General features: G+C 69.3%; 42 protein-coding genes (2 of these 42 only partly in view). 15 read left to right on the forward strand and 27 right to left on the reverse strand.

Annotated features, from left to right (window positions below; translation table 11 throughout):
* A protein-coding gene (locus VFV19_07740; protein HEX4824191.1) for a redoxin domain-containing protein crosses the window boundary here: on the reverse strand, positions 1-473 show its 5' portion. Its footprint begins 16 nt before the window's first position; the window shows 473 of its 489 coding nt (coding positions 1-473); its start codon is at positions 471-473; the stop codon falls past the left edge of the window.
* Positions 470-715, reverse strand: a complete 246-nt coding sequence (locus tag VFV19_07745) for a DUF2630 family protein (GenBank protein HEX4824192.1) — start codon at positions 713-715, stop codon at positions 470-472. The genes VFV19_07740 and VFV19_07745 overlap by 4 nt, the downstream gene beginning before the upstream one ends.
* A 99-nt stretch (positions 716-814) precedes the next feature.
* Here VFV19_07745 and VFV19_07750 point away from each other — a divergent pair, with 99 nt between their 5' ends.
* Positions 815-1,393 (forward strand): hypothetical protein, encoded by a 579-nt coding sequence (locus VFV19_07750; protein ID HEX4824193.1) that lies wholly within the window; start codon positions 815-817, stop codon positions 1,391-1,393.
* Here the strand turns inward: VFV19_07750 and VFV19_07755 are convergent.
* The gene (locus VFV19_07755; protein HEX4824194.1) at positions 1,390-2,778 is read right to left on the reverse strand and encodes a serine/threonine-protein kinase; all 1,389 of its coding nucleotides are present in this window, start codon (positions 2,776-2,778) and stop codon (positions 1,390-1,392) included. The genes VFV19_07750 and VFV19_07755 overlap by 4 nt on opposite strands.
* 104 nt (positions 2,779-2,882) lie before the next feature.
* On the opposite strand from VFV19_07755, the gene VFV19_07760 reads away from it, so the two are divergent.
* On the forward strand, positions 2,883-5,279 hold the full coding sequence (locus tag VFV19_07760; GenBank protein ID HEX4824195.1) for a mechanosensitive ion channel domain-containing protein: 2,397 nt from the start codon (positions 2,883-2,885) through the stop codon (positions 5,277-5,279).
* Positions 5,280-5,291: 12 nt separating this feature from the next.
* Here VFV19_07760 and VFV19_07765 read toward each other — a convergent pair whose 3' ends face one another.
* From VFV19_07765 to VFV19_07775, 3 genes are read right to left on the reverse strand one after another with little or no spacing between them, the layout of a single operon-like run.
* Complete coding sequence (locus VFV19_07765; GenBank protein ID HEX4824196.1) at positions 5,292-5,702, reverse strand: cyclic nucleotide-binding domain-containing protein; 411 nt, start codon at positions 5,700-5,702, stop codon at positions 5,292-5,294.
* Complete coding sequence (locus VFV19_07770) at positions 5,699-6,517, reverse strand: PEP/pyruvate-binding domain-containing protein (protein HEX4824197.1); 819 nt, start codon at positions 6,515-6,517, stop codon at positions 5,699-5,701. Before VFV19_07770 ends, VFV19_07765 begins: the two co-directional genes overlap by 4 nt.
* Entirely contained in the window at positions 6,514-8,133 is a 1,620-nt protein-coding gene (locus VFV19_07775; GenBank protein ID HEX4824198.1) for a PEP-utilizing enzyme, read from the reverse strand. Before VFV19_07775 ends, VFV19_07770 begins: the two co-directional genes overlap by 4 nt.
* Positions 8,134-8,287: 154 nt before the next feature.
* Between VFV19_07775 and VFV19_07780 the strand changes: the two genes are divergently transcribed.
* Both VFV19_07780 and VFV19_07785 read left to right on the forward strand, forming a co-directional pair.
* On the forward strand, positions 8,288-8,797 hold the full coding sequence (locus VFV19_07780; protein HEX4824199.1) for a hypothetical protein: 510 nt from the start codon (positions 8,288-8,290) through the stop codon (positions 8,795-8,797).
* A 6-nt stretch (positions 8,798-8,803) separates the two neighbouring features.
* Entirely contained in the window at positions 8,804-9,439 is a 636-nt protein-coding gene (locus tag VFV19_07785; protein HEX4824200.1) for an NADPH-dependent F420 reductase, read from the forward strand.
* Between the two features lie 97 nt (positions 9,440-9,536).
* Here VFV19_07785 and VFV19_07790 read toward each other — a convergent pair whose 3' ends face one another.
* From VFV19_07790 to VFV19_07800, 3 genes are read right to left on the reverse strand one after another with little or no spacing between them, the layout of a single operon-like run.
* Positions 9,537-11,405, reverse strand: coding sequence for a tetratricopeptide repeat protein (locus tag VFV19_07790; protein HEX4824201.1), 1,869 nt, complete (start codon positions 11,403-11,405; stop codon positions 9,537-9,539).
* Positions 11,402-12,835: a S41 family peptidase gene (locus VFV19_07795; GenBank protein ID HEX4824202.1), complete on the reverse strand. Its 1,434-nt coding sequence runs from the start codon at positions 12,833-12,835 to the stop codon at positions 11,402-11,404. The genes VFV19_07790 and VFV19_07795 overlap by 4 nt, the downstream gene beginning before the upstream one ends.
* Positions 12,836-12,848: 13 nt before the next feature.
* A complete protein-coding gene (locus VFV19_07800) occupies positions 12,849-13,499 on the reverse strand; it encodes a response regulator transcription factor (GenBank protein HEX4824203.1) in 651 nt (216 codons plus the stop codon).
* A 131-nt stretch (positions 13,500-13,630) separates the two neighbouring features.
* On the opposite strand from VFV19_07800, the gene VFV19_07805 reads away from it, so the two are divergent.
* On the forward strand, positions 13,631-17,860 hold the full coding sequence (locus VFV19_07805) for an FG-GAP-like repeat-containing protein (protein ID HEX4824204.1): 4,230 nt from the start codon (positions 13,631-13,633) through the stop codon (positions 17,858-17,860).
* A 7-nt stretch (positions 17,861-17,867) separates the two neighbouring features.
* Here VFV19_07805 and VFV19_07810 read toward each other — a convergent pair whose 3' ends face one another.
* From VFV19_07810 to VFV19_07820, 3 genes are all read right to left on the reverse strand, one after another.
* A complete protein-coding gene (locus VFV19_07810) occupies positions 17,868-20,720 on the reverse strand; it encodes an ATP-binding protein (protein ID HEX4824205.1) in 2,853 nt (950 codons plus the stop codon).
* 32 nt (positions 20,721-20,752) lie between these two features.
* Complete coding sequence (locus tag VFV19_07815; protein HEX4824206.1) at positions 20,753-23,389, reverse strand: proprotein convertase P-domain-containing protein; 2,637 nt, start codon at positions 23,387-23,389, stop codon at positions 20,753-20,755.
* Between the two features lie 85 nt (positions 23,390-23,474).
* A complete protein-coding gene (locus tag VFV19_07820) occupies positions 23,475-24,503 on the reverse strand; it encodes an LLM class flavin-dependent oxidoreductase (GenBank protein HEX4824207.1) in 1,029 nt (342 codons plus the stop codon).
* An 88-nt stretch (positions 24,504-24,591) separates the two neighbouring features.
* On the opposite strand from VFV19_07820, the gene VFV19_07825 reads away from it, so the two are divergent.
* Complete coding sequence (locus VFV19_07825) at positions 24,592-26,532, forward strand: hypothetical protein (protein ID HEX4824208.1); 1,941 nt, start codon at positions 24,592-24,594, stop codon at positions 26,530-26,532.
* An 85-nt stretch (positions 26,533-26,617) separates the two neighbouring features.
* Positions 26,618-29,347: a hypothetical protein gene (locus VFV19_07830; GenBank protein ID HEX4824209.1), complete on the forward strand. Its 2,730-nt coding sequence runs from the start codon at positions 26,618-26,620 to the stop codon at positions 29,345-29,347.
* Here VFV19_07830 and VFV19_07835 read toward each other — a convergent pair.
* On the reverse strand, positions 29,344-29,859 hold the full coding sequence (locus VFV19_07835; GenBank protein ID HEX4824210.1) for a DUF4199 domain-containing protein: 516 nt from the start codon (positions 29,857-29,859) through the stop codon (positions 29,344-29,346). The two genes, VFV19_07830 and VFV19_07835, sit on opposite strands and share 4 nt — an antisense overlap.
* A gap of 98 nt (positions 29,860-29,957) precedes the next feature.
* Positions 29,958-30,422: a helix-turn-helix transcriptional regulator gene (locus VFV19_07840; protein HEX4824211.1), complete on the reverse strand. Its 465-nt coding sequence runs from the start codon at positions 30,420-30,422 to the stop codon at positions 29,958-29,960.
* A gap of 212 nt (positions 30,423-30,634) precedes the next feature.
* On the opposite strand from VFV19_07840, the gene VFV19_07845 reads away from it, so the two are divergent.
* Positions 30,635-31,171 (forward strand): sigma-70 family RNA polymerase sigma factor, encoded by a 537-nt coding sequence (locus VFV19_07845; GenBank protein HEX4824212.1) that lies wholly within the window; start codon positions 30,635-30,637, stop codon positions 31,169-31,171.
* 51 nt (positions 31,172-31,222) lie between these two features.
* On the forward strand, positions 31,223-31,915 hold the full coding sequence (locus VFV19_07850; GenBank protein HEX4824213.1) for a VIT family protein: 693 nt from the start codon (positions 31,223-31,225) through the stop codon (positions 31,913-31,915).
* On the opposite strand, the gene VFV19_07855 is transcribed toward VFV19_07850, so the two are convergent.
* Positions 31,912-32,373: a GFA family protein gene (locus VFV19_07855; protein ID HEX4824214.1), complete on the reverse strand. Its 462-nt coding sequence runs from the start codon at positions 32,371-32,373 to the stop codon at positions 31,912-31,914. The two genes, VFV19_07850 and VFV19_07855, sit on opposite strands and share 4 nt — an antisense overlap.
* A 2-nt stretch (positions 32,374-32,375) precedes the next feature.
* Positions 32,376-34,919, reverse strand: coding sequence for a protein kinase (locus VFV19_07860; GenBank protein ID HEX4824215.1), 2,544 nt, complete (start codon positions 34,917-34,919; stop codon positions 32,376-32,378).
* A gap of 29 nt (positions 34,920-34,948) precedes the next feature.
* On the opposite strand from VFV19_07860, the gene VFV19_07865 reads away from it, so the two are divergent.
* A complete protein-coding gene (locus VFV19_07865; protein ID HEX4824216.1) occupies positions 34,949-35,590 on the forward strand; it encodes a hypothetical protein in 642 nt (213 codons plus the stop codon).
* Here the strand turns inward: VFV19_07865 and VFV19_07870 are convergent.
* The 10 genes from VFV19_07870 to VFV19_07915 form a co-directional block, all read right to left on the reverse strand.
* Positions 35,568-36,323, reverse strand: a complete 756-nt coding sequence (locus VFV19_07870) for an arylamine N-acetyltransferase (protein ID HEX4824217.1) — start codon at positions 36,321-36,323, stop codon at positions 35,568-35,570. The two genes, VFV19_07865 and VFV19_07870, sit on opposite strands and share 23 nt — an antisense overlap.
* Positions 36,324-36,422: 99 nt before the next feature.
* Positions 36,423-37,112, reverse strand: coding sequence for a Crp/Fnr family transcriptional regulator (locus VFV19_07875; GenBank protein ID HEX4824218.1), 690 nt, complete (start codon positions 37,110-37,112; stop codon positions 36,423-36,425).
* A 9-nt stretch (positions 37,113-37,121) separates the two neighbouring features.
* Positions 37,122-38,147 carry a tellurite resistance/C4-dicarboxylate transporter family protein gene (locus VFV19_07880; GenBank protein HEX4824219.1) on the reverse strand — a complete coding sequence of 342 codons (1,026 nt, stop codon included), beginning with the start codon at positions 38,145-38,147 and terminating at the stop codon, positions 37,122-37,124.
* Entirely contained in the window at positions 38,144-38,362 is a 219-nt protein-coding gene (locus tag VFV19_07885; GenBank protein HEX4824220.1) for a DUF6755 family protein, read from the reverse strand. The genes VFV19_07880 and VFV19_07885 overlap by 4 nt, the downstream gene beginning before the upstream one ends.
* Positions 38,359-38,925 (reverse strand): Rieske (2Fe-2S) protein, encoded by a 567-nt coding sequence (locus VFV19_07890; protein ID HEX4824221.1) that lies wholly within the window; start codon positions 38,923-38,925, stop codon positions 38,359-38,361. Before VFV19_07890 ends, VFV19_07885 begins: the two co-directional genes overlap by 4 nt.
* Positions 38,915-39,562, reverse strand: coding sequence for a 4Fe-4S dicluster domain-containing protein (locus VFV19_07895; GenBank protein ID HEX4824222.1), 648 nt, complete (start codon positions 39,560-39,562; stop codon positions 38,915-38,917). The genes VFV19_07890 and VFV19_07895 overlap by 11 nt, the downstream gene beginning before the upstream one ends.
* Position 39,563: 1 nt before the next feature.
* Positions 39,564-41,780 carry a molybdopterin oxidoreductase family protein gene (locus VFV19_07900; protein ID HEX4824223.1) on the reverse strand — a complete coding sequence of 739 codons (2,217 nt, stop codon included), beginning with the start codon at positions 41,778-41,780 and terminating at the stop codon, positions 39,564-39,566.
* 10 nt (positions 41,781-41,790) lie between these two features.
* Entirely contained in the window at positions 41,791-42,927 is a 1,137-nt protein-coding gene (locus VFV19_07905; protein ID HEX4824224.1) for a hypothetical protein, read from the reverse strand.
* A gap of 30 nt (positions 42,928-42,957) precedes the next feature.
* On the reverse strand, positions 42,958-43,632 hold the full coding sequence (locus tag VFV19_07910) for a hemerythrin domain-containing protein (protein HEX4824225.1): 675 nt from the start codon (positions 43,630-43,632) through the stop codon (positions 42,958-42,960).
* 66 nt (positions 43,633-43,698) lie between these two features.
* Positions 43,699-44,679 (reverse strand): aldo/keto reductase, encoded by a 981-nt coding sequence (locus VFV19_07915; protein ID HEX4824226.1) that lies wholly within the window; start codon positions 44,677-44,679, stop codon positions 43,699-43,701.
* 89 nt (positions 44,680-44,768) lie between these two features.
* Here VFV19_07915 and VFV19_07920 point away from each other — a divergent pair, with 89 nt between their 5' ends.
* The 5 genes from VFV19_07920 (at position 44,769) to VFV19_07940 (ending at position 56,604) form a co-directional block, all read left to right on the forward strand.
* The gene (locus tag VFV19_07920; GenBank protein HEX4824227.1) at positions 44,769-47,357 is read left to right on the forward strand and encodes a protein kinase; all 2,589 of its coding nucleotides are present in this window, start codon (positions 44,769-44,771) and stop codon (positions 47,355-47,357) included.
* A gap of 91 nt (positions 47,358-47,448) precedes the next feature.
* Positions 47,449-47,889 (forward strand): MarR family winged helix-turn-helix transcriptional regulator, encoded by a 441-nt coding sequence (locus VFV19_07925; GenBank protein ID HEX4824228.1) that lies wholly within the window; start codon positions 47,449-47,451, stop codon positions 47,887-47,889.
* Positions 47,886-49,004, forward strand: a complete 1,119-nt coding sequence (locus VFV19_07930) for an efflux RND transporter periplasmic adaptor subunit (protein HEX4824229.1) — start codon at positions 47,886-47,888, stop codon at positions 49,002-49,004. Before VFV19_07925 ends, VFV19_07930 begins: the two co-directional genes overlap by 4 nt.
* A complete protein-coding gene (locus tag VFV19_07935; protein HEX4824230.1) occupies positions 49,001-52,099 on the forward strand; it encodes a multidrug efflux RND transporter permease subunit in 3,099 nt (1,032 codons plus the stop codon). Before VFV19_07930 ends, VFV19_07935 begins: the two co-directional genes overlap by 4 nt.
* Positions 52,096-56,604, forward strand: coding sequence for a multidrug efflux RND transporter permease subunit (locus VFV19_07940; GenBank protein HEX4824231.1), 4,509 nt, complete (start codon positions 52,096-52,098; stop codon positions 56,602-56,604). The genes VFV19_07935 and VFV19_07940 overlap by 4 nt, the downstream gene beginning before the upstream one ends.
* Here the strand turns inward: VFV19_07940 and VFV19_07945 are convergent.
* A protein-coding gene (locus tag VFV19_07945; GenBank protein ID HEX4824232.1) for a nitrate/sulfonate/bicarbonate ABC transporter ATP-binding protein crosses the window boundary here: on the reverse strand, positions 56,587-57,671 show its 3' portion. It continues 175 nt past the right edge of the window; 1,085 of the gene's 1,260 nt are visible here — the last part of the coding sequence; the start codon falls outside the window, past its right edge; the stop codon is at positions 56,587-56,589. The genes VFV19_07940 and VFV19_07945 overlap by 18 nt on opposite strands.

A 57,671-nucleotide genomic window follows, 5' to 3' on the forward strand; every position in this document is an offset into this window, starting at 1 on the left:
CCGGCGCCGATCGCATCGAGCGCGTCGAGGATGCCGTCGGCGCCGGGGTTCACGCCGATCGGCGAGACGTACGACCAGCGGATCGTGCCGCCGGCGTCGATGACGAAGAGGGCGCGCTCCGATTCGCCGTCCTCCTCGCGGTAGACGCCGTAGCGGCGCGAGACCTCGCCCTTCGGCTCGAAGTCGGCGAGCAGCGGGAAGCGGAGCTTCCGGTCGCTCGCGAAGGCGCGGTGACACCAGACGCCGTCGACCGAGATGCCGAGGAGGTGCGCGTCGTAGCGCGCGAACTCTTTCAGCACCTCGTTGTAGAGCCCCATCTGATCGGTGCAGACGGGGCTCCAGTCGGCGGGATAGAAGGCGAGGATCACGGGCTTGCCGCGCAGCTCGGAGAGCGTGACCTTGCGATCGGGGCCGGCGCCGAGCGTGAAGTCGGGTGCTTCGCTCCCCGCTTGAAGCGCCTTCACCTCGCTCACTGCTCGTACTTCTCGACGACGTCGGCGGGGCGGACCCTCGCACGGTCGGGGTCGTCGCCGAACTCCCTGAGCGCGCGACGCTGGCGCAGGAGGTCCCAGCACTGGTCGAGCTCGACCTCGATCGCGGCGAGACGCTTCTTGTCGGCGTCGCTCGCGGTCTTGTGGTCGCGAAGGTGGTGCTCTTCCTTCACGAGATCTTCGATGTGATGGCGGACGGTGCGGTCCGACCCTTCATTGGCCATGGCAGGTTTCTCCTGTCGGGATGACGATCCGTGGACGGGAGAGATTCTACGCCCGGGACGCGAACGGCGGCGCCTCTGCTTCCCGCATACAATCGCTCCATGTTCGCAACCGCCGCTTTGTTGCTCGCCGTCAATGCCGCGACCTTTCAATGGCCCGTCGCCGAAGGGTGGAAGTCGGAGACGATGAGCTTCCCGCTCGAGTTCGCGAAGGACCTTCCCTACCAGGGCGTCGAGGAGCTGCGCTTCTCGCCGGGGATGTTCAAGCCGGACGACGACGGCTTCTTCTCGTATGCCTTCGTCTGGTGGCTCGACGGGCACCCGCCGCTCGATCAGACGGAGCTTCAGGACGACCTGACCCGCTACTTCGCCGGCCTCTCGACCGACGTCGGCAAGGAGAAGGGGTTCACGATCGATCCGAAGAGCACCTCCGCGTCCGTGAAGGTGAGCTCCAAGGAGCAGGCGAAGCGCGGCCACGCGGTCCACACGTACACGGGGACAGTGAAGACGTACGACGCCTTCGTCACCGGCAAGCCGATTACCCTCAACGTCGAGATCTGGGTGTGGGATTGCAACGAGGCGGGCAAGCGCGCCGCGCTCGTTCTCGTCTCACCGAAGCAGCGCAGCGTTCCGATCTGGGGCGCGCTCGAGAAGCGGCGGAACGAGTTCGTCTGCCACTAGCTCGGCTGCACGAGCAGCTTGTCGCCCTTCATCTTGATGCGGATCGCCGTCGAGGCCGACTTCGGGAAGTCGATCGTGCAGGCGTCGGAGGTATAGGTCGCGCCGTCGTGCCCGACGACCTGCGCGCGCACGCTGTGGGTGCCCGCCGCGACCTTGACGGGATCCCACACGGTCGTCTGCGAGACCGTGAGGCGGCTCTTCGTGAACGCTTCGTTCAGAATGCGCGTGCCGTCGAGGACGACGACGAGGCGTCCTTCGCGGATGCGGTGCGTGAAGCTGATCGTCGTCTCGGAGGTGCCGACCGGCGCCTTCGGTGCGGCCCGCTTCGGAGCGGGTGCCGGTGGCGGTGTCGGCGACGGGGTCTTGGGCTTCGCCGCGACGGGCGCGGGTGGAGCGGGCACCGTCTTCGCCGCCGGAGCGGCCGGAGGTTCCGCGGATCCTCCGCGCCCGGCATGCCATGCGAAGAACGCGACGCCGGCGAGGAGCATCGCGGCCGTGAGCGGCCAAAGCGAAGTGCGCTTCTGCGAGGCGCGCGGCGTCAGGCGCGCCTCGCGCTCGCCGAGACATCGCACGAGCGCTTCATGGAATGCGGTGCCGCTCGCGAACCGGTCGGCGGGCTCCTTCGAGAGCATGAGGCCGAAGATGCGGTCGAGCGAGGCGGGGAGCTGCGGATTCGCCTTGCTGATGGGAATGGGATCGTTGTGGGCGATCGCGTGGGCGATCGCGACGACGTCGCCGCCCGTGAACGGCTTCGTGCCGGTCAGGATCTCGTAGCTCAGGATGCCGAGCGAGAAGAGGTCGGCGCGCGCGTCGAGCGGGCGGCCGGCCACCTGCTCGGGCGACATGTACGCCGGCGTCCCGAGCTGGGCCAGGTCCTGGGTCAGGGACGACGACGCGATCTGCGTGATGCCGAAGTCGACGATCTTCGCGGCGCCCCGCTCCGTGAAGAGAATGTTCGACGGCTTGACGTCGCGGTGCACGAGATCGCGCTCGTGCGCCGCGTCGAGCGCGGAGGCGATCTGCCCGATGATCGCGAGCGAGAGATCGACGCCGAGGCTCCCCTCCGCGATGCGCTCGTCGAGGCTGCCTCCCGCCAGGTACTCCATGACGATGAACGGCTCGCCGCTCGCCTCGTCCTCGCCGACGTCGAAGATGCGCACGATGTGCGGGTGGTCGATGCAGCCCGCAGCCTGGGCCTCGCGGCGGAACCGCTCGCGGATGATGTAGGCCTGGTCGGGGGCGAGGCCGCGCGCCGGGTGGAGCACCTTGATCGCGACGGTCCGATGGATGAGAGGGTCCTCGGCGCGGTAGACGACTCCCATCGCCCCCCTTCCGATCGGGTCCAGGCGCACGTAACGTCCGATGCGCTCGCCGGACATTCCCATCCTTCATTGAATATGGGCACGCCTGCCCGGAAGCCAAGCCGGGCGCTTGTCGCAACCGCATCTTCCGGCGATCGACCGCACGTTTCCGTGAAATGATGCGAGCGATGGCCGGTCGATTCTTCACGGCACTGCTCTTCTGCCTCAGCGCTGCGGTCGCGGCCGAGCCGGCTCCCGCTCCGCCGCCGGCCGCCGCTCAAGCTGCCGCACCCAAGCCTCCTGCGCCGATCGCGGAGTCGGAGGTGCCGCGCGCGGCGATCGCCGCCGAGACGAAGATCCGGTCCCTCAAGTCGCTCGCGTCGCGGACCTACGAGACCGCCGAGATCGTCGCGGAATCGAAGGGCGTGCTCGAGTCGGTCGACGCGCTCAAGGGATGGATGCAGGCGCGCGAGCCGGCGCAACAGACCTCCCGCGCCCTCCGCAGCATCGGCCAGGAGTGGAGGCTCGACGCGGAGCTGCTCCGCGGGTGGATGGAGACGACGAGCCACCGCCTGGACGCGCTCGGGGCGGCGCGCGACGAGCTGACGCGCCTCGAGAAGACGTGGGAGCTGACGGCGGCCTCGCTCAAGGAGGCCGGTGCCGTCGACGAGCTCGTCGATCGCGCCGGCACGGTCATCGCCGAGCTCGACCAGCTCGATCCGATGCTGCGGGACGAGACCGAGCGCGTGCTCCTCCTCCAGAGCCGGATCTCCGGCGCGAGCCTCGACGCGGAGGAGGCGCTCGACGCGATCGCGGCGGCGCTGCGCGAGGAGCGCCGCACGCTTCTGCAGCTCGACGGGCCTCCGATCTGGAAGGGCTTCGGCTCCCCCTCCGAGTCGCAGCCCCTCCTCCAGCAGATCTCCGCTTCGTATCGCGAGAGCATGCGTGCGCTCCGGCAATATGCGGACCGCGCCGGCCGCCAGATCACCTTCCAGGTCCTGCTCTTCGTGGTGCTCGCGGTCGTGTTCTTCCGCCTCCGTCGACGGGCCGGCACGTGGCCGGTGGACGAGCGCGACGTCCTCGCGTTCGCGCGCCTCGTCGACCGCCCCATCATCGGCGCGCTCCTCGTCGCGATCTTCTCGGGCGCGTGGATCCATCCGCGCGCGCCCGTCGCGTTCTACGAGATCTCGTCGCTCCTCCTCGTCGTGCCGGTCGTCGTCCTCATGGGCGGTGTCGTCCAGAGGCGCCTCCGCGGCTCGCTCTACATCCTCGCCGCGCTCTTCACCGCCGAGAGGCTGTGGGAATTGACGCCGCCGGGGACGACGCTCGAGCGAGGCCTCATGCTCGCCCTCACGGCGGTCACCGCCGTCGTTCTCTGGCGTACGCTCCGGCCCCCCGCGGAGGTGCCGGCGATCGTCGCCGGCCGCTGGCTCCAGGCGATCACGTTCGTGGCGCGCGCCGCCCTCGGCGCCCTCGCGATCGCGCTCCTCTCGAACCTCGTCGGCAACCTGTCGCTGGCGCGCCTGCTCACCACAGTCGTCGTTCGCGCGGCCTACGGCGCCGTCGTGCTCTACGCGGTGGCGCTGATCCTTCGAGGCGGCGTCACGCTCGCCGTCGCTTCGCCTTGGCTCCGGTCGTTCCGATCGGTCGCGGAACACGCCGACCTTATCGTCAGGCGGTCGCGCACCGTCATCCATACCGGCGCCGTCTTCCTGTTCTTGATCATCACGATCAACGCGACCGGGCAATGGAGCTTGATGAGGGAGGGTATCGGAGAGCTCCTGGCCCATCGATGGGGTATCGGAGGCGTCGGGTTCTCGTTCGAGATGGTCTTCATCTTCCTCGGCACGATCTACGCGTCGATCGTCGTGGCCAGGATCTTGCGCGCGGTGCTCGAGGACGACGTCTACCCACGCGTCGAGCTGCCGCGCGGCGTGGCGCAGACGGTGACGTTCGTCGTCCGCTACAGCGTGATCGCCGTCGGCTTCCTCCTCGCCGCGGCGATCGCGGGGATCCCGCTCGACCGGCTGGCGATCGTCCTGGGCGCCTTCTCCGTCGGCATCGGCTTCGGGCTCCAGACGGTCGTCAACAACTTCGTCTCCGGCCTCATCTTGATGTTCGAGCGGCCGATCCAGATCGGCGACGCGATCGAGGTCGGCGGGATCACCGGGCGCGTGCGCAGCATCGGCGTCCGCGCGAGCCGGATCGAGACCAACGACGGTGCCGAGGTCGTGGTGCCCAACGGCAACCTCGTCAGCAATCAGCTCATCAACTGGACCCTCTCCAACCGCAACCGCCGCATCGAGATTCCCGTGACGGTCGCCGCCTCGACCGATCCCGAGAAGGTCCTGACGATCTTGACGTCCGCGGTGGCGGGCCAGCCCAGCGTGCTCGCGCACCCGGCCCCTGCGGCGCTCGTCCGCGGCTACGGCGTCGGCCTCGACTGCTCCGTCTACTTCTGGACGTCGGACTTCGACGGGGCGACGACGCTCAAGAGCGACATGACGATGCGCGTCCACCGCGCGCTCGCCGCGTCGGGAATCGAGCGCCCGTCGTCGGTGCAGGACGTCAGGATCAAGCAGTAAAGCGCCGAGCGATCAGCTCGTCCTGGCGTCCCTCAAGAGGTGCGCCATCCTCTGGAGCAGTTTCCATCCGATGACGCCGTTCGCCTCGACGACGGGGCGAAAGTCCCAGAACGTGAGGCCCCAGAGGACGAGGTCGCTCGTCGCGGTGATCGTGGCGGTGCGGGGCCCCTCGTCGAACATCGCGATCTCGCCGAAGAAGTCGCCGGCGTGGAAGATCGCGCGCTCCCTGCCGCCGACGACGCAACGGCAGTCGCCCGACTCGACGACGTAGAAGGCGGCGCCGCCGGAGCCTTCCTGGATCACGATGTCGCCTGTCGCGAAGCGGCGCTCCTTGAAGAGGCGCGCGATCTGCTCGATCTCGCCCTTCGTGAGGTCGGCGAAGATCGGGACGCGGCGGAGAACGTCTTGCGGCGCGCCCTTCATGCGCCGGCCTTCGTGATCGCCCGGCACTGGAGGAGGAAGATCTTCCCGTCGGAGAGCGCCCACTCGATGTCCCGGCCGGGGCCGTAGATGACCTCGCACCGGCTCGCCAGCTCGTGGAGCTGCCGCAGGTGGTCGTCGTTCAAGGAGAGCGCCTCGACGAGATGCGGAGGCAGCGGATCCTCGATCGTGCCGCCCTCGGCCGCGCGCCGCACCGCGATCTTCTTGTAGCCGGGAATCCGCTCCAGGACGTTTCCCTGCCGGTCGATGCGGAAGTTGTCGGGGATCACGAGCGCCGCGACGACCGCCTCGCCGAGCCCCCACGCGGCCTCGATCACGCGCTCGTCGTCCCCCGTCACGGGGTTCGTCGTGAACATGACGCCCGCGGCTTCGGGGTCGAGGAGCGCCTGGACGACGACGCCCACGCTCGGGCGCGTGAAGCGGCCGATCTTCTGGCGGTAGGTGATCGCCGAGTCGGAGTTGGCCGACCACCACACCTTGTTGAGCGCCGCGCTCACGTCGTCCGCGGTCCTCACGTTCAGGAGCGTGAGATGTTGCCCGGCGAAGCTCGCCGAGGCGCCGTCCTCGTCGACGGCCGACGAACGCACGGCGAGCGGGCCGCCGAGCGGTCTCACCCTCTTGACGACCTCTTGCGTCGCGCGCGTCTCGCCCGACGCGACCGCTTCGACGATGTCCCCCGAGAGCGCGAAGCCGGGCGGGACCGGAAGGCCGTCGCGAATCGCCTGCCCCAAGCCCACCGCCTTGGCGCCGAAGAGCGCCTCTTCGTGGGCCTCTTCGAGGGGGACGACTCGCTTCAATCGAGCACCGTCACTTCACCGCGGTTGCCGTCGACGCGGAGGCGCGCGCCGTCCTTGATGCGATCGGTCGCCTCGCGCGTGCCGACGACGCCCGGGATTCCGTATTCCCGGGCGACGATCGCCGAGTGCGAGAGCAGGCCGCCGGCGTCGGTGACGATCGCGCCGAGGAGCGGCAGGAGGATGTTGAACGCCTCGGTCGTCGATTGCGTCACGAGGATGTCGCCCTTCGCGATGCGGCCGAACTCCGCGGGGCCATTGATCCTCCGTGCGGGGCCTTCGTAGACGCCCTTGCTCGCCGCGAGGCCGCGGAGCATGTGCGTTTCATGCTTTGCGTCCGAGCTGCCGAAGAGCGCGCCGAGCGCGACGCCGGTCGCGCGCATGAGGCGGCCGACTGCGGGCGGGAGCCCCGCGGGATCGGGCGGCGGAGGCGGCGGCGTCCCGAGGGTCTGCGGGACGTCCTTCGCGCTGTGCGCGGTGCGGAAGTCGTGCCGCTCGCGGAGCTCGTCGGCCGACGGGCCGCCGGTGCCGAGGAGGAGCGCCTTCATCTCGTCGAGACCGGCGTCGATGATGTGGACCGAATCGTGGATGCGGCCCTTCGCGTGGACCCGGCGCCCGGCGGCGAGCGCCGCGCGACGCATGAGCCCCGAGGCCCAGATGTCGCTGAAGACCCCCCGCTCGTCGCGGACGTGGTACGTGCCCCGCGCCTCCTCGAGGAGGCCGTCGAACGCTTCGCGGTGCGCCTCGGGAACCTTGGCGCGCACGTCGGCGATCCGTCCGTCGACGTCGGCGTGGGCGGTCTTCGCTCCCGAGAGGGCGACCTGGATCGCGCGGAGGAGCGCGTCGGGAAGCTCGAGCGCGTACGGGTTCGAGATGTCGAAGCCGTCGAGGAGGCGATAGCCGACGAGGTCGAGATAGCCCGAGACCGCCTCGCCCGTGCCACCGTCGAGCGCGCGCAGCTCGGCGAGGGCCTTCGCGGCGTCCTTCGATTGCAGGAGCTTCTGCGCGCGCGGATCCGCGGCGATCGCGTTGATCATCTTGTTCAGCTCGACGGACGCACCGGCAGAGACCGGCGACGTGCCGCGCATCAGCCCGAGCAGCTCCGCCGGTGGCAAGCCGGTCCAGTCGCCGACGTGCGCGAGGAAATCGCCGACGGGGACGATCGCCGCCGCGGTGAAGCGCATGTGCTGGTAGAGCATCTGTGCGTGATGGTCGCGGCAGCGCACGAGATGCGCGGCGAGCTCGGCGTCCGAGAGCGTGTCGGGATCGACCGCCTGGATCGCCTGGTGCGCGCGGATCGCCGCGGGCTTGAACGTGTCGTTCCAGTCGTCCCGCTGCTGGCGCCAGTACTTCGTCTCGATGACCTGCGCCGCGCGTGCGAACCGGGCGGGAATGTCGCTCTCGGGCGCGGGCCGGACGGTCCTGTAGCCGAACCCTTGGACGTACTTCATCTCGAGACCGTCGATGAGCATCCCGTAGCCGCGCGCGAACTCGCCGGAGCCGCGCAGGAACGCCTCGGGGTGGATTTCCATCCAGTAGCGCGTCGCCGGGCGCGGGAAGTGAACGGGATCGAGCTCCCAGAATCCGGGGCCGGGCGCGTCGAGAGAAAGTGTGGGCATCGAAGAACCTCCGCAACGGCCATTATGCGGAGGAAATAAGGGGACAGCTACCGAATTTCAGACGTAGGGCGGCCGGGCCTATTCAACCGGATAGGCTCGCGTACCACCGGTGGTACGGACCGTACCGCGGGTGGCGTCGGAGTAAACTCCGCCGGTGATCGGACCCACCTGGGACAACTTCTACGTAATCGTCGGGGGCGCGGCTGCGGCGCTCATCGGCGTTCAGTTCGTCGTCATCGCGCTCGTCTCGGGCTTGAGCACGCAGGTGACCGCCGAGTCGATCGCCGCGTTCGCCACGCCCTCGGTGGTCCACCTCACCGGTGCGCTCGTGCTCTCCGCGCTCATGACCGCGCCGTTCGCGTCGCCTTCGCCGCGGGCGATGACGATCGGCCTCTTCGGGATCGCCGGCATCGTGTACGCCGCGATCGTCATTCGCCGCACGAAGCGGCAGACGGTCTATCGGCCGGTGTTCGAGGACTGGCTGTGGCATACCCTTCTTCCGTTCGGTAGCTACGTCCTCCTGGTGATCGCCGCGCTCGTCATCACGCGGGGATGGGGTGCCTACGCCGTCGCCGCCGTCTCACTCGGCCTCCTCCTCATCGGCATCCACAACGCGTGGGACTCGATGACCCACATGCTCGTGAAGTCCCGCACGGAGCCCTGAGCCGCCATGCGCATCGGAATCCTCGGCTCGGGGCTCATGGGGGCGAAGCTCGGCGCGATCTTCGCGCGCGCCGGGCACGACGTCGTCTTCAGCTACTCGAAGAGCGAGAGCAAGCTCGCGCGCTTGGCCAAGGAGGCCGGAGCGCGCGCCGGGACACCGTCCGACGCGGCGAGGGGCGCCGATGCCGTCCTGCTCGCCGTTCACTGGTCCCGCGTCGGCGACGTGGTCAAGAAGGCGGGCGGTCTCTCGGGGAAGGTCATCGTCACCTGCTGCCTGCCGATGAGCCGCGACGACGGGCGCCTCGTCGTCGCGCACACCTCCTCCGGTGCGGAGGCGCTGGCGAAGAGGATCCCGGGCGCGCGCGTCGTCTCGGCGTTCGGCACGGTCCCGAGCGAGGTCCTCTTCGACGTCTTCGAGCGGCGGCGGCGGACGAAGCGGCCGAGCCTCGTCTACTGCGGGGACGACCGCCGCGCGAAGAAGGTCGCCGCGACGCTGATTCGCGACAGCGGCTTCGACCCGCTCGATGCCGGTCCGCTCACCGTCGCGCGTTTCCTCGAGCCTTTCACCCTTCTCGTCGCGCGCCTCGCCTACGACGTGCCCGGGGGGCCGGAGCTGGCGTACCGATTCGAGCGATACCGGTAAACCCGCGTCGCCGTGTCACACGGAGATCGCCTCGGCCCGTACGAGATCGTCGCGCCCCTCGGTGCGCGAGGCGATGCGGCGCGGCGAGACGAATTAGCTACGTTCCCTTCGACGCCAGCACCAGCACGTGGGTCATGAGGTAGTCGGTCACGGCACCGGCATCGCCCTTGGAGAGCGACTTCAGGCTGAGCCCGTAGCGCCGGTGGAGGACCTCGTAGAGCACGAAGCCCCGGAGATGACCGGCTTTCTCGATCTCGAGGATCCGGTCGAGGCTTTCGACTCGAGCGAATGGCTCCCTGCCCTCGTCCGGGTGGTTGTGCCCGTTGTCGTACGCCTCGGCCGCGGTCCTCATGGCGAAGACCTCCTCGTCGATGCTCGGCGCGGTCGACTCGGCTCCGCCGTATCGCTTGCGCACGTCCGGCTCGTTTCTCCACACGGACTTCGCCGACACGTAGCCGAGCCATGAAGGATCGACGATCTTCAGGTGGACACCATCCTTGTCGGCGAACGTCCCGCCCTGGATCGACGGCGCGAGGTCGCGAACGACGAGGCCCAAGAGCGAGACCCGCTTCACCGACTTGTCGAGAACAGGGTCGCCGGGCGCGCGGCAACGGAAGAGCGGAATGAGCGCGCCGGCCCCTTGGGCCGAGAGAACGGCCGACGGAACGTCGTCGGCCTTCGCACAGTCGACGACGTCGTCGCCCTTCAGGTTGAAGCCGTCGCGGAAGCGCGCGCGCTCGGCCGCGAGGAACTTGTCGGTGTCGGCGGCGGCGCCCTCGTCCAGCACGTAGTGCACCTTCGACTCGCTCATCGTCGTCACGACGAACATCGCAAGGCTCTCTTCGTTCGCCGTCTCTGGCTGGTCGGTCTTCTCGTTCAGCACGCCTTCCTTGCGCGCCCAGTCCTCGAAGGCTTTCAGGCGGTCGGCGTGCTGGGCGCGCCACGTGGTGGCCGCCTCCCCGAGCTTGCTTCCCATCGTGCCGTAGATGTACTCGTCGAGGAACCCGGCGTCGTCGATCTTGAGCAGGAGGTCGTAGCGGCCGGAGGCCGCCTTCGCGTCGCCTGCCTTCGTCTTCCGCCACTCGGGGATGACGATCGTCGAAAGGATCTCCTTCTCCTCCTCGAACGTCGGACGATACCCGCACGCCTCCGGGAAGCGCTTCCGGTGCTCGGTGGTGCGCCAGGCGACGCGCGAGAGCTTTTCGGCCAGGTCGATGGTGGAGTACTGGTCGCTCGGGTCGATCGTGACGTTGACGTTGTCCATTTCCTTGAGACGCGCGCGGACGCCGTCGGCGCGCGGGTCGTCCTTCCCGACCTCGAGGAACTTCGTCAAGTTGTCGTGCTCTTCGTAGTTGCAATCGTCCGCCTTCGCGAGCTTGGCGAGTTGGAAGTAGGCCGACGGCCTCTTCGGATCGAGGTCGCGGGCCTTCTTCATCTCGTCCTTGGCACCCTGCAGATCGCTCGAGCGAACCTTGCAGACCCCGAGATTGATGTGGCCCATGTAGCTCGACGGCTGGACGGCGAGGAGCGCTTCGTAGGTGGCCTTCGCGGCGTCGGCAAACCCCAGGTTGTCGAGGATGTTCCCCTTGAGAACGTAGGCACCTTCGCTCTTCGGATCGATCGTCAACGATCGAACGACCTGGTCGAGCGCCTTCGCCTGCTCCCCCATCTCGCTCAGCGTGAAGGCCGTCTCGTAATAGGCGCTCGCATTCACCGGATCGATGGCGAGCGCTTTGCGGTACGCGTCGAGCGCGTCGTCGTAGCGGCGAGCGTCGTGCGCCTGCGTACCGCGCTGAATGAGCTTGCGGACCTCGCTTCGGTCGCGATCGGAGACCGGCGGCGTCTTGTCGATCAGCGCCTCCACTTCGCGGACGACGTCGTCCTCCACGATCGGAAGCTCCCGCGGACCGGCGGCCAAGACACCGGTCATCACGAAGATTGCTGCGGCGGAGAGCGCACGTCTCATGGATGGCCTCCCAGGATCTCGATTGCCTTGCGGAGCACGGGATCGATCGCCGACGGGTCGTCCAGGTGGGGCACGTCGCTCTGAAGCAGCGCTTTCACGCGCGCCGCATCGTCTTGGCCGAGCTCCACGACGACGTCGGGCGTGAGCCCGACGCCGTCCCACGAGCGGCGGGAACCCGGATAGAAGTAGGTTCGCTCTACGAGCGCCAACGTGCCCTCGTCCAAGATGTCGTGGACGGTCTGTCCAACGCCCTTCCCGAACGTGCGCGAGCCGACGATCGTCCCGCGCTTGTGGACCTGCATCGCGGCGGCGAACGTCTCCGCCATCGATGCCGACTGGCCGTCGACGAGCACCGCGAGCGGCTGGCCGTGGTATTCGACCGTCGCGTCGACGTCGACCTCCTTGCCGGAGAGGTTGTCGCGGTAGCTCATGGTCGCTTGTCCGGGCCTGAGGAAGCAGTCGATCAGTGCGGGCGACGCTATTCCTCCTGGATTCGAGCGTAGATCGATCACGAGCCCGCGCATCGACGCGCGCTCGATCGCGCGGAGCGCACGCCGCAGCTCGACGATGCTCTCGACCGCGAAGCGGGAGATCCGCAGGTACGCGACGTCGCCCGCCGGCGTCCACGTGACGGTCGTGAACCTCCGGGGGATCGCTTCCGCCGCGAGCACGACGCGCTTTCCGCCGACCCCGGCGGTGACACTGTAGGAGAACGGCCGGAGGCTGAGCCAGTAGTGGGCGATCTCGGCGGACGACAGCTCGCCGATTGGACGTCCGTCGATGCCGACGATCTCGGATCCAGCGGCAAGTCCACCGCGGCCGAGCGCCTCGTCGTCCACCTCGCTCACGAAGTACCGCCCCTCACGCCGGATCGGCCGGAACCCGACGCAGAAACGTCGGCCCAGGTCTCGCGCGGCGTCGCTCGCGATCTCGTCCGCGTAGCGGTAGTGATCGTACCGATTGTGCAGCGAGCGCATGTAGCTCTCGATCCAGAGAAACCAGAGCGTATGGGTCAGGTTCGTCCGTGTGTCGCCGCGTGCGTCGAGGTCGTGCAAGGTCCGATCGATCATCGATTTAGCGAGCCGCGCGCCCCCGCCTTCGATCGGAAGCGATCGTTGCGGCCGCCCTCCGACGGACATCGACGCGGTCTTCCCGTCCTGTCCGACCGAGACCGTGACCGCGGAGAGCGCGGGGAGATCCGCCGCCCCGATGCAATCGGAGAGGATCCTGAGGACCTCCGGTGCATCGAACGGACGGTTCGTCGAGGCGGCCCCGGTCGCGAGCACCGCCTCGAAGATCTTGGGCTCCTGACCCTTGTAGGAAACGACATGAACGCGCCCCAGGTCGGGACAGCGTCCACCGTCCGCCCCCACCGCGGTGAGCGCGAGAGCCGCGAGGATCGAAGCTAGGGGTCGGCACCAACGACTCACGTTGGCGCCGATGTTAGATCAGTCCCGCCTTCGTCGCTCGGCTGACCGCCTCCGTGCTCGTCGTCACCTGGAGCTTTCGGTAGATGCGGCGGAGGTAGGTGCGCACCGTGTGCACGCTGAGGTTCGAGAGGTCGGCGATGCGCTTGTAGGAGAGGCCGTCGGCGAGCGCCTTCAACACCTGGAGCTCGCGATCCGAGAGGCCGAGGGCGAGCGGCGGCATCGCCTTCGGCGTATCGCCGCCACCGCGCAGGAGGACGATGACCTTGCGCGCGACCTCGGAGGTCATCGGCGAGCCGCCGTTCGCGATGACGTGGAGCTGCTCGACCAGCTCCCCCGCGGTCGTCTTCTTCAGGAGGTAACCGTCGGCGCCGGCGCAGATCGCCTCGAGGATCGTGTGCGGCTCCTCGAACACGGTCAGGATGACGACCGAGATCTCGGGGAAGAGCGCCTTCAGCGCGCGGGTCGCCTCGATCCCGGTGAGGCCCGGCATCGCGATGTCGAGAAGCGCCAGGTCCCAGGGGCGCTCGCTCGACGTCCGCGCGGCCTCGATGAGGCGCTTTCCGTCCGGGTACGCGGCCACGACCTCGAACCCCGGCTCGAGGGCGAGCACCGCCTCCAGGCTCTTCCGGTACTCGACGCGATCCTCGGCGATCACGACTCTCATGCGGGGCGCATCATCCGCCGGAACGCCCCGGGGAACCAGTCGCCCGTTCGGGCGACAGCGCATTTGGCGACACGACGGACGCCCGCGCCGCCGGTAGAACTTCCCCGCCATCGACCTCGGGAGGTGCCGTGATGATGCGCGTGATGACGGCGATCGTGGTGGGACTCTTCATCGGAACGGGAGCGGCCGCAGCGGAGACGGCGCCGCCCGACTCGTGGTCGCACGAGGTCCTCGGGAAGCTCGCCGCGCAGGAGTACCGCTTCTCGTGGCACGACGGCGTTCTCACCGCGCCGAACCGGGCGCACGGCCTGAGGATGCGCGTACGCGCCGACGGCTTCTCGATCGAGTCGCGCACGGAGGGCGAGGCGGCGTTCCTGCTCGACCTGCGCCTCGCGATGCTGGGCCGCGGCGACACGCTCGCGCCCGTCGAGGCGGGCCTCGTCGTGGGCGACGAGGCGAAGGCGGAGCTGCGGCGGCCGCAGGCCACCGAGTGGCTCCAGAACCGGACCGAAGGTGTCGAGCACGGCCTCTCCATCGCGCGCCCACCCGCCGGAAGCGAAGGGCGTCTCGTGATCGCGTTCGAGCTGGGCGGCAACACCCTCGCCTACCCCGAAGGGAGCGACGGGAGGAGCATCCTGTTCCGCGACGGCCGCGGGGCCGCGGTCGTGCGTTACGGCGGGCTCGTCGTGAAGGATGCGCGCGGCGAAGCGCTCCCGGCGGCGATGACCGTGGCGCCGGGGATCCTGCGCATCGAGGTCGACGACCACGGCGCCGTCTACCCGGTCACGGTCGATCCGCTCGCGACGTCGCCGCAGTGGGACGTCTCGATCAACCAGGCGGGGGCGCGCTTCGGCAGCTCGCTGGCGGCCGCCGGCGACGTCAACGGGGACGGCTACAGCGACGTGATGGTCGCGGCGTACGCGTACGACGACGGCGAGACCGACGAGGGGAAGGTCTTCCTCTATTACGGCGGCCCCTCCGGCCTCTCGACGACGCCCGCCTGGACCGCGCAATCGAACCAGGCCGGCGGGGGCATGGGATCGTCCTGCGCGGCCGCCGGCGACGTCAACGACGACGGCTACGGCGACGTCATCATCGGCGCCTACACCTACGATCACGGCGCGACCGACGCGGGAGCGGCGTTCATCTGGCTCGGCGGGCCGTCCGGGCTCGGAGCCGACGGCACCCCGGCCAACGCCGCGTGGGTGGTCTACGGGACGCAGACGAACGAGCACCTGGGCCAGCGCGTCGCGCGCGCCGGCGACGTCAACAAGGACGGCTACGACGACGTGATCGTCGGCGCACCCGGCTATTCGGGCGCCGCGAAGGGAGACGGCGCGGCGTTCGTGTACCACGGCAGCGCCACGGTTCCGTCGACCGTCCCGAACTGGACGGGGACCGTGAGCGGCGTCCATGCCGGCGCCGGATTCGGCTCCGCGGTCGCCACCGCCGGGGACGTCAACGGCGACGGCTACGACGACGTCATCGTCGGCGCGCCGAACTACGCCGCGACCCTCACCGACGAAGGCGCGATCTTCGTCTACCGCGGCTCGGCGGGCGGCCTCTCGACCTCGGTGTCGTTCCAGGCGAACGGCGGGGAGGCCGGCGCGCTCCTCGGCTACTCGGTCGCCGGCGTCGGCGACGAGAACGGCGACGGCTACGCCGACTTCGCGGCAGGCGCGCCCCATGCCGACGGAAACGGGTTCACCGACTGCGGGAAGATCGAGCTCTGGGTGGGCGGCAGCGGGACGCCGCTCGATCTGTGGCAGTTCTTCGCGCCTCAGAACTCCGCCCAGCTCGGCTTCTCGCTCTCGGCCGCGGGCGACGTCAACGGCGACGGCTTCGCGGACATCCTCGCCGGGTCGGACGTGTGGGACGGTACCTTCACCGACGAGGGGCGCGCCTGGCTCTTCCTCGGCAAGTCCGGGACGCCCTCGTCGACGCCGTCGTGGACGGTCGACGGCGGACAGGCGTTCGCCTACGCCGGCGACGCCGTCTCGGGCGCGGGCGACGTCAACGGCGACGGCTACTCCGACGTCATCGTCGGCGTGTACGGCTGGGACGACGCGCAGGCCGACTCGGGCGACGCGCGCGTCTACCTCGGCTCCGCGGCGGGGCTGAAGACGACCCCCGACACGACCGTGACCCCGGGTCAGGCGTTCGCGCAGTTCGGCTACGCCGTCGCCGGCGCCGGCGACGTCAACGGCGACGGCTTCTCGGACGTCATCGTCGGCGCTTGGCAGTATGACGACGGCGAGAGCAACGAAGGGGCCGCGTTCATCTACCACGGCGGGCCGAACGGCCTGTCGACCGTCCCGAACGCGACGATCGAGGGGAACCAGGCCGGCGGCTTCTTCGGCTGGAACGTGGCCGCGGCCGGCGACGTCAACGGCGACGGCTACGGCGACGTCATCGTCGGCGCCTACGCGTTCGACAATCCGGGAGCCGAGAGCGGCGCGGCGTGGGTCTACCGGGGCAGCGCGTCCGGAATCACCGGCACGCGCTGGGACGTGACCCCGGTTCAGACCGGCGCCGAAGCGGGCTGGTCGGTCGCCGGCGCCGGCGACGTCAACGGCGACGGGTACGCCGACGTCCTCATCGGGGCGATCCACTGGGACGTGGCGACGACCGATGAGGGCGCCGACTTCATCGCTTACGGCGGGTCCTCCGGGCCGGGAGCACCCCAGCGCTTCGGCGCCTCGCTCGGCACGTCGTTCATGCGGATGGGGCAGCTCGTCGCGAGCGCCGGCGACGTCAACGGCGACGGCTACTCCGACGTCCTCGTCGGCATGGAGACCTGGGACGGCTTCGGAGGCGGCGATCACGGCAAGGTCTACCTCTTCATGGGCGGCGCCGCCGGGATCTCGGCGAATCCAGCGAGCTGGTCTCCCGAGGGGAGCGTGCCTCAACAACACTTCGGATCGGCGGCCGCCTCCGCGGGCGACGTCAACGGCGACGGCTACGGCGACATCGTCATCGGCGCGTCGGGCTACGCGAACGGCCAGACGGGGGAGGGCCGCGCGCTCGTCTACCTCGGCGGCCCCGGCGGACCGTCACCCTCCCCGTCGTGGACGTTCGAGACCGACCAGGCGAGCGCCGCGCTCGGCAACGGCCAGACCTCGGTGAGCTCCGCGGGCGACGTCAACGGCGACGGCTACTCGGACGTCATCGTCGGCGCCTCGGGCTGGACCGAAGGAGGCAACACGGGCGCCGGGAAGGCGTGGCTCTTCCTCGGCTCGGCGTCGGGCCTCTCGCCCGTGCCCGCGTGGAGCGTGGTCGGCGCGACGTTCGGCAACTCGCTCGGCTACTCCGTCGCCTGCGCGGGCGACGTCAACGCCGACGGCTACGCCGACGTCGTCATCGGCGAGCGCTACAACGGCGACGGCGGCAACACGCAGCAGGGCAAGGCCTACGTCTATTACGGGAACGGCGGCACCGGCGGAAAGAGCCACAACACACGGCAGTTCAACGGCAGCTTCACGCGCAACGTCGCGCCGCTCGGGGCCGTCGACGGAGACGGGACGTTGCTCGCCTCTCACACGAGCTGGTACGCGTGGGGGTTCGACGGCGGCCATCCGGAGGTCGAGGTCAAACCGTTGACGAGTGCCTTCAACGGTACGGGCACCGTCGTCGGATTCGGATCGTCCGCCCACGGGTCGGTCAACGCCACGACCTCGGTCTTCGGTCTGTCGCCTCTGACCGCCTACAAGTGGCGCGTGCGGTATCGTGACTTGCGGTCGCCTTACATTCCGCGCACCCCCTGGTTCGACATCGCCGACACCTCACGGACGCTCACCGACTTCCGGACGCCGTGCCACCCGTCGACGTGGTACCAGGATTCCGACGGCGACGGCCACGGGAATCCCAACGTCACGGTCTCCTCGTGCCTCATCGTCATCGGCTACTCGCTCGTCGGCGACGACTGCGACGACACGAACGCCGCGAAGTATCCCGGGAACACCGAGATCTGCGACGGCCTCGACAACAACTGCGACGGCATCGTCGACAACGCGGCGCCGCCCTCGGGCGCGAGCCAGATCACGGTGGCGAAGTCGGGGTTCACCGCGATCCTCTCGTGGTCGCCGATCGCCGGAGCGTCGTCGTACGATGCGGTGCGCGGCAGCCTCTCGACGTTGCGCGCGTTCACCGGGAACTACACGGCCGCGTTGAACGCCTGCCTCGCGAACGACACGGCGGGGCCGACGGTGTCCGACACGAGCGTGCCGCCCGTGGGCGATGCCGCGTGGTACCTCTTGCGCGGCGTCAACTGCGGCGGCGGCGGGAGCTACGACGAAGGGGTGCCGTCGCAGGCGGCGCCGCGCGACGCAGAGATCGCCGCGTCGTCCTCCGCCTGTCCGTAGGAGTTCCTCACTCGGAGCCGGGTGCGAAGACGAGGGAGACGACGGTCCCCGCGTGCGGTCCGTTCGACCAGGTGAGCTTCGCGTCGATCTCTTCGGCGCGCCGGCGCATGCTGTCGAGGCCGAGCCCACTGCCGAGGCGGGCGGACGGTTCCGCCGGCATGCCGGCGCCGTCGTCGGTCACGGTCAGCCGCCATCGCCTTCCCTCGGGAACGAGTGCGAGGCGCACCTCCTCCGCGCGCGCGTGCTGCGCCGCGTTGTGGAGCGCCTCGAGGCCGACGAGGAAGGCGTTGCGCCGCACCGCGAGCGACAGCGGCACGGCCGGGAGGTCGCTCGGGATCTCGCTCACGAACCTCGGCCGATCGTCGGGGAAGAGCGCGCCGCCGCGGGCGACGAGATGGGCGGCGAGCGATTCCAGGGTCGCAGCGCCCGGCTTGAGCGACCATACGATGTCGGTGAGCGACGCGCTCAGACCACCCGCGATGTCGCCGAGCTGGGCGCCGGCACGCACGCGCTTCTCGGCGTCGAGCCCCTCGCGCGAGAGCACGCTCGACAGGAGGCCGATGCTGCCGAGACCGGAGCCCAGCTCGTCGTGCAGGTCCATCGCGATCCGCGCGCGCTGGCGCTCGAGGCGGATGACCTGGCCGACCCGCACGCGGAAGCCGACGTAGAGCAGAGCGGCGCCGCCGATCGCCGCCGCGGCGAAGAACCAAGGCTCGAGGTACCACGGCCGCGCGACGCGGAAGGCGAAGCTCGCCGGACGCTCGCTCCATCGCGCACCGTCGAGCGTCGCCTCGATGCCGACGTCGTATGCGCCGGGCGCGAGGTCGGCGAAGTGCAGGCTCGGCTCGGTGGTCTCGGTGGACCAGTCCTCTCCTGCGCGCAAGCGGGTCCGATAGCGGATGCGTGACGGGTCGCGATAGCTGAGCGCGGCGAACCGCAGCTCGAGGCGATTCCGCCGGTAAGGGAGGACGAGCGAGGGAGTATCGGGAAGGGGCGATCCGTCGGCCGTCGCCGCGACGAGGACGACGGTCGGCGGCGTCGTGGAGAGGAGCCGCGACGACGCGGGCGTGTAGGCGATCCCGCCCATGCCGATGTAGAGATCCCGATCGGGAGTCTCCACGATCTCGCTGATGCTCAAGCTCGGCATCCCCTGCCACGCCGAGAGGCTCTCGACGATCGCGAGACGCCCCGCGTCTCCTTCGCGCACGCGAACCGCGAAGCCCGCGCCGGTGATCCAGGTCGTCCCGTCGCCGCCGGGAGAGAGCGAGTTCAAGAGGCGCGACGGAAGATCGTCGTTCCCCGCCGCGGGTTGCCACGTCCTGCCGTCGAACGCGAAGAGGCCGCCCTGGGACGTCGCCGTCCACACCGAGCCTCGTGGCGTCTCGAGGAAGTCGACGATCGTCGAGGCGCCCTTCAGCGTCTCGCACGTCCATGCGCGAACGCCCGCGAGAACCTCACGCGTGCGTTGCCGGCAGATCGTCTCGTCGCGGGCGACGAACAGCTCGCCATCGCGGCTCTCGAACGCGCGCCAGGAGGTCGGCCCGCGCGCCGGCGGTCCCGGAAACGACGTGACGACCATCCGCACGTCGGTCGTGTCGTGCGAGGCGTGGATGAGGCCGGCATCCGTCGGCATCCACACGCCGCCGTCTCCCGCCTCGGCGCAGCGGTGGTTCACGCCGACGCCGGGCATCGGCACGACGCGCCTCTGACCTTCCGGCCCCCAGAGCGACAGCTCGTTCGCGCGCACGACCGTCCAGACCGCATCGCCGTCGGTGGGGCACGGGAAGGTCAACGTCGGCGGTCCGCGACGGAGCACGCCGGGCTTGCCGTGCGTGAGATCGAGAAGCTCCGTTCCGAACCAGCCGCCGGCCCAGATCCCCAGCTTTCCCGTGCTCAGCGAGCGCACGGCGGGCAGGAACCCCGGCATCTGGCGCATGACCGTGTCCGGCTCGGGGTACTGCATGAGCCCCGCTTCGTACGAGGCGACCCAGAGGCTGCCCTCGCGGTCGACGTAGATCGAGTTGCACCCGCGGAGGCCGTCGTCGCGGCCGATCATCTCCGGAGGCTGCCCGGGCCTCACGACGTCGATCTCGGTGTCGAAGGCGATCCAAACGGCCTCACCGCGCTTCCTCAGCCCGACGAGCCGCTTCCAGCTCGAGAGGAGGTCGTGCTCGACGCCTCCTTGGATCTCTCCGATCGTGAAGACACCTCGCCTCCAGCGCGCGCAGACGATCGTCCGATCGTCCGGCTCCTCGACACGTAAAGTCTCGGGCGCGGAGACGAGGCGCGTCCGCGTGCCGTCCGGCGCGATGCGGACCGCCCCCTCCGGATCGAGTGCGAGGATGCTGCCGTGGCGGCCGGGGAAGAGGGTGAAGCCGTCGAGCGACGTCTCGCGCGCGGCCTCGATCCTGGTCCAGCTCCCCCGGGGATCGCGGCGCAGGAGCGCCGGTCCCTCCGGATGCACCCAGAGCGCCCCATCGTCCGAAACAGCTGCGCCATGCACCTTCACGACCGGCCGCCCCTCGGCGTCGGTGACCGGCTCCGCAGAGGCGCCGTGCGCCCGCCAGAGGGACGATTCGGTGTCGGTGAAGTAGACGTCGTCGAAGGCGCCTGCCGCGTCGATCACGCTGCTCGACGCCGGAGAGATCTTGAGGAACTCGCGGCCGTCGAACCGGTACAGGCCCGTCGGCGTCGCGATCCAAAGGAATCCGGTCCGGTCCTGAACGACACCGGCGACCGAAGATGCCGCGAGCCCGCTCTGATAGCCGAACGTCCGTGACAAGCGCTCCGCGGCGTGGCTCGTCCCGTAGATGGCGGACGCGATCAGGAACGAAGCGAGCAGGCTCCTCAGCCGAACCAAGCGGCCTCCTTGGGAGGCGCAGTATGGTCCAGCTACGGGCAAGCTCCCGTGCTGTCCTGGCTCCTCGGTCCCGCGGTGGCGCTCCCGGCGGGGCCGAGGCCGGCGCCGTTTCCGGCGCGGACGAGGTACCAGTAGAGGGTGCTGTCGGGAACGGTGTCGTTGACGCTCGCCGCGGTCGAGGTCGTCGTGAGCCTGAGGCAGGAGTCGGTCGCGGGGCCGAGCAGGTTGGGGAGGTCGGGCCCCGCGCCGCGGAAGATGTCGTAGAACGACCCGCCGGTCACCGCGCTCCACGCCAGCGTCGTCTTGTTCGTGTAGCGCAGGTTCAACGCCTCGAGCGTCGGGGCCGTGACGCTGCAGACATTGCACGTGAAGCCGTTCGCGAACCCGGGGGTGAGCGACCACGCGTTCAACGATCCGGTGTCGCCGCTGCCGATGTTCTGGACCTCGAGCGTCCACGTGCCGGCCGAGGGGGTGCCGTCGAACGACGACAGGGGCTGGCGCGGCCGGAAGTGTCCGGTGAACGGCGCCGTCGCGGTCTCGATGTCTTGAGGCGCCTCGTCGTCGAAGACCGTGCCGGTGTAGTTTTGGCCGGCATCCCCTTCGCCGTAGGAGAGGAGGCTCCGCCGTCCGTCCGGGCCGACGAGCACGATGACGAGGTCGGCGTCGTACGACTGGTTCAGGGTGACACCGACGTCGAGGTCCGCGAGGTTCGCTCCCGGCGGAACGACGAGCGTCGATGTCGTCGTCGACAGATCGACGATCGGCTTCGGCACGTCGGAAGACGCGAAGGTGCTCGTCGAGAACGCCGGCAGGCCGATGCGCACGGAGAATGTGCGCGTGAACGATCCCTGCCCGGTGGTCGCGTTGAGCGTGAACGCGATCGGGGTGCCGCAGGCCGCGCTCGCATCCACCGTGAATGCGTAGCCGGGCGCGTTGCTCGACGCCGTGGCCCTGGTTGGGATGCTCGGGAACGTCGCATTGGCGCGCGTCACCGTGACGCCGGGCGTCGTCGTCGAGAGGGTCGCCGTGACGCCGGTGAGCGTCACCCCTCCATCGTTCTTGAGCGCGACGGAGAGCGCGACGTCCTCGCCGGGATCGACGGCGCCGTTCGCGCTCCCGGTGCCGCCGGCCGCGCACGTGTCGGTGAGCGTGCTCGACGCGTAGGCCAGAGACGGCCCGCAGATGATCCCCTGCTGGCACTCGTCGGGGACAGAGTCCCCGTTGCAGTCGGCGCTCGTCTGGTTGGCGACGTCGGTGACGTCGGAGATCCCGTTCCCGTTGCAATCGGGGAAGACGCGGACGTAGTAAACGTCTTGCTCGCCGTTGAAGGTCGCGGTGTAGGCGACGTCGGCGCCGGTCGCGGCGGAGACGATCCCGATGTAGTCGCCCATCTTGTTCTGGTCCGGATAGCCCAGCGTGCTGTCGAACACCGGGCTCACCGCGACGTTCGGCGACCACGTGACACCGGCGTCGAGCGAGTACGCGTAGTAGAGCTGCACGAGGTTCGACTGGCCGGTGTTCCGCGAGTCGTTCCACACCACGTCGATCCGCCCGTTCGGCGCGACGGAGTGCGCGGTGAACCACTGCCAGTTCGATTGCGAGGGATCGTCGTTGATCCGGACCGGGGCGCTCCAGGTGTTGCCGCCGTCGGTGCTGCGGCTCAGCATCGCGTCCACCGGATCGGCTCCGGTGACCGAAGCGGCGAGGTAGACGTAGCCCTTGGTGAGCCCGCTCGAGCGATCGACGGCGATCTCCCCCTGCCCCATGAGGCCTTCCGGGTTCGGCGCGGCGCCGAGGAGCATGCCGCCGGCGAGGTTGACGCGCTTGCCGGTGAACGTCGGCGTGACCGTCGGGTTGCTCGCATTCGTCGACTTCGCCACCACGAAGTGCGCGAAGTCCTGCGTCACCGTCCCGTCGACGCCGGCGGAGTAGAGTTCGCCGCTCGGGCCGACGGCGAGGATGCCGAAGGTCGGCCACGTGGCGACGGAGACGGGCGATTGGAAGCTGGCGCCCCCGTTCGTCGATCGCGTGAGGACGTTCGTGCCGCAGCACGACGTGAAGCGCTGCCAGATCCCGTAGAGGAAGCCGCTCGACGCGCCGCCGCTCTTGTCGACGACGAACCAGTTCTTGTCGCCGCCGAACTCGCTGACCGGCGCCATCCAGCTCACGCCGCCGTTCGTCGAGCGCCAGACGTCCGCGGTGAAGGTATCGCCCTTGAGGCTCTGATAATAGAAGTTCCCTTGCAAGTCGGTATCGAGCGAGGGGTCGCTACGGAAGATCCCCGGCTGGAGCGTCCCCGGGAAGGTCCACGTTTGGCCGCTGTCGAAGCTGTACGCCCACCCCGCCTGCCGGAAGTTCGAGGCCACCGAGTCGAACTGCCGCCAGCCGATCACGATGTTCGCCGGGTTCGTCGGGCTGACGGCGATCGACGGCTCGTTCGCCGCGTCGCCGACGATGTTCTGCCCGAGCGAGTCCACGTTGACCTGGAAGCTCTGGTACGGGCCTTGGGCGACCGTCCGGACCGGCGAACGCGCGAGCGGGTTGTCCCGCGCCGCCTGCGGCGCGGGCGAATCGTCGGGAGCTTCGACCTCGACTTGGTGCTTGGGCTTGGCGATCGCCGCCCCGAAGGCGAGCGGCAGGAGAAGAAAGAAGACCGGCAGTCGCCTCATGGCCGCGGGAATATACGCCCACCGTGGCCGCGAGGTTGTTGGTTCGCAGGCTCACCCGAACGAATCGTGAACGGCTCGCGGACCCTCAGCCCGCGAGCTCGGCCTCGACCAGCGGCCGCACCTCCATGGCGTACAGCTCGATGCTCTTCATGAGCTTGTCGTGCGGGAGCGTCCCCATGCTGTATTTCATGTCGAAGCGCGCGAGCCCGAGCCCTTTGACCGCCCGGACGATCTTCGCCGCGACCGTTTCCGGCGAGCCGACGAGAACGGCCCCCGTCGGCCCCACTGCGTGCTCGAAGTCCGACCGCTTCATCGCCGGCCAGCCGCGCTCGGCGCCGATGCGCGCGTGCATCGCCGCATGGTGGGGCCACGCCGTCTCCTTCGCCTCGACGTCGGTCGCGGCGACGTAGCCGGGCGAATGCGCTCCGATCGGGAGCGCCTCGTGCCCCGCCTGCGCGAGGGCGCGCCGGTAGAGATCGGCGTGCCCGGCGAAAGCGAGCGGGTCGCCGCCGATGATCGCGAGCATGAGCGGCAGGCCGTGGCGCGCGGCGCGCAGGATGGAGTTCGGCGTGCCGCCGACACCGACCCAGGTCTTGAGGCGGCCCGACGCCGTCGGCGGAAAGGCCTCCTCGCCGTCGAGCGCGGCGCGGGTCGACCCCTTCCACTTCAAGGGCTTCTCCTTGAGGAGCTCCACGAAGAGCTGGAGCTTCTCCTCGAACAGGCGCTCGTAATCGTTCAGGTCGAAGCCGAACAGCGGGTAAGACTCGGTGAACGAGCCGCGTCCCAGGATGACCTCGGCGCGGCCGCTCGAGAGGGCGTCCACCGTCGAGAACCGCTCGAACACGCGCACCGCATCGTCCGTGCTGAGCACCGTGACCGCCGATCCAAGGTGGATGCTCTTGGTCCTGCTCGCGATCGCGCCCAGCACGACCTCCGGCGCCGAGACGGCGAAGTCGTCCCGGTGGTGCTCCCCGACGCCGAAGAAGGTGAGGCCCAGCTCGTCGGCGAGCACCGCCTCCTCGACGACGTCGCGAAGCACCTGATGCTGCGGGAGACGCTTGCCATTCGCGCCGAGGGTCACGTCGCCGAAGGTATCCAGTCCCAGCTCGAACATGTGGTTGGCGCTCCTCGTGAAAAGGCCACCTCAATAAGACCTGGCTACCGGTGCTGGCAAGGGGCCACCGTGAGGTAGGCTGCGCCGCGTGAACGAAAACGACGACGTTCGGCGTCACCTCGCGCCTTTCCTCGACGCAACGTCCCTGTCTTCCCGCGTCGACGCGCTCGTCGATCTGATCCGCTGGACGCGCATCGAGGAGCGGTCGGCGCGGCTCGACGGACTCCTCGACCTCCTCGACGGCGATGAGGGCCTGGCGCGCCGAGTCCAGGAAGCGATCGCGGAGATCTTCCGCGAGACCGACGGCACGAACGTGTTCGCCCACGCGGGAATCCCAGGCGAGCGCGGCGTCGTCGCGGAAGTGCGCGAGAGGATGATGAGCCACCTCCTCCCGCGTCCCCGCGACGACCGGGACCTGGCCAATCTCTTCAGACGGCTCTACCGCACGCCGGCCGACGTCGCGCGGTTCCGGCGGCTCCCCGACCCGGCCTTCCGGCGCCTCATGGCGCTCGCCCTCGAGGCGCCGCCGAGCCTGCGCCGGTCGTTCGCGAACGGCTTCCGCCTCCTGGCGCTGTGGGTCGAGGCGCAGGGGCTGTCGCCGAAGCTCCGGAAACGCAGCCGGCCCGCGGAGCCGACGGAGTCGCCGTTCTATCGGATCGTCGCTTCGAGCGAGGCGCTGATCGCCGCGTGGCTCGCCGGCGAGGCCACGAGCGCTTCCGCCACAACCTGGCGTGCCGAGCGCGACCGGTGCCGCGAGGAGATGGCGGAGATCCACCGGCGGATCGAGCGCGACGGCGTGAGCTTGCACGTCGTCCACGGCCTCGAGATCGTCGAGCGCTGCCTGGATCGGATGTCGGTCATGGTCGACGTCATGGCGCCGCCACCCGGGGTCGACGCGTCGGACGCTCTCCATCGCCTGCTCGCCTCGCTCGCGGGCTCGGTGCGCGAGGAGCGCAGCGTGACGCACCTCCTCGGCTGGGCGACGCACCTCCTCCTCCGGAAGATCGTGGAGCGCGCGGGGAAGACCGGCGAGCACTACATCGCGACCACGCGCCGCGAGTACCGGGCGATGGCGCTCGCCGCGTGCGGCGGCGGACTGCTCACGGTCGGGACCGCCGCGGTCAAGGCGGTCCTCTCACGATGGCACGTTCCGGACTTCGCGCACGGCTTCCTCTACGGGCTCAACTACGCGGTGAGCTTCCTCCTGCTCCAGAAGCTCGGCCTCGTGCTCGCGACCAAGCAGCCGGCGATGACCGCGGCGACGCTCGCGGAGATCGTGCGCGAGCGGAAGGGCGAAGAACGCAACCACGAGATCGTCGCTTACGCAGCACGCATCTGCAGCTCGCAGCTCGTCGCGGTTGCGGGCAACATCGTCGCGGTCGCCGTGGGGTCGGTGGCCTTCGTCGCCCTGTGGTCGTGGATCGCGGGCCATCCCTTCCTCGGAGACGCCGAGGCGTCGGAGGTCTACCGCCAGCTCAGCCCGATCAACAGCGGAACCGCGTTCTACGCCGCGCTGACGGGGGTCATCCTGTGGCTCGCGAGCATCGCGGGAGGCTGGTTCGACAACTGGTGCGCCTACCACCGGCTCCCGAAGACGATCGCGGAGCATCCCGCCGGGCGCTGGTTCGGCCACGCGCGGATGGAGCGATGGGGTGAGGCGCTCGCCCGTGACGGCTCGGGCTGGGCGACGAACGTCTCGCTCGGCTTCATGCTCGGCATGACGCCGGCGATCGGTCACTTCCTCGGCGCGCCGCTCGACGTGCGGCACGTGACGCTGAGCACGGGAATCCTCTCGCTGGCGGGCACGTCGCTCGGCCACCGCTGGTTCGGCGGAGGCATGTTCCTGCGCGGCCTCCTCGGGGTCGCCCTCATGTTCGTCTTCAACCTCGGGGTGAGCTTCCTCCTGGCGCTCATCACCGCCGCGCGCGCGTACGAGCTGCCGATGTCGGGGGTGTGGTCGCTCCTGCGCGACCTCGCGCGCCGGCTCGTCACGTCGCCGCGCGACTTCCTGCTCCCGCCCCGACCCTGATCGTGAGGGAAGGCGGGTTTTTACATGCCGCCGCTCTCGCGCGGGAGTACCCTCGATTCGCACGCGGTTCGACGGGAGACTCCACATGGCGAACGATCTCAGCGAATGCACCGAGCAGAAGCGGCTGAACGACGCCCGCGAGCAGGCGATCCCCTGGAAGAAGTGGGGGCCTTACCTCTCGGAGCGGCAGTGGGGCACGGTTCGCGAGGACTACAGCGCCGACGGCAACGCGTGGGACTACTTCACCCACGACCAGTCGCGCTCCCGCGCCTATCACTGGGGCGAGGACGGCATCGCCGGGATTTCCGACGACAAGCAGCACCTCTGCTTCGCCCTGGCACTCTGGAACGAGCGCGACCCGATCCTGAAGGAGCGCCTGTTCGGTCTCACGAACAGCGAGGGGAACCACGGCGAAGACGTCAAGGAGTACTACTTCTACGTCGACTCGACGCCGACCCACTCCTACATGAAGTACCTCTACAAGTATCCGCAGCGCGAGTTCCCCTACCGCGACCTGGTCGAGACGAACCGCCGCCGCTCGCGTGAGGAGATGGAGTACGAGCTCCTCGACACCGGCGCGTTCCACGAGGACCGCTACTTCGACGTCGTCGCCGAGTACGCGAAGGCCGCGCCCGACGACCTTTTGATCCGCGTCACCGTCCACAACCGCGGCCCCGAGGCGGCGCGCCTGCACCTCCTCCCGACGCTGTGGTTCCGCAACACCTGGTCGTGGGGCGGCAACGAGGAGAAGCCTGTCCTCCGCGAGACCGGCAAGGGGCGCATCGGCGCCCATCACCCGGGCCTGCCGGCGATCGAGCTCGCGTGCGACGGTGACGCCGAGCTTCTCTTCACCGAGAACGAGAGCAACGCCGAGCGCCTCTGGGGGCAGCCGAACCGTTCGCCGTTCGTGAAGGATGCGTTCCACCGCTACGTCGTGAACGGCGAGACCGCCGCCGTGAATCCCGAGAAGGCGGGCACGAAAGCGGCCGCCCGCTACGTGCTCGACGTCCCGGCGGGCGGGAGCTGCGTCGTGCGCCTTCGCCTCGCCTCGAACCTGCCGAGGGCGCCGTTCGGGAAGACGTTCGACGACACGGTCGCCGCCCGCCTCGCCGACGCCGACGAGTTCTACGAGAAGATCGCCCCTCACACGCTCACCGAGGACGAGCGCAGGGTCCACCGGCAGGCTCTCGCCGGTATGCTCTGGTCGAAGCAGTTCTACTTCTTCGACGTCGACCGGTGGCTCGTCGAGCACGACGCGCATCCGCTCCTCGGGAACCGGCCCGGCAGCGCGCGCAACGCCGACTGGTTCCACATGTTCAACGGCGACGTGATCTCGATGCCCGACAAGTGGGAGTACCCCTGGTACGCGGCGTGGGACCTCGCCTTCCACACGATCGCGCTCTCGCTCGTCGACTTCGACTTCGCGAAGGAGCAGCTCGTCCTCATGCTCCGCAGCCTCTACGCGCACCCGAACGGCCAGATCCCGGCGTACGAGTGGAACTTCAGCGACGTCAATCCGCCCGTGCACGCGTGGGCGACACTCTTCCTCTACCAGGTCGAGCGCGACCTCGGCCGCGGCGACATCAAGTTCCTCGAGCGCTCGTTCCACGGCCTGACGCTCAACTTCAACTGGTGGCTGAACCGCAAGGACCCCGACGGCCGCAACGTGTTCGCCGGCGGCTTCCTGGGGCTCGACAACATCGGCGTCTTCGACCGCAGCGCGAAGCTGCCGACCGGCGGCTCGCTCGAGCAGGCGGACGGCACCGCGTGGATGGCGTTCTACAGCCAGAACATGCTCGAGATCGCGCTCGTCCTCGCCGAGCACGACGCCTCCTACGAGCAGTACGCCTACCGGTTCCTCGAGCACTTCATCTGGATCTCGTACGCGATGGACCGGATCGGGAAACATAACGACGAGATGTGGGACGAGGAGGACGGCTTCTTCTACGACCTCCTCCGGCTCCCGAGCGGCGAGGCCACGCGCCTCAAGGTCCGCTCGATGGTCGGCCTCCTGCCGCTGTGCGCCGCGACCGTCTTCGAGGGAACGCTCCTCGAGCGCTTCCCGAAGCTCAAGGAGCTGATCGCCCTCTTCCGCCAGCGCCATCCCGAAGTGGTGGCCCAGGTCGCGCCGACCGGCGACGGCTTCATCGGATTCAACAACCGCCGCTTACTCTCGGTCCTCACGCGCGAGAAGCTCGAGCGCGTCCTCGGCTACCTCCTCGACGAGAACGAGTTCCTGGGGCCGCACGGCATCCGCTCGGTCTCGCGCGTCCACAAGGACCATCCGTTCGTCGTCCACGTCGAAGGCCGGCCGTACGAGGTCAATTACCTGCCGGCGGAGTCGAACAACGGGATGTTCGGCGGCAACTCCAACTGGCGCGGTCCGGTCTGGATGCCGATCAACGTGCTGCTCGTCCGTGCGCTCCTCAACCTCTACGCCTTCTACGGCGACGACTTCAGGGTCGAATGCCCCACCGGCTCCGGCGACCGGAAGACGCTCTTCGAGATCGCCGCGGAGCTGTCCCGCCGGCTCTCGTCGACTTTCCTTCGCGACGCGAGCGGCCGGCGGCCGGTCTACGGCGGCAGCGAGAAGTTCCAGACCGACCCGCACTGGCGCGACCTGATCCTCTTCTACGAGTACTTCCACGGCGACAACGGCGCCGGTCTCGGGGCGAGCCACCAAACCGGTTGGACCGGCGTGGTCGCCCGCCTCCTCGATCTCTTCGGCCGCCTCGACTCGCAGACGCTGCTCCTCCACGCGAAGTCGAAGATCCTCGCGAAGATGGTCCACGAGCAGGTCGGAGGGAACTCTTAAGCCGGTTTCCTGCGCAGGACCCACGCCGAGATCAGGCTGATGAGCAGGCCGACCGGCAGCGGCTCGACGAACGCCAGAGATGCGTTCGTCACGGGATTCGCGAGCAGCTTCTTCATCATCTCGAGCTGCTGCTGCGCCTCGGCGACCTTCTCCGGCGGAGCCCCGGAGGCCTTGAGCCGCTCGACCTGCGCGCCGAAGTGCTTGTCGCAGAAGTCGGGCTCGAGCTTGAAATAGATGAACTCCCATGTCCCCACGTAGCAGACGGCCGAGATCAGCGCGATCAGGATGCCGACCTGGAAGCCTTTCCCGAAGCTGATCGTCCCCCCGCCGACGTTCTCGCGGTACGACCGTACGCCGAAGAAGATGAGCAGCCCGGAGAGGATCATCGCGGTGTAGCCGACGGCGTAGCCCGAGGCCCCCTCGAGCTTGTCCATGAACGGCAGGGTCAGGAGCATGAGCGCTCCGGCGACGGCACCGGAGATGAGTCCGTAGACGATCACGACCTTCTTCATCGATTCGTTCCTCCTTGCGCGGGAACCTACGCAGCCCCTTCCCCCAGGCGCGTCATCCTTTCGAGTGATTTGCCTTCGCGGCGCCCGAAATCATCCCTTCAGGGGATCAGCCGCGACGCCTTCGCGATCTGCACCGCCTCGGTGCGCCGCCTGGCCCCGAGCTTCTCGAACACCCGGCTCACGTGAGTCTTGACGGTGTTCTCGCTCACGAAGACCCGCTCCGCGATCTCTTTGTTGGAAAGCCCCTCGGCGACAAGCCCCAGGATCTCCATCTCTCTAGCCGTTATTTGAAGCTCGCGCACCTTGGCCTCGTCGAGGACGAACGGTCCCGCGACGGGCACCTCGACATGGACTTCCTTGACGATGATCTCTGGCTGCTTCTTGGTGAGCGTTCCGCCGAGCCAGATCCCGAACGTCGCGAAGATCACCGCGACGATCGCGGAATAGATCTCGATCGAGTGCGAGACGAAGGTGTAGTGGAACTCCGCCACCCTCAGCGCAGCGAGGAGAAGGCCGCCGCAGGAGGCATAGAGGGCCAGATTCAGAAAAATTCGGCGGCTCAAGGCGCTAGAGGATACCGGCACTGTAAGACTCGGAGGGGTCTTACGTCAGCCTGGGTGAAAGGAGACCCCCATGACGAACGAAATCCGGACCCTCTGCAATTGTTCCCCCTGCACCTGTTCCCCCTGTTCCTGCGGCTGCTGTGGCGGGACCCGCTAAGGTAGGAAGAGAGTCCCGCGGCGGGATCGCCGCCGCGGGGCAACCGGAGTCCATCGTGGAATCCACCGTCGTCGAAACCCTCGTCCAGAACCACCGGCAGTTCCTCGCCTTCGTTGAGAGCCGGGTCGGATCGCGCGAGGTTGCCGAGGACATCCTTCAGGAGGCTTTCGTCCGCGGTCTCGCGCGCGCCGACCAGCTGCGCGACGAGGAGTCGGTGGTCGCGTGGTTCTACCGCTCGCTCCGCAATGCGCTCGTCGACCATTGGCGCAAGCACGCCGCGGAAGGCCGGCTCTTCGAGCCGGAGCCCGAGCAAGGTCTCGACGAGCACGCCGCCGACCCCGAGCTGATGCAGACCGTCTGCGCCTGCGCGATGTCGCTGCTCGACACGCTCAAGCCGGAGTACGGCGAGGCGCTCCGGCGGGTCGATCTCGACGGCATTTCGGTGAAGAAGTTCGCGGAGGAGAACGCGATCAACCCGAACAACGCCTCGGTGCGCCTGTTCCGTGCGCGGGACGCGCTGCGCAAACAGGTGGAGCGGAGCTGCGGCACGTGCGCCGAGCACGGCTGCTTCGACTGCACCTGCGGAGGCTAGAGGACTCGATGGGTCTTGCCTCCGTCGGCACGACGTGGCAGTAGTATCGCCATGCCACGACACCTCGAGCGTCATCGCAGCGAGCACATCGGATGGCTTCGCGCCGCGGTGCTCGGGGCGAACGACGGGCTGATCTCGACGAGCAGCCTCGTCGTCGGGATCGCGGCGGCCGCGACGACACGCGAGCCGGTCCTCCTCGCCGCCTCGGCGGGTCTCGTCGCCGGCGCGCTCTCGATGGCGGCCGGCGAGTACGTCTCGGTCAGCTCCCAGGCGGACACCGAGGAGGCCGATCTCGCGCGAGAGCGTCGCGAGCTGGCGGAAGAGCCGGAGGCGGAGCGCCGGGAGCTGGCGGGGATCTACGTGGGTCGAGGCCTGAGCCCCGCGCTCGCGGCGCAGGTCGCGGACCAGCTCATGGCGCACGACGCGCTCGGGGCACACGCACGCGACGAGCTGGGCTTGTCCGATATCACGAAGGCCCGACCGATCCAGGCGGCGCTCGCGTCGGCGGCCGCGTTCGCGGCGGGCGCGGCCCTGCCCTTGCTTCTGACCCTGCTCCTGCCCGTCTCCTGGATTTCCCGAGCGATCGCCGTCAGCACGCTCGTTCTTCTCGTCGCGCTCGGCGCCATCGCCGCGCGCCTCGGCGGCGCCGCTGCATGGCGCGGGGCGCTGCGTGTCGCATTCTGGGGCGCCGTGGCGATGGGGTGCACCGCGCTGCTGGGGCGCCTGTTCGGAACGGTCCTCTAGCTTCTTGCCGTCGCCGCCTGCGCCCTCTCGAGGCTCTCCTTCGGCCACAGCGTCTTCACGTCGTAGAACACTTCGAACGCGGGGACGCCGGGTGGGATCACGACCCACGGCAACTTCGACTTCGTGAAGATGTGCACGTCCGGCTTCACCGACGACGGCACGTCGAGCGTCCCGGCCCGAACGAAGGCGAGCTGCGGCCGGGTGTAGTAGCTCCACAGCGCGATCTGGCAATCGGGGCAGCGCATGATCTTCTGCTTGCTGCCGTCGTCGCGCGGGACCTCGATCGCCACCGGCTTGCCGCGCAGCAGCTCCACCCGGTCGTGCTCGATGAGGATGTTGATGACGAAGGCGCTGCCGGTCTGCCGCTGGCAGTTCAGGCAATGGCAGCAGTGGACGAAGATGGGGCTCGCGTTCAACCGGTAGCGGACCGCTTTGCAGGCGCACTCACCTTCGAGCATGCTCACCTCAAGCCCGTCGCCCGGAAGAGATCACCCTGCGTGAAGTTGTACGAGGTGAAGTAGGCCGAGCCGTCGGGCGTGATCGTGAACCACGCGCCGGGAAGCGTGGTCGACACGGGCGGGACGTCGTAGAGGAGCGTGCGCGCTCCCGTCGTCGTGTCGAGCCGGTAGATGTGCTGACCCCCGGACGGGAGGATGCTGCGCACGATCACGCTCTTCCCATCCGGAGCCCAGCGCTCGATCCTCTGCCCCGCTTCGAAGCCGGGGATCGGGCGCGACGCGGTGCCGCCTGCTTCGTAGAGCTTCCCGTCGAAGGCGACGAGCTTGCCGTCTGGAGACAACGCTCCCAGCACACCTTCCGGGGTGATCGCTCGGGCGGCTCCGCCCGCGAGGTCCTGGAGGTAGAGCCGCTTCGGACGTCCGGGGGCGAAGCCTTCGAAGAGAATGGACTTGCCGTCTTCCGTGAACGCCGCGAGCTCGTGCGTCAGCTCGTCATGAGTCACCTGCTTCGCCTCTCCCGCCCCGACGGGGAGCAGCACGAGCTGGGAGGGGGCGGGATTGATGCGCATCGACAGCACCCACTTGCCGTCGGGCGAGAACCACAACCCGCAGCCGGGACCGAGCCTCACCGCCGGCCCGCCGTCCGTCGAGCGCACGTAGACGGAGTACTCGACGCCGCCGCCGTCCCCTTCCTCGGTGAACGCGAGCCACTTGCCGTCGTTCGAGAGTTTCGGGACGGTGGTGTAGTCGAGCCAGGAAAGCTCCCGGTCCGCGGTGTCGCCCGGGCCGCGGCCCCTGACCACGCTCCGCGTAGTCTCCTTCCAGAAGAGCACGCTGCCGTCCGAGCCGACGTCCGCGAGGTGGACGTTGCCGGGCACGCGCACGACGACGCGGGAATGGCCGTCGACCGTCGTCGCGAAGAGCGCCTTCGCGTTCCCTTGGTCGGCCGCCGTGTACCAGATCTCGCGGCCGTCCGCGGCCCAGGCCAGGCCTTGGGCGCTGGAATAGTCTTCCGAAACCGCCCGCTTCTTTCCGGCGCGATCGACGACGGCGATCGAGCCGCGGTCGTCGCCCTGGATCAGGTGATCGACGAAGGCGACTTTCGACCCGTCGGGCGAGATGCGCACGTCGCTGATGTAGCCGGTCGTCTCATACACCGGCGTTCCGATCGGGAACTCGAGGCGATAGCGTCCGTCGAGGTAGTGAGCCGCCGCGAATCCCGACCCGTCGGGGAGCCAGTCGGCGTCCTGAACGTCCTCGAGCACGGCGCGCGCCGCGTTGCCCGTCGAAGAGCCCCGCGCGAGCGTTCCGACCTGCGCGTATCCGCGGACGGTATGGCGGTCGAGGATGAGCGCCAGCTCTCCGGAACGCGAGACCGAGGCGACGTCGGCGTTCGGGTAGGCGAGCGCGAGCGAGTCGGGGCCCCCTTCGCTCGTCGAGTAGAGCTTCTTCGGCTCGTCTCCGAACGCCGCGGAGTAGACGGCGGTCTTGCCGTCGCCGGTGAGGCGCGCGGTGACGATCTTGCCGAGACGGTACGTGAGCCGCTGGTACGTCGGGGAGCCGGTGGCCTGCGGCCGTGAGAAGTACGATCCGGCGGCGTAGGCCACGACCGCGACTGCGACGGCCGCCGCGAACGGCAGCCACGTCCGGCGCTTGGGAAGAGCGATCGCGGCACCGCTGGCGACCGATCCTCCCATCGCGGAGAGCGTCTCGAGCGCAAGGCCGAGATCGTGCGCCGAGTGAAAGCGCTCGGCGGGGTTCTTCTCGAGGCAGCGCCTCACGATGCGGTCGAGCGCGGGCGGCACCTGGGTCCCGCTGACCGCCAGATCGGGCGGGTCTTCCTTCAAGATCGCGTTCATCGTCTCGACGTTCGAGTCGCCGTGGAACGCCCGCCGGCCGGAGAGCATCTCGTAGAAGACGACGCCGAAGGAGAAGATGTCGGTCCGGTGATCGACGGGCAGTCCGCGCACCTGCTCCGGCGACATGTAACCGACCGTGCCCATGACCGTACCGGGAGATGTGCCGAGGCCGCTCCTCGTCTGCATCATGCTGCCGCCGCCCGCCGGCCCGGTCGTCTTCGCCAGGCCGAAGTCGAGGATCTTCACGCGTCCTTCGCCGGTGATGAAGATGTTCTCGGGCTTGAGGTCGCGGTGAACGACCCCCTTCTGGTGCGCGGCGGCGATGCCGTGGACGATCTGGAGCGCGTAGTCGATCGCCTTGCGCGGCGGGAGCGCTCCCTGGTCGAGCTTGGCCCGCAGGCTCTCGCCGTCGAGCAGCTCCATGACGGCGTACGTCACGCCGTTCTGGCTGCCGAAATCGTGCATGGCGAGGATGTTCGGATGCGAGAGCGCGGCGACCGCCTGCGCCTCGCGCTCGAAGCGGGAGAGCGCCTCGGCGTCGGCGCCGAGCCGCTCGGGAAGGACCTTGATCGCGACGTCGCGGTTCAGCTTGGTGTCGCGGGCGCGGTAGACTTCACCCATCCCCCCCGCGCCGATCGACGCGGCGATCTCGTAAGATCCGAGGCGTGTTCCGGGAGCGAGAGCCATGAGGCGGGGATGATATAGGAGAAGTGTTGATGCACCGATCGCGCGTTCTCGCCCTGTTCCTCCTCGTTCTCGGCGTGGGCATTACCGGTGCCGCAAGAGAGGTCCGTGGGCGAACCCTCCACTCGGCCGCGACGCCGAGCGTGGAGGTCCTCGCGGGCTCGGCGTTCCGGTTCGTGGGGCGGGTTCCTTTTCGTTTGGCGGAGTCCGAAGGGGAGCGTTACATCTTCGTCGATGCCGGCGACGACAAAGCGCTCCGGCGCCTCCTCGTCGTTCAGTTCGAGAGCTTCCTCCCCTCGTCGCACGAGACGTTCGGCTACGACCTGTCCTCGGGACGCGAGATGGCCGGGCTCCGCTTCATCTCGAACACCTTCGCCTTCCCGGCCGCGACCGCCGCCGTCGCTCAGCCGAAGGACGAGGCCGAGGCGACGAACAACTTCCTCTTGAAGAAGGGGTTCAAGATGCCGGCGGTGTGGCTCGCGACGCGCTACGTCACGATCGCCGACGGCGACCTGCGGAAGAGCGAGATGATCGTCTTCTACATGGAAGGCAAGAGCGATCGCACGATGGCGGATCTCTACGCCGGCGAGGAGCCGACTCCGGCGTGGCGAGCCGAGAAACCCGCTCTCGAGGAACGGTCTCTCGCGAACTTCACTCTGGTACACCCGCATTGAGCAACCGCTCGGCCTCGCCGGCCGTCAGCTCGATCCCGAAGCGCTCGCTCAGGATGCGTCGGTAATCGTCCCGGTCCGCGATCGCGCGCTCATCCCGTCGACCCTCGACGGTCTCGATGAGCCGGGGGCCGGACACCGACACACGCCCTGACGATGCGGGAAGCGAGCAGATCGTCGTCCGCGTGAAGTGCGACTCCGGTGAGGTCTGCTGGAAGAGACAGCGTGCCGCGAACTCGTCGAGGCGGCGCTTCGCCAGCGTGAAGACGTACTGCGGCTCCGTCCCCCGCCGCATGATGCGCACCTCCCCCTCCTCGCCGATCGAGTAAGGGCCCGCGACGCCTTCTCGAAGAGGGTCGAGCGACGACTCGCCGAATCCGACGTCGGCGATCCAGCGGTCGCCGAGGGCGACGGAGAGGACGAGATGGTCGAACTCGGGGCTGAGGCGGCCGCCAGACGCCACGCACGCTGCATGGAGCGCCACCTCGAACCCCAGCTCCTCGAGGAGCCACGCGAAGAGGCCGTTCAGCTCGTAGCAGAACCCGCCGCGCCGGCGCGTCACGATCTTCTCGTAGAACGCCGGCACCGAGAGCACGATCGGCACGCCCAGGTGAATGTCGAGGTTCTCGAACGGCACCGACGTCATGTGAGCACGGTGCAGCGCGCCGAGCGTCTCGGCGGTCAGGTCGATCGGCCCAGCGTAGCCGATTCGGCGGAGATAGTCGCCGACGCGCATGAGAGGCGGATTCTAAGCCCCGACACGCTGCATCCGCGTGAGGCGCGCCGCCACGCTCGGAACGTTAGAGCCGGTCGCCGATCCGCGGTATCACGACGCTCATATCCGGGTGACCCGCTCGAGCGCCGCCCGGTCGGGGACCACGAACCCGTCCTTCTCCGTGACGACGAGTCCGTCTTTCCCCCAGCGGCTCATGATGCGGATCGCGGTCTCGATCGTGGTCCCTGCCAGGTCCGCCAGCTCCTGGCGGGAGAGAGGAAGCGGGATGAAGGTCCCTCCGGGCGCCGGGCGCCCCATGCGGTCGGCGAGCATGAGGAGCACGCGGGCGAGCCGGGTCTCGACGCGGCTCCCCGAAACTTCCTCGATGCGGCGCGTCAACTCCATGAGCCGGAGGGAGAGACCGTTCAGGAGCCCGCGGACGAGGGACGGGCTAGTCTCGAGGAGCGCGAAGAACGCCGCGCGCCTCACGCGGATGAGGGTGCAGTCCTCGAGCGCGATCGCGGAGGCCGGATACGGCCGCGCCTCGTAAACCGCGACCGCGCCCACGGGGTCTCCCGCCCCGAGGATCTCGAAGATCACCTCCTTACCGCCCCCCTGCATCTTCACGACCTTCACGCGGCCACTGTCGATCGTGTAGAGGATCTCCGCGGGGTCGCCCTCGGTGAAGATCCTCGCCCCTCGCTCGTAGGAGCGGACTTCCGAGACGCCCGCGAGCCTGTGCCGGTCCTCGTCGGAGAGGCGCCGGAAGAGCGGATTCTTGGCGAGCACGTCCGCGACGGGGATGGCCACCAGGCGATCTTACGCGCGGAGCGTGCGCACCAGCGCCCGGATCGTCCCGGCGAACGTCAGGACCCACGCCACAAGCGCCGCGCCGAGGGCGACCGGCGGAACGCCGGCCAGGAACGTGATGCCGGTGGCCTTCGCGACGTTATAGGTCGCGACGGAGTACATGCCGAGCGGAAAGACGAGCGACCAGTACTGCGGGTCGTAGGCGATCGGGAGCCGGCGGACGATGTGGCGCCAGACGCCCATCGCAACGAGGAGCGGGATCCACCAGCTCGCGGTCGCCCAGAAGAAGAGCGTGAAGCCTTCGAGAAAGGGAGCGAGGCGCGCGAGCGGCGGCCAGGCGTCCTTGACGAGGAGCAGCCGGCAGCCGGCGAGCGTGGTGATGGCGAGCGCTCCCATGTTGATCCAATAGGGAGGGGTCATGCCGCCGACGTCGAGCGGATGGAACAGCCAGCGCTCCAGGATCATCGACATCAAGAGGACGTAGAGCATCGCGCCTGCGAAGCAGGCCGAGAGCGCGAGGAAAAGGGCGACGGGCGGGCTCGGCGCCGCCGGCGCGGCCAGCACCCCGAGGACGCCGAGCGACTCGGTGGAGACCACCGCCAGGAGCCATCCGCCGTTGAGGCCGGTCTCGAGCGGCGGCTTCTCCGCCGCCACGGTCACCGCTGTGAAGAACGTGTAGATGAGGAGCAGCCAGAGGGCGATCGCGAGGATCCAGAGAAGGAAGCCCGCCGTGGTCGCTCCCTCGAGGACCACGAGCTGGCTGCCGAGCACCGACGTCGCGGCGACCGAGCTCAGGAAGCCGGCCCCTCGTGCGTGCCGCCCGAGGTCGTCCCTCACCTCGCGCGGGAAGAGCGCGACGCGCACGAGGTTGATCCCCCCGAGCGTCGCGTACGCAGCGACGTTGATCCAGAGCAGCGACACGGCGACTCGCTCGAGTCCGCAGAAATGCGCCGCGAGCGAGACGATGCCGGTCGCCATGACGAGCGCGAAGTAGCCGGGGAAGAATCCTCGGACCGCCTCGGAGACGGCCTTCACGGGTCGAGGGTCCGGAGGTAGCGGCGCAAGCCGAGGCCGAGCACGAAGCACAGGGTGCTCACGAGCGCCGCGGGCACCGCGATCACTTCGTCGCCGCCGAGGAACGCCTCCATCGTCGCGGTGAAGAGCCAGAGCTGGAGGACGACGATGATCGCGATCAGGCACAGGATCCCGTTCACGATTGTCGAGCGCTGGCTCCGCGCGAATCGGCTCATGACGCCTCCGCCCGGCGGCCGCCCTCGACCGAAAGACCCGTGGCGACGATCCGTCCCCGGCGGATCTCGAGCGTGACGCGCGGGAGCGGCCTCCGCGGCGGGCCTGCGAGCGGCGCGCCGGTCGCAAGGTCGAAGTGTCCGTTGTGGCACGGGCAGTCCAGGCGCCCGGCGGCGGGGCGCGGGATGACCGGGCACGAGAGGTGCGTGCAGCGGCGGTCGTAGGCGACGAACGATCCGTCGGCGAGGCGGACGAGGACGCACGGATCCGCCTTCGTCGGGTATTCGAAGACCTTCATCCCTCCCGGCGGCAGTTCGTCGACGCCGGCCACGTCGAGCACCGGCGACGATCCGTGCGCGCCCTTGAAGGCGCGGAGCCCGACGATCCAGAGCTGACCCGCGGCGAAGGCCAAGCTCGTCAGCAAGAGGAGGCCGGTGAACTCTCGCCGTGAGCGAAACTCGTCCGCCGGCCCGTCGACGGGAAAGTCCCGGCGCCAGCGCGGCTGCGCCTCCGCCGGGCGACCGTCCGGAGCGGCGCTCACGGTCTCGGGGTCGTCAACCCGCATGCGGTGCCTCCATTCCGTCGAGCAGGACGTTCTCGGCCGCGTCGTTGCCCGCGGCGGGCTCGTGGAGCGCGGACAGCACGTCGAGGCTCTCGACGAAGGCTTGTCCCGGCACGAGCATGTTGACTCGCGTCGTGATCGTCTGGTTCCCGAACCGGAAGACGTTCAAGACCCGGGACGCCGGACGCAGACGCGCCATCTCCTCGCGCGTGCCGAAGAAGAGGGCTTGGCTCGGGCAGACCGACGCGCACATCGGCTTCTTCCCGATCGACGTGCGGTCGTAGCACATGTCGCACTTCATCATGAGGTTCATCCCGGTGCTCATCTTCGGGACGCCGAAGGGACACGCGAGCACGCAGTTGTTGCAGCCGATGCACCGCGGCTTGCGGGCCGTCTGGACGACGCCGTCGCCGGTGCGCTTGATCGCATCGGCCGGGCAGACCTCGGCGCAGGTTGGGGAATCGCAGTGCATGCAGACGACCGGCACCGTTTGCGGCGAGGCGCCTCGGTCGACGTAGTCGAGCTGGATCATCGCGTGCCCCTTGTGCGTGTCGCACTCGGTGCAGGCTTGCACGCAGGCGTTGCAGCCGATGCAGCGGCGGGGGTCGATGAAGAACTCGTGCGACTCGGGAACGGGCATGTCAGCGCGCCTCCCCGGCCTTCGTGAGCCGCGCGGCGCAGACCTTGTATTCCGGAATCTTCGAGATCGGGTCCTGGGCCGCGATCGTGAGCGCGTTGGCGCTCTTCCCGTCGGGCCAGTGGTACGGGATGAAGATCGTGTCGGGGCGGATCGTCTTGACGACCGACACGCGGAGCGTGATCGCGCCGCGCCGCGTCGCGGCGGTCGCAAGGTCACCGTCGGCGAGACCGAGGCGCGACGCGAGCTGCGCGTGCACCTCGATGAACGGCTCGGGGCAGTGGTCGACGAGGGGGCCGATGCGCCGGGTCTGAGCCCCGGAGAGGAAATGGCTCACGACGCGGCCGGTCGTCAGGAGCAGCGGGTAGTCCGCGTCGACCTCCTCGGCGGGCGACGTGTAGCTCGCCGGCAGGAAGCGCGCCTTGCCGTCGGGAAAGTAGAACGGCCCGGCTCCTCGGGCGACGGGGTTCGTCGATCCGGGCTCGAAGAGCCGCGGCGTGCCGGGATGATCGGCGGAGGGGCACGGCCAGAAGACGCCGTGCTCCCGCTCCAGCCGCTCGTAGCCGATCCCCGCGTAGTCGGCGACACCGCCCCGCGACGCCTCGCGCAGCTCGGCGAGGATGGCGGCCGGGCCGACGAAGGTGAATCCCCTCTCCCGGCCGAGAGCGCGCGCGAGATCCTGGACGATGCGCCAGTCCTCGCGGGCCTCGCCGGGCGGGTCGACCGCTTTGTTGATCTTGATCACCCGCCCCTCCGCCGTCGTCACGATCCCTTCGTCCTCTTCGTGGAGCGAGCCGGGGAGCACGACGTCCGCGTAGCGCGCCGTCTCGCTCAGGAAGAAGTCGATGACGGCGTAGAACTCGAGCTTCTCGAGCATGCGCTTCACGAACGCGCTGTCGGGCAGCGACACCGCCGGGTTGAAGCAGAGGCTGAGCAAGCCGCGGATCTCGCCCCGGTCGACCTTGCGCAGCATCTCGTAGCAGTCGACCCCCGGGCCCGGGAGGTCGTCGGGTGCGACGCCCCAGACGCCGGCGACGTGCGCGCGGTGCTCGGGGTTGGCGATGTCGCGCCCGCCTGGAAGCTGGTCGCACTTCTGGCCGTGCTCGCGCCCGCCCTGCCCGTTCCCCTGCCCCGTGATCGTCGCGTAGCCGCAGCCCTCGCGCCCGATGCGACCCGAGGCGAGCACGATGTTGATCGCGCCGAGGCAGTTCTGGACGCCGTGGGTATGGTGCTCGATGCCGCGCGCATGAAGGAGGAAGCTCGTGCGTGCCGTGCCCCACCATTCGGCCGCCTGACGGATGCTCCGCTCCGCGATCCCGGTGACCGCCGCCGTGCGGGCGGGCGTCCACTCGGCCGCGGCGCGCGCCAGATCCGTGAAGCCGGTCGTGTGGGCGTCGATGAACGCGTGATCGAGCCAATCGTGCTCGATCATCAGGTTGAGGACGCCTGAGAAGAGCGCGGCATCGCGCCCGGGCTTGATCGGCAGGAAGAGATCGCACGTCCGCGCGAGCGGCGTCAGGCGCGGGTCGACGACGATGACGCGCCCGCCGTTCTCGCGCGCCTGCCAGACGTAGTCGGTGGTGATCGGCGCGCACTCCGCGACGTTCGCCCCGCTGATCCAGACGATCTCGGCTTTCGGGATGTCCGACCACGGGTTGGCGGCCCGGTCGATGCCGAACGCCTTCTTGTTCGCCGCCGCGGCGCTGACCATGCAGAGCCGTCCGTTGTAGTCGATGTACGGCGTCTTGAGACAGACGCGCGCGAACTTCCCCATCAGGTACGCCTTCTCGGTCGTGAGGCTCGCGCCGGAGAGCACCCCGAACGCCTGCGGGCCGTGGGCCGACTGGATGCGCTCGATCTCGGCGGCGACCCGGGAGACGGCCTCGTCGTAGGCGACCGGCCGGAAGCCGCCGCGCGCATGCTCGTCGCGCACCTGCGCGTGGAGGAGACGATCGGGGTGGGCGCCCTGAAGGTAGCGCTTCACCCCCTTCGGGCACAGCTTACCGTGATTGAACGGAAACTCGAGCCAGGGCTCGAAGCCGATCACGCGGTTGTCCTTGACGAGGAGCTCGATGCCGCACTGCTGCCCGCAGAAACAGCAGTGGGTCTTCACCGTCTTGTCGGGCACGACGCCCGGATCGAGGCGGTCGCCGGTCGCGCGGGAGAGATGAGGTCCGAAGACCTCGGCGAATTCCGGCTCGGTGGCGGTGGGGCGCGACATGTCTCGATCCTCAGGGGTGGAAGTTGTCCCGATCCTCGCTCCCCAGCGGGCCCTCGCCGAGGCCGGGGTTCGCGTAGGACGGCATGGGCGCCGGCAGCGCGGCCCTCCGTGACGACGGCCCGCGCGCGAGCGCGGCCTGCGCGAGCGCGACGAGCGCACGCCGGCATCGCGGACAGATGCGCTGGTAGTGGCCCACCTCGCCGGGGTCGTCGTAGCGATAGCCGAGCGCCGCCTCGACCGTCTCGAGGTCGCGGACGTGCATGCGCGACGCGAACGCGTGACCGCAGCGCGCGCACGACGCGGGCTCGCTCCTCGCGGCGACGTCCTTGTAGAACGCCACGCCGAGCTGCGCCGGGCGCTGGAAGACGTGGAACAGCTTGCCGAACGGCAGCCAGAGGAGGGTGACGATCACGGTGATCGCATGGAAGAGCGCGAGGAACTCGTAGCCGTAACCGGCCAGCCACGTGTAGCTGACCGTGAGGAGAAGCCCGGAGAGGCTCACCGCGAACAGCAGGATGAGCGGGAGCATGTCCTCGGCGAAGAACTGCACCGCCGCGGCGCCCTCGTCGCGCATGCGACGCCGCATCGCGAGCATGACCCCGCCCATCACCAGGAACGCCGACCAGACGAGACCGTGAAAGATCAGGAAGGCAACCAGCGAGCGCACCGGGAACGCCGGCGTCGCGAAGCCGAAGACCACGGGGCGGTACCAGTCGGGCCGGTCGGGCATCGCTTCGAAATGAAGCCAGCCGAACACGAGCGGGAAGGTGATCGCCGCCGCCAGCACGCAGCCCCACATCAGGAGCATGTGCGTCAGGCCGCGCAGCTTGTCCCGCTTCCAGATGAACGCGTTGGTCCCGAAATCCGAGACCAGCCGCGTGACGAGCAGGCGCAGGTTCGAGCCGAGGTGGCCGCGCCGGAGGAAGAGCTCGAAGCCGCGACGCCAGTAGACCGCGGTCGGCGGCCGCTGCAGCCAGATCGCGTAGCGGTACGTGATCCCGAACACCGCGAAGAGCGAGGCGAACGTGTACGCCACGAGCGCCGCGTCGAAGTGCGCGAGGCTTCTTGAGCCGGCGACGATCAGAGCGCCGAGCGCCAGCGTCAGGAGACCGGCCCAGGCCGCCGCGTTCCTCACCTCACGGTGCATCGCGACCTCTCGAAGTCCGCCGAGTATAGTTCAGGAGACGAACGCTTGGATCCGGCCAACGAGATGATCACGCTCTTCGGGCGTGAGCAGGCGGTCGGTGAACGGATAGAGCACTGCCTCCTCCTTGGTGTTGTGGGCGTCGAGCAGGGCGAGGAGCGGCGCCCGGCCCTCGGCGTTCGAGGCGCGATCGAGCAGCGCCTCGATCTGCCGGTGCTCCAGACGCATGACCTCCGTCGGCCCTTCGCGGGGAGGGAACGGCGAGCGCGCCTCGAAGGCCGGGAAGAGGACGCCTTCCTCGAACGCGATGTGGCGCCTCAGGCCTCGCGCGAAATCGGCGAAGAGGCGGGCAGCTCGTGCGGTGTCGCCGGCGGCTCGCGCCTCGAAGGCCCGACGCTCGAGGTCGTCGAGCCGCTCGTGGTCCGATGCCAACGCCTCGGTCAGCTCGCGCAGCGTGCTACCCCCGGTACGGCGGGTGACGGTCGTGCGCCACAGCTCCGGCCCCTGCTGGAGCGGCGACCACTCGAAGAGCCCCGCCCGCTCCTTGGTCAAGCACAGGAGCGCGGCGTTCTGAGCATGGGCGCTGTGCAGCTCGAAGCTCCCCCCGGGGATCAGCGCGTCGAACGCACGGAGGAGCGCCGGCAGGCGCTCGGCGGGCGGCAGGTCATGGCAGATCAGCGTGCGGGGATCGGCGACGGTTTCGCTCATGGGACTCTCCTTCGAGGAGAGTGTGGCGCCGCACGCGCCGGAGCGGCATGACCGGCGTCATACCGCCTAGCGATTCGTCATCTGCTCGAGGTGCTCGGGATAACGGTCACCCTTCACCTGCGAGGCCGCCTCCTCGATCTCGGCAAGGTCCGCAGCGGTGAGAGCGATCGACGCGGCGCCGATGTTTTCCTCGAGACGGCTCAGCTTCGTCGTGCCGGGGATCGGAACGATCCACGGCCTCTGCGCAAGGATCCACGCCAGCGCGATCTGTGCCGGCGTCGCGCCCTTGGCGCGCGCGATCGCGGCCAGCCGGTCGACGAGGACCTGGTTCGCCTTGCGATTCTCCGCGGTGAACCTCGGGAGGCTCGCACGGAAATCGGTGTCGCCGAACGTGGTCGTCGCGTCGATCGCGCCGGTCAAGAAGCCGCGGCCGAGCGGGCTGAACGGAACGAACCCGATCCCCAGCTCCTCGAGCGTGGGAAACAGGTCGGACTCCCGCTGCCGCCACCAGAGCGAGTACTCACTCTGGACCGCCGTCACGGGGTGGACGGCATGCGCGCGCCGGATGGTCGCCGCGCCCGCCTCGGAAAGGCCGTAGTGCTTCACCTTCCCCTCGTGTACGAGGTCGCGCAGCGCGCCGGCCACGTCCTCGATCGGGACCTGGGGATCGACACGGTGCTGGTAGAAGAGATCGATCGTCTCGACCTTGAGACGACGCAGCGAGGCCTCGGCGACCTCCCGGATGTGCGACGGCCGGCTGTCGAGCCCGCGTTGCTGCCCGGACTCGAGCTTGAACCCGAACTTGGTCGCGATGACGACGCGGCCGCGGAACGGGGCCAAGGCTTCGCCGACCAGCTCTTCGTTGGCGTACGGCCCGTACGCTTCCGCGGTATCGAAGAAGGTCACGCCGCGATCGACCGCGGCCTCTAGCACCCTCACCATCTCGTTCCTGTCGTGGGCGGGTCCGTAGCCGAAGCTCATCCCCATGCAGCCGAGACCGATGGCGGAGACGTTCGGTCCGCGCCTCCCGAGTGTGCGTGTCTGCATCGACGGTGCCCTCCTGGGAAAGAGGGTAGCGAGCCACCCGGCCGCGAGCCAGTTGGGTAGAATCCCACGCGCTTCGAGGGAGCTCTCGCGTGCCCCTGTCTCCAGGAGATCGTCTCGGCCCGTACGAGATCGTGACGCCGCTCGGCGCGGGCGGCATGGGCGAGGTCTACAAGGCGAAGGACACGCGCCTCGACCGGCTCGTCGCGATCAAGGTGCTGCCCGAGCAGCTCGCGAAGGATCCGGCGCTCCTCGCCCGCTTCGACCGCGAGGCGAAGTCGGTCGCGGCGCTCAGCCACCCGAACATCCTCGCGCTCCACGACTTCGCGAGCCAGGACGGCTTGACGTACGCGGTCATGGAGCTGCTCGAAGGCGAGAGCCTGCGCGCGCGCCTCGCCGAGGGGCCGCTCCCGGCGCGCAAGGCAGCCCTGCTCGCGATCCAGATGGCACGCGGCCTCGCGGCGGCGCATGAAAAGGGGGTCGTCCACCGCGACCTCAAGCCTGACAACCTCTGGATCACGACCGACGGCCGCCTGAAGATCCTCGACTTCGGCCTGGCGAAAACGACCGGCGCTACGGACGACGGCAGCATGCTCGAGACGCGGAGCAGCCTCGGCACCTCGCCGGGCACGGTCATGGGCACCGTCGGCTACATGTCGCCGGAGCAGGTCCGCGGCGAAGCCGTCGACGCGCGCACCGATCTCTTCTCGTTCGGCGCGGTCCTCTACGAGATGCTGACCGGGACGAAGGCGTTCGCGAAGAACAGCGCGACCGAGACCCTCGCCGCCATCCTGCGCGACGATCCGCCGGCGCCCGAGGCGTCGGGGCGCAGCATCCCGCCGGCGCTCGATCGCATCGTCCATCACTGCCTCGAGAAGAGCCCGGCGCAGCGCTTCCGGTCGGCGCACGACGTCGCGTTCGCGCTCGAGAACGTGTCGGACGGGCCCGGTGTCACGTCGGCCGCCGTGACGGCGATCCCGAAGCGACGACCGTACGGCCTCGCGATCCTCGCCGCTTTGGCGGTCGTCGCCGCTGGGTTTGCAGGCTTCGTGCTCCGCCGCGGTGCGCCGCCCCCGCCGGTCTTCCATCGACTCACCTTCGAGCAGGGCACGGTCGAGAACGCGCGGTTCGGTCCCGACGGCCGCACGGTGATCTACAGCGCCCGCTGGAAGGGCGGGCCGCCGACGCTCTACTCGATCCCCGCGGGCAGCCAGGAGTCGCAGCGGCTGAACGTCGAAAGCGCGAGCCTCCTCGCGGTATCGAAGGACAACGAGCTGGCGATCGTCGTCTCGCCTCTTCTCACGTACGGCCTCTACCCCGGCAGCCTTGCGCGCGTTCCCGCCAGCGGCGGCGGCGCGCGGGTGGTCTGCCCCTCCGCGATCGCCGCGGATTGGAATCCCCGAAACGGTGAGCTGGCGGCGGTGACCATCCATCGCTCGGAGTGGACGCTCGAGTCGCCCCCCGGCAAGGCGCTGCGCACCAGCAAGGGCATCGACTTCGTCCGGTTCTCGCCGCGCGACGGATCGATCGCCTTCTTCGAGAACCGATTCGGCCTCGGGTGGCCGATCTTGCCGGAGACCGGGTCGATCATCGTCCTGGACCCCGCCGGCAAACAGCACGTGCTTGCCACCGGGCGGCGGTGCACCGGCCTCGCCTGGTCGCCGAACGGCGACGAGATCTGGTTCACGGACTGGGAGGACGGCCGGCGGACCACGCTCTCCGCGGCGTCGCTCTCGGGGAAAGTCCGGACGATCTGGACGGGGCCCGGCAACGTCATGCTCCAGGACGTGGCACCGGACGGGCACGCCCTCGTCCAGACCCGCGAGGTGAGGGACGGTGTCGTCGTGCTCGAGGAGGGTGCGGCGCGGGAACGCGACCTCTCCATCTTCGACGGCACCGTCGCGGTCGACATGACGCCCGACCGCAAAGCCCTCCTCGTCTACGAGCGCGGGGCAGGCGGCGGCCCCGAGGGCGCGGTCTACTTGACGCCGCTCGACGGATCGCCGCCGATCAATCTGGCGAAGGGCCGCGCCGAGTCGCTCTCGCCCGACGGGTCGATGGCGCTCGTCGGATTGCCCGAGCAGCCCGCGCGCTACACGCTCGTCCCCACCGGCGCAGGTCCCGCGAGGGTCGTCGACCTTGCTGGGGTCGCGTCGGACCAGGACAGCCGCTTTCTCCCCGACGGTAAGAGATTCGTCTTCCAGGGGGCCCCCGAGGGCAAGCCGGTCCGCATGTACCTCGTCGATCTGGTCGCGGGTGGTCCGCCGCGGCCGATCACCCCCGAGGGAACGCTCGTCTGGAAGGGCGGGAATCCGGTCTCGCCCGACGGCAAGTCGGTCTTCATCCTCAAAGACCTCGGCACCGACAACGTGGACGAGATCGTCACGATCGCGGACGGCAAGGAAACGCCGTTCGTCGGACACGAACCCCGCGACGTCCCGATCCGCTGGACCGCCGACGGCCGCGCGCTCTACGTCTTCAAGCGCGAGGGCCTCCCGGCTCGGATCTTCCGCTACGACCCGGCGACCGGGAAGAAAGATTTCGTCAAGGAGTTCATGCCCGCCGATCCCGGCGGGATCACCGGCATGAGCGGAGTGGTCATGACGCCGGATGCGAAGACGTTCGCGTTCAACTACCGGCGGCGCATCTCCGAGCTGTTCCTCGTCGAAGGCCTGAAGTAGAGAGGGGACAGCTTCCTTTTCTGAACCTTTCCCGAACCGCCTCATTTGACCATGCGAATCGTTGCCACGACAATCATTGCCGAGGCAAGCGATGAAACAACACGAGCCGGTCGGTTTCCTCATCGGGGCCTTGAGGCGTCGTCTGAAGCAGCTCACCGCCGGGCTCGCCCAGCCCTATGGGCTCACGCCGCAACAATTCTGGATCGTGGTGGGCATCGCCCGGACCGACGGTGTGTCCTTGCGCGACCTGTCCGAGCGCCGCAGGATGGACACGCCGACCGCGTCCCGTATCGTCGACGTGCTGGTTCGGCGCGGCATCGTGAAGAACGAGACCGATCCCGACGACCGCCGGCGTGCGCGCCTCGTGCTGACCGCATCCGGTCGCGCCCTCGCGAAGAAGCTCCTGCCCGTCGCCGACGGGATCCGAACGACGGTCGAGAGCGTGCTCACGAAGACGGAACGGAACGCGGTCGTGTCGGGTCTCGAGAAGATCCTCACGAAACTGGATGACCACGCACGGAGGGCGCGATGAGACTGTGGACGGCGGCCGCCGCCGGCATCGTGCTCTCGTGGGCGATGCTCGGCTGCTCGGGGACTGAGACCAAGGCGAAGCCCGCGCCCAAGCCCACTCCCGTCGTGGGAGTTCCCGCGAGGCTCGGCGATCTCGGCGTGACGGAGACGGCGCTCGGCACGGTGACCCCTCTCGCCACCGTCACGGTGAGGACCCGCGTCGACGGCGAGCTGGTCAAGGTCGCGTACCGCGAGGGGCAGCGCCTCCGGGCCGGCGATCTCATGGCGCAGATCGACCCGCGGCCGTTCGAGGTCCAGCTCCACCAGGCGGAAGGGCAGCTCGCGAAGGACGAGGCCGCGCTCGCGAACGCCAAAGTCGATCTCGAGCGGTACCGCGTGCTCGTCAAGCAGGACTCGGCGCCGCAGCAGCAGCTCGACACCCAGGCGGCGGTCGTCCAGCAGTCCGAGGCCGCGGCCGCGAGCGACCGCGCCGAGGTCGAGAGCGCGAAGCTCAACCTCACGTACTGCCGGATCACGGCGCCGATCACCGGCGTCGTCGGTCTCCGCCTCGTCGATCAGGGGAACATCGTTCACGCGGCGGACCAGAACGGCCTCGCGGTGATGACCCAGGAGCAGCCGATCTCGGTCGTGTTCACGATCCCGGCCGACCGGCTTCCGGCCGTGCTCGCGCGGTTCCGGAGCGGCGACGCGCTCCCCGTGGAGGCGTGGGACCGCGAGCTCCGGCACAAGCTCGCCGAGGGGGTCGTCCACGCGATCGACAACCAGATCGACGCCACGACCGGAACGGTGAAGATCCGCGCCCAGTTCGCGAATGACGACGCGGCGCTCTACCCGAACCTGTTCGTCAACGTGCGCCTCGTGACCGACACGCTGCGCGGCGTCGTCCTGATCCCGTCGGCGGCGATCGAGAAGAGTCCGCAGGGGGCGTACGTCTACGTCGTCCAGAAGGACGCGATCGTCGCGATGCGGAACGTGACGGTCGCCGCGACCGAGGGCGACGTCGCGGCGGTCAAGGACGGTGTCACCGACGGGGAGGTCGTCGTCACCGACGGCCTGGACAAGATCCAGCCGGGGGCGACGGTGACGCTGGGCGGAGGCACGAAGGCGAAGCCATGAACCTCTCGCGCCCGTTCGTCACGCGCCCGATCGCCACCTCGCTCCTGATGGCCGGGCTCATGATCGCGGGGCTGATCGGGTTCTCGCGCCTCCCGGTGTCGGCGCTCCCGCAGGTCGACTACCCGACGATCCAGGTCGTGACGTTCTATCCCGGCGCGAGCCCCGACGTCATGGCGTCGGCGGTCACGGCCCCTCTCGAGCGGCAGTTCGGCCAGATGCCGGGCCTGAACCAGATGACCTCATCGAGCTCGTCCGGCAGCTCGGTCATCGTGCTCCAGTTCGCGCTCGAGCTCGACATCGACGTCGCCGAGCAAGAGGTCCAGGCGGCGATCAACGCTTCGGGGACCTTCCTCCCGCGCGACCTGCCGAACCCGCCGATCTACAACAAGATCAACCCCGCGGACGCGCCGATCCTGACGCTCGCGCTCACGTCGAGGCGCCTCCCGCTCCCGCAGGTCGAGGACTACGCCGACACGCGCTTCGCTCAGAAGATCGCGCAGCTCCCCGGCGTCGGGCTCGTGAGCATCAGCGGCGGCCAGAAGCCCGCCGTGCGCGTCCAGGTCAATCCGACCGCCCTCGCCTCGTACGGGCTCACGATGGAAGACGTGCGGACGGCGATCGCGGCGTCGAACGTGAACCAGGCGAAGGGGACGTTCGACGGCCCGCTCCGGGCGTACACGATCTGGGCGAACGATCAGATCCTGGCCGGGAGTGGGTACGCGCCGATCATCGTCGCGTACCGGAACGGCGCCCCCGTGCGCCTGAGCGACGTCGCCACGGTCGTCGACGACACGGAGAACGTCCGTCAGGCCGCGTGGATGGGCTCGACCCCGGCCGTGATCGTCAACGTGCAGCGCCAGCCCGGCGCGAACATCATCGCGGTCGCCGACCGGATCAAGACGCTGCTCCCGCAGCTCCGGGCGTCGCTCCCGTCGTCGATCGACGTGACCGTCCTGACCGACCGCACGGTGACGATCCGCGCCTCCGTGAGCGACGTCGAGATGGAGCTCGGGCTCACGATCACCCTCGTCGTCACCGTGATCTTCCTCTTCCTTCGGACCGCGGCCGGCACCGTGATCCCCGGCATCGCCGTGCCGCTGTCGCTCGTCGGGACGTTCGGGGCGATGACGCTACTCGGCTTCTCCCTGAACAATCTCACGCTGATGGCGCTCACGATCTCGACCGGCTTCGTCGTCGACGACGCGATCGTCATGATCGAGAACATCTCGCGGTACGTCGAGGAGGGGATGCCGCCGCTCCAGGCGGCGCTCGTCGGCTCGGAGCAGATCGGCTTCACGATCCTCTCGCTCACCGTCTCGCTCATCGCCGTCCTCATCCCGCTCCTGTTCATGGGGGACGTCGTCGGGCGCCTCTTCCGTGAGTTCGCGATCACGCTGTCGGTGACGATCCTGATCTCGGCCGCGGTGTCCTTGACCCTCACGCCGATGATGTGCGCGAAGCTGCTGCGCCGGAAGCCGGAGAGCGAGCGGAGCCGCTTCTACCGCGCGTCCGAGCGCGCCTTCGAATCGGTGATCGCCTTCTACGGCCGGACCCTCAAGTGGGTGCTCCGCCACCAGCCGGCGACGCTCGTCGTCGCGGTCGCGACGCTCGCGCTCACGCTCCTGCTCTACGTGCTCATCCCCAAGGGGTTCTTCCCGGTGCAGGACACCGGCGTCATCCTCGGCATCTCGGAGGCACCCGGATCGGTCTCGTTCGCCGCGATGTCCGAGCGGCAGCAGGCGCTCGCGAAGATGATCCTCGAGGATCCCGACGTGGAAAGCCTCTCCTCGTTCATCGGGGTCGACGGGACGAACGTCACGCTCAACTCCGGCCGGATCCAGATCAACCTGAAGCCGCTCGGCAAGCGCGGCGCCGGGGCGAGCGAGGTCATCCGCCGGTTGTCCGGCAAGCTCGCGTCGGTCCAGGGGATCACGCTCTTCATGCAGCCGGTCCAGGACCTCACCGTCGAGGACCGGGTCAGCCGCACGCAGTTCCAGTACTCGCTCGAGGACCCGGATCCGGCGGTGCTGGCGGCGTGGGTTCCCAAGTTCGTCGCGAAGCTCAAGAGCCTCCCCGAGCTGGCCGACGTCGCGTCGGACCAGCAGACGAACGGCCTGCAGGCGCGCGTCGTCCTCGACCGGGCGACCGCGTCGCGTCTCGGCATCACGCCTCAGAACGTCGACGACGCGCTCGACGACGCGTTCGGTCAGCGCCAGGTCTCGACCATGTTCACGGAGACGAACCAGTACCGCGTCGTGCTCGAAGCGGCGCCGCCGTTCCGGCAGCGGCCGGAGAGCCTGGACGACGTACGCCTGCGGTCGGCGACCGGCGGCAGCGTCCCCCTGGGATCGTTCGCCTCCGTCGAGACCGCGAACGCCCCGCTCGCGATCAACCACCAGGGGCAGTTCCCCGCCGCGACGGTGTCGTTCAACCTCGCGCCGCGCACGTCGCTCGGCGAGGCGGTGCGCGCGATCGACGCCGCAAGGGACGAGATCGGGCTGCCGCCGTCGATCGAGACCGCCTACCAGGGAACGGCGCAAGCGTTCCGCGCGTCACTCGTGAACACGCCGTTCCTGATCCTGGCCGCGATCGTGACCGTCTATCTCCTCCTCGGCATCCTCTACGAGAGCTACATCCACCCGATCACGATCCTCTCCACGCTGCCGTCGGCGGGGGTCGGTGCTCTGCTCTCGCTCATGCTCTTCGGGAACGACTTCTCGGTCATCTCGCTGATCGGGATCATCCTGCTCATCGGCATCGTCGAGAAGAACGCGATCATGATGATCGACTTCGCGCTCGACGCCGAGCGCGGAGAGGGGAAAGACCCCGAGAGCGCGATCACGCAGGCCGCGCTCCTCCGCTTCCGTCCGATCCTCATGACGACCGCCGCGGCGCTCTTCGCCGGGATCCCGCTGGCGCTCGGCTCGGGGATCGGCTCCGAGCTGAGGCGTCCGCTCGGCATCGCGATCGTCGGCGGCCTGATCTTCAGCCAGATGCTGACGCTCTACACGACGCCGGTGATCTACCTCGCCTTCGACCGGCTCGCGAGCCGGTTCGCGCGCCGCGCGGCCCGGCCGGCGGGAGCCGAGGCATGACCTTCTCCTCGCTCTCGGAGCCGTTCATCCGCCGCCCGGTCGCGACGTCGCTCATGACCGTCGGCATCGCGCTCGCGGGTGCGGTGGCGTACCGCTTCCTGCCGGTCTCTCCCCTGCCCCAGGTCGAGTTCCCGACGATCAACGTCCAGGCGGGCCTCCCGGGCGCGAGCCCGGAGACGATGGCGTCGTCCGTGGCGACACCGCTCGAGCGGCAGTTCGGGCGGATCGCCGGGATCACCGAGATGACATCGTCGTCCGGCTCCGGCTCGACGCAGGTCACGCTCCAGTTCGACCTCTCGCGCAACATCGACGCCGCCGCCCGCGACGTGCAGGCCGCCATCAACGCGGCGCGCGGCCAGCTCCCGGCGAACCTGCCGGGCAACCCCTCCTACAAGAAGGCGAACCCCGCGGACGCGCCGATCATGCTCCTGGCGCTCACCTCGGACACGGTCGAGCGCGCAAGGATGTACGACGTCGCCTCGACGATCCTGCAGCAGAAGCTCGCGGAGCTGCGCGGTGTCGGCCAGGTCGTCGTCGGGGGCGGTGCGTTGCCCGCGGTCCGCGTCGAGCTCGATCCGGCGGCCGTCTACGACAGCGGCCTCGCGCTCGAGGACGTGCGCACCGCCCTCGCGGCGGCGAACGCGAACCGCCCGAAGGGCGACGTGGGCGACGACAAGCGCCTCTGGTCGGTGACGACGAGCGATCAGCTCCTGAAGGCCGCCGAGTACGAGCCGCTCGTCATCAGCGCCCACGGCAGCGCCGCGGTGCGCCTGGCCGACATCGCGCGCGTCACCGACTCGGTCGAGGACCTCCACGCGACCGGCCTCGCCAACGGCAAGCCCGCGATCATCCTCATCATCTTCCGGCAGCCCGGCGCCAACATCATCGAGACGGTCGACCGCATCCGCGGCGTGCTGCCGCAGCTCCGGGCGTCGCTCCCGCACGGCGTCGAGCTGCAGGTCATGATCGACGCCACCCGGACGATCCGGGCGTCGGTGCGCGACGTCGAGATCACGCTCTTGATCGCGATCGGGCTCGTCGTCCTCGTCGTCTTCGCCTTCCTGAGGAGCGCGCGCTCGACGTTCATCCCGAGCGTGGCGGTGCCGATCTCCCTGATCGGTACGTTCGGCGTCATGTACCTCCTCGGCTACAGCATCGACAACCTGTCGCTCATGGCCCTGACGGTCGCGACCGGGTTCGTCGTCGACGACGCGATCGTCGTCGTCGAGAACGTCACGCGGCATCTCGAGGAGGGGCGGACGCCGCTCGATGCCGCCCTGATCGGCGCCAGGGAGATCGGCTTCACCGTCGTCTCGATCAGCCTCTCGCTCATCGCGGTCTTCATCCCGATCCTCTTCATGGGCGGGATCATCGGCCGCCTGTTCCGCGAGTTCGCCGTCACCCTCTCGGTCGCGATCGCGGTGTCGCTCGTCGTGTCGCTCACGACGACTCCGATGATGTGCGCCATGCTGCTGCGCCCGCACGGCACGACGCGCCAGGGGCGTCTCGCCGCGGCCGGCGAGCGCGCGTTCGATTTCATCCTCCGCGTGTACGGGCGGGGGCTCGACTGGGTGCTCCGCCATCAGCCCCTCACGCTCGCGGTGACCCTCCTCACGATGGCGGGCACCGCCGCGCTCTACGTCGTCGTCCCCAAGGGGTTCTTCCCGCAGCAGGACACCGGCCGCATGAACGGCTCGCTCGTCGCCGATCAGGACGCCTCGTTCCAGGCGACGAACAAGAAGCTCTCGGCCCTCGTGGCGACCGTCATGAAGGACCCGGCGATCGAGAGCGCCGCCGGCTTCATCGGCGGCTCTTCGAACACCGGCCGCGTCTTCGTCGGCCTGAAGCCCACGAGCGAGCGGACCGCCACCCCCGATCAGGTCATCGCGCGCCTGCGCGGCAAGCTCTCCGGCGTCCCCGGCGCGACGCTCTACCTCCAGGCCGTCCAGGACGTCCGCGTCGGCGGACGGTTCGGGGCGGCGCAGTACCAGTACACGCTCCAGGGGGACGACCCCGACGAGCTCTCGTCATGGGCGCCGCGCGTCTACGCGAAGCTGCGCAGCCTCCCCATGCTCGCCGACGTCAACACCGACCAGCAGAACAAGGGCCTGCGCGCCTCGCTCACGATCGATCGCGCCACGGCCTCGCGCCTCGGCATCACGACGCAGCGCATCGACGACACGCTCTACGACGCGTTCGGGCAGCGCCAGGTCTCGACGATGTACACGCAGCTCAACCAGTACCACGTCGTCATGCAGGTCGACGAGAAGCTCTGGCAGAACCCCGACGGCTTGAAGAGCATCTACATCCCCTCCACGGACGGCGGGCTCGTGCCGCTGTCCGCCATCGCGCGGTTCGGGAGCGGGACGGCCCCGCTCACCGTCAATCACCAGGGGCAGTTCCCGGCGATCACGATCTCGTTCAACCTCCCGGTCGGCGTCGCCCTGGGAACGGCGATCACCGCCATCAAGCGCGCCGAGTCGGAGATCGGCCTGCCGTCGTCGATCCGCGGCAGCTTCCAGGGCACCGCGAAGGAGTTCCAGGCCTCGCTCGCCAACGAGCCGATCCTCATCCTCGCCGCCCTGCTCGCCGTCTACGTCGTCCTCGGGATCCTCTACGAGAGCCTCATCCACCCCGTGACGATCCTCTCGACGCTTCCGTCCGCCGGCGTCGGCGCGCTGCTCGCGCTCCTCGCGACGAACACCGAGCTGTCGGTGATCGCGCTCATCGGCATCATCCTGCTCATCGGCATCGTGAAGAAGAACGCGATCCTCATGATCGACTTCGCGATCGAGGCGGAGCGCAGCCAGGGCAAGAGTCCCGAGGAGGCGATCCGCCAGGCGTGCCTCCTGCGGTTCCGGCCGATCACGATGACCACGATGGCCGCGCTCCTGGGCGGCCTGCCGCTCGCGATCGGCGGGGGCACGGGCTCCGAGCTCCGGCGGCCGCTCGGCATCGCGATCGTCGGCGGCCTCATCTTCAGCCAGATGCTGACGCTCTTCACGACGCCGGTCGTCTACCTCTACCTCGACCGCTTCCGTCTCGCGTGGGGACGCCTGCGCGGCAAGGCCGTCCTCCGCCCGGCGCTCTTCGCCGTGCTCGCGCTCCTCCTCACCGCGTGCGCCGTCGGGCCCGACTACAAGAGGCCGCCGGCGCCGACGCCCGACGCGTACAAGGAGCTGCCGCCCGGTGCGCAGACGCTGCGGCCCGCGAGGCCGGAGGACAGCCACGCGCGCGGCCCCTGGTGGGAGGTCTACGGCGATCCCGAGCTGAGCACGCTCGAGGCCCAGGTCGACGTCTCGAGCCAGACGATCGCGCAGGCCGAGGCCGAGTACCGGGGGGCGCGCGCGGCGGCGCGCCTCGCGCACGCAGGCCTGTATCCCACGATCTCCACGAACCCCTCGGTGATCCGCTCGAAGGGCGTTTCCCGGTCGACGCTCACCGCGTCCTCGTCCCCCACCACGTTCTATGAAGTCCCGGTGGACTTCTCGTGGGAGGCGGATCTCTTCGGCCGCCTGCGGCGGACCGCCGAGGAGGGCGCCGCGCAGGCGCAGGCCTCGGCCGCCGATCTCGAAGGCGTGCGCCTCGCGATGCACGCGGAACTGGCGGTCGATTACTTCGAGCTGCGCGGGCTCGATGCCGAGGCGAAGCTCTTCGACACGACGGTCGATGCGTACAACGTCGCGCTCGAGCTGACGAAGAACCGCTACGCCCAGGGCGTCGCTTCCGGCGTCGACGTCGCGCAGGCCGAGACGCAGCTCGAATCGACGCACGCCCAGGCGACCGACCTTCGCCTCCAGCGCACCCAGCTCGAGCACGCGATCGCGGTCCTCATGGGGAAACCGCCCTCCGAGTTCTCGCTTCCACCCGGTCAACCGCTCGCCGAGCCCCCCGGCGTTCCCGTCGGACTACCGTCCGACCTCCTCGAGCAGCGCCCCGACGTCGCCGCCGCCGAGCGGCGCGCCGCCGCAGCGAACGCCGCGATCGGCGTCGCCCAGGCGGCGTACTTCCCCTCTCTGACCCTCAGCGCGTCGGGCGGCTTCGCCAGCTCCGCGCTCGGCGACCTCTTCTCGCTTCCGAGCCGCTTCTGGTCGATCGGCGCGGCCGCGCTCGAGACGATCTTCGATGGTGGACGCCGACGCGCGGCCAAGAACCAAGCGATCGCCGGCTACGATGCGTCCGTCGCCGCGTATCGCGAGAGCGTGCTCACCGCGCTGCAGCAGGTCGAGGACAACCTCGCAGCGCTCCGCGACCTCGAGGTGGAAGCCTCCGAGCAGGCGAAGGCGACCGCCGCCGCGGAGCGCGCGCTCTCCCTGGCGCAGAACCGCTACAAAGCCGGGATCACGTCGTACCTCGAGGTCGTCGTCGCGCAAGCGGTCGCGCTCGGCGACGAGCGGGCGTCGGTCGATCTGTCGGTGCGGCGCATGGTGGCGAGCGTCAACCTGGTCCAGGCTCTCGGCGGCGGGTGGAACGCGGAGGAGCTTCGCTCAGGACTCCAGAAATAGCTCCCCGCTCGCCGGATCGTACGAGAACAGCTCCGCGTAGCGCCCCCAGTTGATGACGTTCTCCAGCTCCTCATCGGCGTGCTCGCCGTACTCGTCCTTGAATCGGTCGAGGAAGTAGCCGCGGTCGATGCGCTGGTTGTCGTCCTGCTGAAGCGCCTCGTAGATCTTGTTCACGACCGGGATCCGCAGCACGCGTCCCGCGATCAGCTCCTTGCGCGCGAGGATGCTCGCCTCGGCGTAGGCGGAACCCAGCGGTGCGAGCGAGAGGTCGCCCTCGGCGACCGTGAGCATGCCGAGCAGCTCGCCGAGTTCGACGACGGGGAGGACGTCGTCGATCTCGAGGGTCAGCTCGGCGGCGAGGCGGTACAGGTCCGCGCGTCCGCCCTCGGCGGCGAGCTTCTCGACGAGACCGGCGAGCGCGTTCGGGCGTGCCTTCGGCAGGCGCCGTCCCGCCTGGCGGACCTCGCCCTCGGGCCTCGTCTTGCCCGCGACCGCCGCGTAGACGGTGTCGACGATCGCCTGGAACGCCGTGTCCTTGCGCCGGCGTGGGTGGCGCAGCGTCACCGGGATCTCGACCACGACCCGTCCGGGGTCCTTCCCCATGACGACGATGCGGTCGGCCATGAGCACCGCCTCCTCGATGTTGTGGGTCACCATGAGGATCGCCTTCGTCGGGATGGCGTGCGACGACCACAGCTCGAGCAGCTCGCCGCGGAGCGCCTCGGCCGAGAGCACGTCGAGCGCCGAGAACGGCTCGTCGAGGCAGAGCAGCTCCGGCTCGACCGCCATCGCGCGCGCGAAGCCGACCTTCTGCCGCATCCCACCCGACAGCTCTCGGGGGTACGCCGCCTCGAAGCCGTCGAGCCCGACCATGTCGATGAGCTTGCGGGCGCGCTCCTCGCGCTCGGGGCGCGGGATGCCGCGGGCGCGGAGGGCGACCTCGACGTTCTCCTGCACGGTGAGCCACGGGTAGAGGGCGAAGGTCTGGAAGACGATCGTCGCGTGCGGGTTCACGCCCTCGACCGGGACGCCGCGGTAGCGCACCTGCCCCTCGGTCGCGGGGCTGA

The sequence above is a fragment of the Candidatus Polarisedimenticolaceae bacterium genome (genome assembly GCA_036275915.1).
GTDB lineage: Bacteria > Acidobacteriota > Polarisedimenticolia > Polarisedimenticolales > DASRJG01 > DASRJG01.

What these genes read in the sequence shown, in the direction of transcription:
- VFV19_07860 (HEX4824215.1), bottom strand. Translation starts at nt 34,919, where the DNA reads ATGGCTCTCGCTCCCGGAACACGCCTCGGATCTTACGAGATCGCCGCG.
- VFV19_07870 (HEX4824217.1), bottom strand. Translation starts at nt 36,323, where the DNA reads ATGCGCGTCGGCGACTATCTCCGCCGAATCGGCTACGCTGGGCCGATC.
- VFV19_07765 (HEX4824196.1), bottom strand. Translation starts at nt 5,702, where the DNA reads ATGAAGGGCGCGCCGCAAGACGTTCTCCGCCGCGTCCCGATCTTCGCC.
- VFV19_07925 (HEX4824228.1), top strand. Translation starts at nt 47,449, where the DNA reads ATGAAACAACACGAGCCGGTCGGTTTCCTCATCGGGGCCTTGAGGCGT.
- VFV19_07865 (HEX4824216.1), top strand. Translation starts at nt 34,949, where the DNA reads ATGCACCGATCGCGCGTTCTCGCCCTGTTCCTCCTCGTTCTCGGCGTG.
- VFV19_07785 (HEX4824200.1), top strand. Translation starts at nt 8,804, where the DNA reads ATGCGCATCGGAATCCTCGGCTCGGGGCTCATGGGGGCGAAGCTCGGC.
- VFV19_07900 (HEX4824223.1), bottom strand. Translation starts at nt 41,780, where the DNA reads ATGTCGCGCCCCACCGCCACCGAGCCGGAATTCGCCGAGGTCTTCGGA.
- VFV19_07835 (HEX4824210.1), bottom strand. Translation starts at nt 29,859, where the DNA reads ATGAAGAAGGTCGTGATCGTCTACGGACTCATCTCCGGTGCCGTCGCC.
- VFV19_07800 (HEX4824203.1), bottom strand. Translation starts at nt 13,499, where the DNA reads ATGAGAGTCGTGATCGCCGAGGATCGCGTCGAGTACCGGAAGAGCCTG.
- VFV19_07745 (HEX4824192.1), bottom strand. Translation starts at nt 715, where the DNA reads ATGGCCAATGAAGGGTCGGACCGCACCGTCCGCCATCACATCGAAGAT.
- VFV19_07750 (HEX4824193.1), top strand. Translation starts at nt 815, where the DNA reads ATGTTCGCAACCGCCGCTTTGTTGCTCGCCGTCAATGCCGCGACCTTT.
- VFV19_07760 (HEX4824195.1), top strand. Translation starts at nt 2,883, where the DNA reads ATGGCCGGTCGATTCTTCACGGCACTGCTCTTCTGCCTCAGCGCTGCG.
- VFV19_07930 (HEX4824229.1), top strand. Translation starts at nt 47,886, where the DNA reads ATGAGACTGTGGACGGCGGCCGCCGCCGGCATCGTGCTCTCGTGGGCG.
- VFV19_07905 (HEX4824224.1), bottom strand. Translation starts at nt 42,927, where the DNA reads ATGCACCGTGAGGTGAGGAACGCGGCGGCCTGGGCCGGTCTCCTGACG.
- VFV19_07910 (HEX4824225.1), bottom strand. Translation starts at nt 43,632, where the DNA reads ATGAGCGAAACCGTCGCCGATCCCCGCACGCTGATCTGCCATGACCTG.
- VFV19_07790 (HEX4824201.1), bottom strand. Translation starts at nt 11,405, where the DNA reads ATGAGACGTGCGCTCTCCGCCGCAGCAATCTTCGTGATGACCGGTGTC.
- VFV19_07885 (HEX4824220.1), bottom strand. Translation starts at nt 38,362, where the DNA reads ATGAGCCGATTCGCGCGGAGCCAGCGCTCGACAATCGTGAACGGGATC.
- VFV19_07915 (HEX4824226.1), bottom strand. Translation starts at nt 44,679, where the DNA reads ATGCAGACACGCACACTCGGGAGGCGCGGACCGAACGTCTCCGCCATC.
- VFV19_07895 (HEX4824222.1), bottom strand. Translation starts at nt 39,562, where the DNA reads ATGCCCGTTCCCGAGTCGCACGAGTTCTTCATCGACCCCCGCCGCTGC.
- VFV19_07890 (HEX4824221.1), bottom strand. Translation starts at nt 38,925, where the DNA reads ATGCGGGTTGACGACCCCGAGACCGTGAGCGCCGCTCCGGACGGTCGC.
- VFV19_07855 (HEX4824214.1), bottom strand. Translation starts at nt 32,373, where the DNA reads ATGCTCGAAGGTGAGTGCGCCTGCAAAGCGGTCCGCTACCGGTTGAAC.
- VFV19_07820 (HEX4824207.1), bottom strand. Translation starts at nt 24,503, where the DNA reads ATGTTCGAGCTGGGACTGGATACCTTCGGCGACGTGACCCTCGGCGCG.
- VFV19_07940 (HEX4824231.1), top strand. Translation starts at nt 52,096, where the DNA reads ATGACCTTCTCCTCGCTCTCGGAGCCGTTCATCCGCCGCCCGGTCGCG.
- VFV19_07935 (HEX4824230.1), top strand. Translation starts at nt 49,001, where the DNA reads ATGAACCTCTCGCGCCCGTTCGTCACGCGCCCGATCGCCACCTCGCTC.
- VFV19_07755 (HEX4824194.1), bottom strand. Translation starts at nt 2,778, where the DNA reads ATGGGAATGTCCGGCGAGCGCATCGGACGTTACGTGCGCCTGGACCCG.
- VFV19_07805 (HEX4824204.1), top strand. Translation starts at nt 13,631, where the DNA reads ATGATGCGCGTGATGACGGCGATCGTGGTGGGACTCTTCATCGGAACG.
- VFV19_07815 (HEX4824206.1), bottom strand. Translation starts at nt 23,389, where the DNA reads ATGAGGCGACTGCCGGTCTTCTTTCTTCTCCTGCCGCTCGCCTTCGGG.
- VFV19_07850 (HEX4824213.1), top strand. Translation starts at nt 31,223, where the DNA reads ATGCCACGACACCTCGAGCGTCATCGCAGCGAGCACATCGGATGGCTT.
- VFV19_07830 (HEX4824209.1), top strand. Translation starts at nt 26,618, where the DNA reads ATGGCGAACGATCTCAGCGAATGCACCGAGCAGAAGCGGCTGAACGAC.
- VFV19_07775 (HEX4824198.1), bottom strand. Translation starts at nt 8,133, where the DNA reads ATGCCCACACTTTCTCTCGACGCGCCCGGCCCCGGATTCTGGGAGCTC.